This window comes from Rheinheimera faecalis, from assembly GCF_021290965.1.
Taxonomy (GTDB): Bacteria; Pseudomonadota; Gammaproteobacteria; order Enterobacterales; family Alteromonadaceae; genus Pararheinheimera; species Pararheinheimera faecalis.
Genome location: NZ_JAJOYT010000018.1, coordinates 1 through 56,431 on the forward strand (window position 1 = coordinate 1; position 56,431 = coordinate 56,431).

General features: G+C 47.1%; 57 protein-coding genes (1 of these 57 cut by a window edge). 38 read left to right on the forward strand and 19 right to left on the reverse strand.

Features of this window, described 5'->3' with window-relative positions:
• Nucleotides 1–308 (reverse strand): hypothetical protein (locus LSG34_RS19510; RefSeq protein WP_233010992.1); only part of this gene is annotated, 308 nt, incomplete at its 3' end.
• Between the two features lie 65 nt (nt 309–373).
• On the opposite strand from LSG34_RS19510, the gene LSG34_RS19515 reads away from it, so the two are divergent.
• From LSG34_RS19515 to LSG34_RS19525, 3 genes are read left to right on the forward strand one after another with little or no spacing between them, the layout of a single operon-like run.
• Nucleotides 374–2,758 carry a TonB-dependent receptor gene (locus tag LSG34_RS19515; protein WP_233010994.1) on the forward strand — a complete coding sequence of 795 codons (2,385 nt, stop codon included), beginning with the start codon at nt 374–376 and terminating at the stop codon, nt 2,756–2,758.
• Between the two features lie 41 nt (nt 2,759–2,799).
• Nucleotides 2,800–3,501, forward strand: a complete 702-nt coding sequence (locus LSG34_RS19520; protein ID WP_233010996.1) for a response regulator transcription factor — start codon at nt 2,800–2,802, stop codon at nt 3,499–3,501.
• A 2-nt stretch (nt 3,502–3,503) separates the two neighbouring features.
• On the forward strand, nt 3,504–4,733 hold the full coding sequence (locus LSG34_RS19525) for a sensor histidine kinase (RefSeq protein ID WP_233010998.1): 1,230 nt from the start codon (nt 3,504–3,506) through the stop codon (nt 4,731–4,733).
• Nucleotides 4,734–4,811: 78 nt separating this feature from the next.
• On the opposite strand, the gene LSG34_RS19530 is transcribed toward LSG34_RS19525, so the two are convergent.
• The 5 genes from LSG34_RS19530 to xseA form a co-directional block, all read right to left on the reverse strand.
• Entirely contained in the window at nt 4,812–5,345 is a 534-nt protein-coding gene (locus tag LSG34_RS19530) for a dihydrofolate reductase family protein (RefSeq protein ID WP_233011000.1), read from the reverse strand.
• A gap of 107 nt (nt 5,346–5,452) precedes the next feature.
• Nucleotides 5,453–6,163, reverse strand: a complete 711-nt coding sequence (locus LSG34_RS19535) for an SDR family oxidoreductase (RefSeq protein WP_233011002.1) — start codon at nt 6,161–6,163, stop codon at nt 5,453–5,455.
• 65 nt (nt 6,164–6,228) lie between these two features.
• Nucleotides 6,229–6,825 (reverse strand): TetR/AcrR family transcriptional regulator, encoded by a 597-nt coding sequence (locus tag LSG34_RS19540; protein WP_233011004.1) that lies wholly within the window; start codon nt 6,823–6,825, stop codon nt 6,229–6,231.
• A 148-nt stretch (nt 6,826–6,973) separates the two neighbouring features.
• On the reverse strand, nt 6,974–7,426 hold the full coding sequence (locus LSG34_RS19545; RefSeq protein WP_233011006.1) for a hypothetical protein: 453 nt from the start codon (nt 7,424–7,426) through the stop codon (nt 6,974–6,976).
• The gene (gene xseA, locus LSG34_RS19550) at nt 7,413–8,765 is read right to left on the reverse strand and encodes an exodeoxyribonuclease VII large subunit (RefSeq protein WP_233011008.1); all 1,353 of its coding nucleotides are present in this window, start codon (nt 8,763–8,765) and stop codon (nt 7,413–7,415) included. The genes LSG34_RS19545 and xseA overlap by 14 nt, the downstream gene beginning before the upstream one ends.
• A 130-nt stretch (nt 8,766–8,895) precedes the next feature.
• Here xseA and guaB point away from each other — a divergent pair, with 130 nt between their 5' ends.
• Complete coding sequence (gene guaB, locus LSG34_RS19555; protein WP_233011010.1) at nt 8,896–10,365, forward strand: IMP dehydrogenase; 1,470 nt, start codon at nt 8,896–8,898, stop codon at nt 10,363–10,365.
• 74 nt (nt 10,366–10,439) lie between these two features.
• A complete protein-coding gene (guaA, locus tag LSG34_RS19560; RefSeq protein ID WP_233011012.1) occupies nt 10,440–12,017 on the forward strand; it encodes a glutamine-hydrolyzing GMP synthase in 1,578 nt (525 codons plus the stop codon).
• 79 nt (nt 12,018–12,096) lie between these two features.
• Here guaA and LSG34_RS19565 read toward each other — a convergent pair whose 3' ends face one another.
• Nucleotides 12,097–12,315, reverse strand: coding sequence for a hypothetical protein (locus LSG34_RS19565; protein WP_233011014.1), 219 nt, complete (start codon nt 12,313–12,315; stop codon nt 12,097–12,099).
• Between the two features lie 211 nt (nt 12,316–12,526).
• Between LSG34_RS19565 and tadA the strand changes: the two genes are divergently transcribed.
• Nucleotides 12,527–13,048: a tRNA adenosine(34) deaminase TadA gene (gene tadA, locus LSG34_RS19570; RefSeq protein WP_233011016.1), complete on the forward strand. Its 522-nt coding sequence runs from the start codon at nt 12,527–12,529 to the stop codon at nt 13,046–13,048.
• On the opposite strand, the gene LSG34_RS19575 is transcribed toward tadA, so the two are convergent.
• Together LSG34_RS19575 and mltF are read right to left on the reverse strand one after the other, a co-directional pair.
• Nucleotides 13,038–13,205, reverse strand: a complete 168-nt coding sequence (locus tag LSG34_RS19575) for a hypothetical protein (protein WP_233011018.1) — start codon at nt 13,203–13,205, stop codon at nt 13,038–13,040. The two genes, tadA and LSG34_RS19575, sit on opposite strands and share 11 nt — an antisense overlap.
• A 56-nt stretch (nt 13,206–13,261) precedes the next feature.
• Nucleotides 13,262–14,713 carry a membrane-bound lytic murein transglycosylase MltF gene (gene mltF / locus LSG34_RS19580; protein WP_233011020.1) on the reverse strand — a complete coding sequence of 484 codons (1,452 nt, stop codon included), beginning with the start codon at nt 14,711–14,713 and terminating at the stop codon, nt 13,262–13,264.
• Between the two features lie 151 nt (nt 14,714–14,864).
• On the opposite strand from mltF, the gene purL reads away from it, so the two are divergent.
• Nucleotides 14,865–18,758 carry a phosphoribosylformylglycinamidine synthase gene (purL, locus tag LSG34_RS19585; protein WP_233011022.1) on the forward strand — a complete coding sequence of 1,298 codons (3,894 nt, stop codon included), beginning with the start codon at nt 14,865–14,867 and terminating at the stop codon, nt 18,756–18,758.
• 218 nt (nt 18,759–18,976) lie between these two features.
• On the forward strand, nt 18,977–19,639 hold the full coding sequence (locus LSG34_RS19590; RefSeq protein WP_233011024.1) for a PilZ domain-containing protein: 663 nt from the start codon (nt 18,977–18,979) through the stop codon (nt 19,637–19,639).
• A gap of 63 nt (nt 19,640–19,702) precedes the next feature.
• Here LSG34_RS19590 and LSG34_RS19595 read toward each other — a convergent pair whose 3' ends face one another.
• The 3 genes from LSG34_RS19595 to LSG34_RS19605 form a co-directional block, all read right to left on the reverse strand.
• The gene (locus LSG34_RS19595; RefSeq protein WP_233011026.1) at nt 19,703–20,404 is read right to left on the reverse strand and encodes an OmpW/AlkL family protein; all 702 of its coding nucleotides are present in this window, start codon (nt 20,402–20,404) and stop codon (nt 19,703–19,705) included.
• Between the two features lie 191 nt (nt 20,405–20,595).
• Nucleotides 20,596–22,302, reverse strand: coding sequence for a GNAT family N-acyltransferase (locus LSG34_RS19600; protein ID WP_233011028.1), 1,707 nt, complete (start codon nt 22,300–22,302; stop codon nt 20,596–20,598).
• Nucleotides 22,303–22,546: 244 nt separating this feature from the next.
• Nucleotides 22,547–23,350: a UDP-2,3-diacylglucosamine diphosphatase gene (locus LSG34_RS19605; protein ID WP_233011030.1), complete on the reverse strand. Its 804-nt coding sequence runs from the start codon at nt 23,348–23,350 to the stop codon at nt 22,547–22,549.
• A gap of 102 nt (nt 23,351–23,452) precedes the next feature.
• On the opposite strand from LSG34_RS19605, the gene LSG34_RS19610 reads away from it, so the two are divergent.
• The 3 genes from LSG34_RS19610 to LSG34_RS19620 all read left to right on the forward strand — a co-directional run bounded on the left by LSG34_RS19610 (nt 23,453) and on the right by LSG34_RS19620 (nt 25,468).
• Complete coding sequence (locus LSG34_RS19610; RefSeq protein ID WP_233011032.1) at nt 23,453–24,373, forward strand: 2-hydroxyacid dehydrogenase; 921 nt, start codon at nt 23,453–23,455, stop codon at nt 24,371–24,373.
• Nucleotides 24,373–25,137, forward strand: coding sequence for an enoyl-CoA hydratase-related protein (locus tag LSG34_RS19615; RefSeq protein ID WP_233011034.1), 765 nt, complete (start codon nt 24,373–24,375; stop codon nt 25,135–25,137). The genes LSG34_RS19610 and LSG34_RS19615 overlap by 1 nt, the downstream gene beginning before the upstream one ends.
• A gap of 187 nt (nt 25,138–25,324) precedes the next feature.
• Nucleotides 25,325–25,468, forward strand: coding sequence for a hypothetical protein (locus LSG34_RS19620; RefSeq protein WP_233011036.1), 144 nt, complete (start codon nt 25,325–25,327; stop codon nt 25,466–25,468).
• Nucleotides 25,469–25,504: 36 nt separating this feature from the next.
• Here the strand turns inward: LSG34_RS19620 and smrA are convergent, their stop codons facing one another.
• Nucleotides 25,505–26,083: a DNA endonuclease SmrA gene (gene smrA / locus LSG34_RS19625; protein WP_233011038.1), complete on the reverse strand. Its 579-nt coding sequence runs from the start codon at nt 26,081–26,083 to the stop codon at nt 25,505–25,507.
• Nucleotides 26,084–26,325: 242 nt separating this feature from the next.
• Between smrA and LSG34_RS19630 the strand changes: the two genes are divergently transcribed.
• On the forward strand, nt 26,326–26,685 hold the full coding sequence (locus LSG34_RS19630) for a hypothetical protein (RefSeq protein WP_233011040.1): 360 nt from the start codon (nt 26,326–26,328) through the stop codon (nt 26,683–26,685).
• 15 nt (nt 26,686–26,700) lie between these two features.
• On the opposite strand, the gene LSG34_RS19635 is transcribed toward LSG34_RS19630, so the two are convergent.
• Both LSG34_RS19635 and LSG34_RS19640 read right to left on the reverse strand, forming a co-directional pair.
• On the reverse strand, nt 26,701–27,198 hold the full coding sequence (locus LSG34_RS19635) for a hypothetical protein (protein ID WP_233011042.1): 498 nt from the start codon (nt 27,196–27,198) through the stop codon (nt 26,701–26,703).
• Complete coding sequence (locus tag LSG34_RS19640; RefSeq protein WP_233011043.1) at nt 27,198–28,535, reverse strand: M20/M25/M40 family metallo-hydrolase; 1,338 nt, start codon at nt 28,533–28,535, stop codon at nt 27,198–27,200. The genes LSG34_RS19635 and LSG34_RS19640 overlap by 1 nt, the downstream gene beginning before the upstream one ends.
• Nucleotides 28,536–28,772: 237 nt before the next feature.
• Here LSG34_RS19640 and LSG34_RS19645 point away from each other — a divergent pair, with 237 nt between their 5' ends.
• On the forward strand, nt 28,773–29,072 hold the full coding sequence (locus LSG34_RS19645) for an ArsR/SmtB family transcription factor (RefSeq protein ID WP_233011044.1): 300 nt from the start codon (nt 28,773–28,775) through the stop codon (nt 29,070–29,072).
• Between the two features lie 114 nt (nt 29,073–29,186).
• Nucleotides 29,187–29,360, forward strand: a complete 174-nt coding sequence (locus LSG34_RS19650) for a hypothetical protein (protein WP_233011045.1) — start codon at nt 29,187–29,189, stop codon at nt 29,358–29,360.
• A 143-nt stretch (nt 29,361–29,503) separates the two neighbouring features.
• Here the strand turns inward: LSG34_RS19650 and rpsT are convergent, their stop codons facing one another.
• On the reverse strand, nt 29,504–29,779 hold the full coding sequence (gene rpsT / locus LSG34_RS19655) for a 30S ribosomal protein S20 (RefSeq protein ID WP_008900529.1): 276 nt from the start codon (nt 29,777–29,779) through the stop codon (nt 29,504–29,506).
• Nucleotides 29,780–29,951: 172 nt separating this feature from the next.
• Between rpsT and murJ the strand changes: the two genes are divergently transcribed.
• The 17 genes from murJ (at nt 29,952) to LSG34_RS19745 (ending at nt 47,586) form a co-directional block, all read left to right on the forward strand.
• Nucleotides 29,952–31,526: a murein biosynthesis integral membrane protein MurJ gene (murJ, locus tag LSG34_RS19660; protein WP_233011046.1), complete on the forward strand. Its 1,575-nt coding sequence runs from the start codon at nt 29,952–29,954 to the stop codon at nt 31,524–31,526.
• A 51-nt stretch (nt 31,527–31,577) separates the two neighbouring features.
• Nucleotides 31,578–32,510, forward strand: a complete 933-nt coding sequence (gene ribF / locus LSG34_RS19665) for a bifunctional riboflavin kinase/FAD synthetase (RefSeq protein WP_233011047.1) — start codon at nt 31,578–31,580, stop codon at nt 32,508–32,510.
• A gap of 53 nt (nt 32,511–32,563) precedes the next feature.
• Nucleotides 32,564–35,392 carry an isoleucine--tRNA ligase gene (gene ileS, locus LSG34_RS19670; RefSeq protein WP_233011048.1) on the forward strand — a complete coding sequence of 943 codons (2,829 nt, stop codon included), beginning with the start codon at nt 32,564–32,566 and terminating at the stop codon, nt 35,390–35,392.
• The gene (lspA, locus tag LSG34_RS19675; protein ID WP_233011049.1) at nt 35,392–35,898 is read left to right on the forward strand and encodes a signal peptidase II; all 507 of its coding nucleotides are present in this window, start codon (nt 35,392–35,394) and stop codon (nt 35,896–35,898) included. The genes ileS and lspA overlap by 1 nt, the downstream gene beginning before the upstream one ends.
• Nucleotides 35,895–36,326 carry an FKBP-type peptidyl-prolyl cis-trans isomerase gene (gene fkpB, locus LSG34_RS19680; protein ID WP_233011050.1) on the forward strand — a complete coding sequence of 144 codons (432 nt, stop codon included), beginning with the start codon at nt 35,895–35,897 and terminating at the stop codon, nt 36,324–36,326. The genes lspA and fkpB overlap by 4 nt, the downstream gene beginning before the upstream one ends.
• 2 nt (nt 36,327–36,328) lie before the next feature.
• Nucleotides 36,329–37,258 (forward strand): 4-hydroxy-3-methylbut-2-enyl diphosphate reductase, encoded by a 930-nt coding sequence (gene ispH / locus LSG34_RS19685; RefSeq protein ID WP_233011051.1) that lies wholly within the window; start codon nt 36,329–36,331, stop codon nt 37,256–37,258.
• Between the two features lie 169 nt (nt 37,259–37,427).
• Nucleotides 37,428–37,955, forward strand: a complete 528-nt coding sequence (locus LSG34_RS19690) for a GspH/FimT family pseudopilin (protein ID WP_233011052.1) — start codon at nt 37,428–37,430, stop codon at nt 37,953–37,955.
• A 12-nt stretch (nt 37,956–37,967) separates the two neighbouring features.
• Nucleotides 37,968–38,390 (forward strand): type IV pilus modification protein PilV, encoded by a 423-nt coding sequence (gene pilV, locus LSG34_RS19695; protein WP_233011053.1) that lies wholly within the window; start codon nt 37,968–37,970, stop codon nt 38,388–38,390.
• Nucleotides 38,387–39,319 carry a PilW family protein gene (locus LSG34_RS19700; protein ID WP_233011054.1) on the forward strand — a complete coding sequence of 311 codons (933 nt, stop codon included), beginning with the start codon at nt 38,387–38,389 and terminating at the stop codon, nt 39,317–39,319. The genes pilV and LSG34_RS19700 overlap by 4 nt, the downstream gene beginning before the upstream one ends.
• A gap of 2 nt (nt 39,320–39,321) precedes the next feature.
• The gene (locus LSG34_RS19705; RefSeq protein WP_233011055.1) at nt 39,322–39,846 is read left to right on the forward strand and encodes a pilus assembly PilX family protein; all 525 of its coding nucleotides are present in this window, start codon (nt 39,322–39,324) and stop codon (nt 39,844–39,846) included.
• An 18-nt stretch (nt 39,847–39,864) separates the two neighbouring features.
• Nucleotides 39,865–43,320, forward strand: a complete 3,456-nt coding sequence (locus LSG34_RS19710; protein WP_233011056.1) for a pilus assembly protein — start codon at nt 39,865–39,867, stop codon at nt 43,318–43,320.
• Nucleotides 43,320–43,745 (forward strand): type IV pilin protein, encoded by a 426-nt coding sequence (locus tag LSG34_RS19720; protein WP_269822984.1) that lies wholly within the window; start codon nt 43,320–43,322, stop codon nt 43,743–43,745. Before LSG34_RS19710 ends, LSG34_RS19720 begins: the two co-directional genes overlap by 1 nt.
• A 63-nt stretch (nt 43,746–43,808) precedes the next feature.
• A complete protein-coding gene (locus LSG34_RS19725) occupies nt 43,809–44,300 on the forward strand; it encodes a prepilin-type N-terminal cleavage/methylation domain-containing protein (RefSeq protein ID WP_233011057.1) in 492 nt (163 codons plus the stop codon).
• Between the two features lies 1 nt (nt 44,301).
• Nucleotides 44,302–45,243: a PilW family protein gene (locus tag LSG34_RS19730; protein ID WP_233011058.1), complete on the forward strand. Its 942-nt coding sequence runs from the start codon at nt 44,302–44,304 to the stop codon at nt 45,241–45,243.
• A gap of 12 nt (nt 45,244–45,255) precedes the next feature.
• On the forward strand, nt 45,256–45,639 hold the full coding sequence (locus LSG34_RS19735; protein ID WP_233011059.1) for a hypothetical protein: 384 nt from the start codon (nt 45,256–45,258) through the stop codon (nt 45,637–45,639).
• Nucleotides 45,626–47,185, forward strand: a complete 1,560-nt coding sequence (locus LSG34_RS19740; RefSeq protein WP_233011060.1) for a pilus assembly protein — start codon at nt 45,626–45,628, stop codon at nt 47,183–47,185. The genes LSG34_RS19735 and LSG34_RS19740 overlap by 14 nt, the downstream gene beginning before the upstream one ends.
• Nucleotides 47,182–47,586: a type IV pilin protein gene (locus LSG34_RS19745; protein ID WP_233011061.1), complete on the forward strand. Its 405-nt coding sequence runs from the start codon at nt 47,182–47,184 to the stop codon at nt 47,584–47,586. The genes LSG34_RS19740 and LSG34_RS19745 overlap by 4 nt, the downstream gene beginning before the upstream one ends.
• Nucleotides 47,587–47,596: 10 nt before the next feature.
• Here LSG34_RS19745 and LSG34_RS19750 read toward each other — a convergent pair whose 3' ends face one another.
• The gene (locus LSG34_RS19750; RefSeq protein WP_233011062.1) at nt 47,597–48,115 is read right to left on the reverse strand and encodes a GspH/FimT family pseudopilin; all 519 of its coding nucleotides are present in this window, start codon (nt 48,113–48,115) and stop codon (nt 47,597–47,599) included.
• 173 nt (nt 48,116–48,288) lie between these two features.
• On the opposite strand from LSG34_RS19750, the gene LSG34_RS19755 reads away from it, so the two are divergent.
• Together LSG34_RS19755 and glnB are read left to right on the forward strand one after the other, a co-directional pair.
• Nucleotides 48,289–49,902 carry an NAD+ synthase gene (locus LSG34_RS19755; protein WP_233011063.1) on the forward strand — a complete coding sequence of 538 codons (1,614 nt, stop codon included), beginning with the start codon at nt 48,289–48,291 and terminating at the stop codon, nt 49,900–49,902.
• Nucleotides 49,903–49,909: 7 nt separating this feature from the next.
• Nucleotides 49,910–50,248 carry a nitrogen regulatory protein P-II gene (gene glnB / locus LSG34_RS19760; protein WP_053425941.1) on the forward strand — a complete coding sequence of 113 codons (339 nt, stop codon included), beginning with the start codon at nt 49,910–49,912 and terminating at the stop codon, nt 50,246–50,248.
• 66 nt (nt 50,249–50,314) lie between these two features.
• Here the strand turns inward: glnB and ettA are convergent, their stop codons facing one another.
• The gene (ettA, locus tag LSG34_RS19765; protein WP_233011064.1) at nt 50,315–51,976 is read right to left on the reverse strand and encodes an energy-dependent translational throttle protein EttA; all 1,662 of its coding nucleotides are present in this window, start codon (nt 51,974–51,976) and stop codon (nt 50,315–50,317) included.
• Nucleotides 51,977–52,138: 162 nt separating this feature from the next.
• Here ettA and LSG34_RS19770 point away from each other — a divergent pair, with 162 nt between their 5' ends.
• From LSG34_RS19770 to LSG34_RS19780, 3 genes are all read left to right on the forward strand, one after another.
• Nucleotides 52,139–52,492, forward strand: coding sequence for a DUF2750 domain-containing protein (locus LSG34_RS19770; protein ID WP_127025572.1), 354 nt, complete (start codon nt 52,139–52,141; stop codon nt 52,490–52,492).
• A gap of 165 nt (nt 52,493–52,657) precedes the next feature.
• Nucleotides 52,658–53,212, forward strand: a complete 555-nt coding sequence (locus LSG34_RS19775; RefSeq protein ID WP_127025571.1) for a glutathione peroxidase — start codon at nt 52,658–52,660, stop codon at nt 53,210–53,212.
• A 136-nt stretch (nt 53,213–53,348) separates the two neighbouring features.
• On the forward strand, nt 53,349–54,095 hold the full coding sequence (locus tag LSG34_RS19780) for a sulfite exporter TauE/SafE family protein (protein WP_233011065.1): 747 nt from the start codon (nt 53,349–53,351) through the stop codon (nt 54,093–54,095).
• 15 nt (nt 54,096–54,110) lie between these two features.
• On the opposite strand, the gene rnhA is transcribed toward LSG34_RS19780, so the two are convergent.
• Nucleotides 54,111–54,581, reverse strand: coding sequence for a ribonuclease HI (rnhA, locus tag LSG34_RS19785; protein ID WP_233011066.1), 471 nt, complete (start codon nt 54,579–54,581; stop codon nt 54,111–54,113).
• A gap of 65 nt (nt 54,582–54,646) precedes the next feature.
• Here rnhA and dnaQ point away from each other — a divergent pair, with 65 nt between their 5' ends.
• Nucleotides 54,647–55,351 carry a DNA polymerase III subunit epsilon gene (gene dnaQ, locus LSG34_RS19790; protein WP_233011067.1) on the forward strand — a complete coding sequence of 235 codons (705 nt, stop codon included), beginning with the start codon at nt 54,647–54,649 and terminating at the stop codon, nt 55,349–55,351.
• On the forward strand, nt 55,339–56,431 hold the 5' portion of the coding sequence (locus tag LSG34_RS19795) for a TIGR03503 family protein (RefSeq protein WP_233011068.1). It continues 326 nt past the right edge of the window; the window shows 1,093 of its 1,419 coding nt (coding positions 1–1,093); it begins with the start codon at nt 55,339–55,341; its stop codon lies off the right edge, out of view. Before dnaQ ends, LSG34_RS19795 begins: the two co-directional genes overlap by 13 nt.

A 56,431-nucleotide genomic window follows, 5' to 3' on the forward strand; every position in this document is an offset into this window, starting at 1 on the left:
GCTTTCGCTGCGACCTGGGGTCGCCTTTTATGAATTACATCCATGTAATTCACCCTACGGGCCAGCCTTCGGCTGTTAGAAAGTGCTTCCTGCACTTTCTTGCTTTGGATAGCTTTCTTTTGGCGAAGCAAAAGAAAGTATCTCGCCAGCGGCGAAACGTTTTTAGCATAATATCCAGCACTTGCTTCTAAACCAGCTCTGTACCCCAGACAGAATGTAAGCGTCACAACGACCATACCGCAAGATGTGGCCGCCACAGCCATCCTGTCTCTAATACAACTTTCATCTTTTGGCGACTTTTTAGTCACATTAGCTCTGCTAGCCTGCCAGCGTTTCTTCAAATAAATACGGTCAATTTTTGGAGGTTAGCGAGATGAGTAGACAATTAAAACAACTATGGTGTTTGACTCTGTGGGTGCTGCTGATTGGCTTGCCACTTTTTACCCATGCAGCAGAGGCGCCTGGTGCGCTGACCTTTATCGTCAAAGATCAAAATACTGATCGGCCACTGTCAAAGGTGCAGATCACTATTAAGCAAAGGGAAACCTCTGCTACTCAAACTTTAGAAACTGACGAGCAAGGTCGCATCCTTGTTGAGTCGCTTGAGCCAGGTCTGTACTCGGTGGACGTCGCCAAAAGCGGCTTTGCTTCATTAAATGCGCCCAGTGTGCGGGTGGTGACGCGCAAAACTATCAAAATAGAATTCGAACTTAAAGAGCACTCCATTGAGGTTGTAGAGGTTAGGGGGCGACAATCTGATACATTTGCATCTGGCTCCAGTACCTATCTCGACAGAGAAGCCCTGGCAAGCGCTGTTGGCGGAGGTGCAGATCCGCTGCTGTCGTTGGACGGATTGCCTGGCCTGGCATCCGCCAGTGAGTTTGCCAGCTTTAGTGTACGTGGCCGTGGCCCACGAGATAATTTGTTATTCGTTGATGACTTTCCCTTTGATAAAGCGGTGCACTTTGATGCAACTTTAGGTGAAGAGGAAGATGTCGGTGGTGGTGGTCGTTTCTCTATTTTTGCACCGAACGTGATCGGCGGAGCAGAGTTCTCACCCGGTGGTTGGGGGCCAGCTTATGGCGGCCGGGCAGCATCACTGCTCAAATTAGACGTCGCTGATGGTAATCCAAGCCCTTCAGCCAGTTTTCGTTACGACCTTGCAGGTTATGAAGTGGGTTACGATGGCCCTACCGGTATCACGGATGACTCTACTATGCTGTTTTCTGCAAGGCGGCTGGACTTCGGCGCTTTGTTTGAAACTATTGAAGAACTGGATATTGGCGAGCCTGTGTTAAGAGATATCATCCTAAAGTCGGTTATACCCATCAATCAGAACCATAGCTTTGAAATTTTGCTGATGGATACCCACGAAGACTATGTTCGCGACGTCACTCACGTTTTTGCATCGCCTAATTTTGAAGATGTTGCGCTTCAGTCTGCCGAACAAGATAGTGATTTGTATGGTCTGACATTGCGATCATTGGTAGGTGAAGATGCGGTCTGGACCAATAAGGTCTACTACCGCAAAAGCGACAAGTTAAGCTCAGAGGGCGAAGCATTTCCTGATCTGGTACCCGCAGGATCACCGGCGTCTGATTTTCCGGTGCGGGAAGACATTATTACCATAGGTGAAAATGAAACGGAGACGGGCTGGCGAAGCGATTTTGAAACAGCGAATCAATGGGGTCTGTTCAGTTCTGGTGTTCAGCTCACGCAAATTGATCTGGACTACAACACAGTCTTAGATGGCGATTGGAACCGGTTTGTTTACGACGACGATGATTTCAGACCAGACCCACAGCAGCTCTTTATTGTGCTGACTCCTGAGAACATCAATTCTTCAATAAACCAAAAAGAAACGAGTTATGCTGGCTACGTTAATCAGGTTTTTGAGCAGGGTGATTGGGATTTCGGCACTGGCTTGCGGCTCGAACGGGACGGTTTTGCCGACGAAAGCCTAGTGTCACCCAGGTTCAGCCTTAACTGGCAGCCAGCTGGTAAGGTCAGATATTTTGCGAGTGCAGGACTTTTTCATCAGTCGCCACGCTTTCTATACCTGGCTGCTAACGAGTCAAACGACCTGAAGAATGAAAAAATCAGCCATGCTAGTGTTGGTTTCAAATATTTCCCGAACACCAATTGGTCTGTGTTGACTGAGGCCTATTATCAAAAGCTCGACGATTTGGTGGTCGACCTTGATAGAGCAAGCGGTACCTTTGCCAACATGGGGGACGGCACATCGTACGGCGTCGATATCGTGCTTATGGGGACAATTCGTGAAGGCCTATACGCTAGCGCAACCTATTCTTACAACGATGCCGTAGTTGATCGCAAAGACGGTCGCGGTGACGTAGCCGCTGAATTCAGTCGCGACCATGTGGCTACCCTCGGCTTGACCTGGGAAATCAATGATCGCTGGAAGGTTGCCGGGCGCTACAAATATCTTTCCGGCAGACCAGACGACATTTTTATTATTCATTCAGACGTTTTGGGTGCCGGACAACCCTTACGCTACTCGAAAGAGATCACAGAACGTAATGTAGGTCGCAAAAGCGGTTCAGGCTTGTTGAACCTTCGTGTGGACTATAGACGAGCATTTGGCCCTATAGATGTCACGGCCTTTCTCGATGTCATCAACGTCACCTCAGCTTCGTCAAGCGATGACACTGAGTTTGACTATCGCCGGGGCGTTGAAGTGAAAGACGATAGCGAAGCCGAGCCACTGATTGGTCTTCGATTTGACTACGCTTGGTAAGATCGAGTGCAAGGGCTAGAACCGGTAAGGAGTAACAGCAGATGGTCCAAAAATTGGGTGCAGCGCCAGTAAGAGTGTTGATTGTCGAAGATAACCGCGACATTTGTGCCAACATTGCCGCCTATCTCGAAAAGCATAGCTATATTCTGGATTTTGCCTACGACGGTATAAGCGCGATGCACCTGGCGTTGACGAACCCGTTTGACGTCATTGTACTGGACCTGATGCTGCCCGGTATGGATGGCCTGAGTTTTTGCAAAAAGCTGCGCGCTGATGCCAACATAGATAAACCCGTGTTGATGCTGACTGCGCGCGACACGCTTGACGATAAACTAAAGGGGTTCGAAGCGGGAGCTGATGACTATTTGGTTAAGCCATTTGCATTACAGGAGTTGCACGCACGACTGCAGGCGCTGTACAAACGTAGTCATGGCAAAACCGACAACCTGCTCACTGTGGGTGAGCTGACTCTGAATAAGTCGACGCTGCAAGTGTATCGCGCCGGGCTGCGTGTTGATCTCAACCCGACCTGCATGAAACTACTGCAACGATTGATGGAAGAAGCGCCTGCTGTTGTGGATCGCGAAGCTCTCGAAACCTTGTTGTGGGCAGACGAGCTGCCTGATGGTGATGCACTTCGCTCGCATATGTACAAGCTGCGCCAGGCGATAGACAGGCCCTTTGATAGCCCGCTTATTCATACAGTGCATCGTATTGGTTATCGAATTGCGGAGGATGCTTAGCCATGTACCGTCGCAGTTTACGCCAGCGTGTCGCCTTTGCATTTGCGGTCTGTGTTGCTGTACTCAGCCTGGCCTGGGGCTTTGCTTTTTTTGGTGCGATCAGGTTGAGCGAAGACCGTGTGCTGATGCAGCAGCTGGAGGTTGCCGCCAAAAGTTATCCCACAGTAACGATGAACCTTCGCGGATACGATGATATTGCCAGCCTACCGGAATCACTGCAGGAATGGGCGCAGACGAACCCAACTGAAGGATTGTACGAATTCGAAGCCGAAGAATTGCATGTCGCTGTTATAGCTTCTGACAATAAACAACAAAAGGCCTTTGTGGTGTTTGATGTTGCCGGTATTGAGGCTGCATCCTCAGAGGATTGGTGGTTGCTGCTCGTTATAAGTGGTGTGGTGGGGACCTTGGGTGTTTTGGGTTTTGGGCTTGGAATTGTGGTGATGCGCAGGGCTGTCGCCCCTGTAGCGCAACTCGCCAAAGCTGTTGCGGACATCGATCTTGAACACCTGTCGGCCGCTGATCATAAACGTATAGAGTCTGGCCGCTTTGGAGACGATGAGGTCGGTGTGCTCGCGAGGACTATTGAGAGTACTCTTGAGCGCATCAGCGCCTTTGTTGCGAGGGAGCGGGACTTTACCAGTTCAGCCAGCCATGAGTTGCGCACTCCCATCACTGTGATCACAGGCGCGCTTGAACTGCTGGAACAAAGTGAGCTGTCAGCGACCGATGTTCAGACACTAGACCGGGTCAGGCGCGCAACGCTCGATATGAAAACCACCATTGAAATGTTCTTATGCCTCGCCCGCGAAACGGATAACGGCTTATATGACGAGCAGTTTTTAGTGGCGCCGTTGGTGAGGCAGGCGATCGATCTGCAGCGACACTTGCTAAACCGCAAGTTGGTCGATGTTGAAATTGACTATATTGAAAACCCTTGCGTCTGCGGGCATCAACAGGCTTTTTCTATCGCGGTCAATAATCTGGTGCGAAATGCATTCGAGCATACGCACACCGGGCAGGGGCCAATCTCGATTCTCATTAAAGAGCACGAGCTATTAATTACCAATCAGCTTAGCAGTGACGTTTACAAGCTGCACACGCCGACTGGTTCGTCATCCCAGGGACATGGCTTGGGTCTGGGAATAGTGCAACGGCTATGTGAACGTAATGGCTGGTCCTTTAGGCTGCACATTGAGGGCGCGCGCGTAGTTGCCTGTCTTTCGTGGTGATGACGGTAGAAATCGCATGACTGCTTTCGCTTTTTGCCATCAACCAGAACAGGAGTAGATGCAAAGCCCAGAAAAAGCTTATTTGCAACTATACCTGCTTTGCACAAAACCACTCTGGTACACCCGGGTTTCCAGATGTTGTAGTTTTAAATCCGCAGCTAAAGTACCAAACAGTGGTATACCTTCTCCTATCAACACCGGAATACGGGTGAGCGTCAATTCATCCACTAGCTGATGGCGCAGGCTTTGTTGAATGATATTACCGCCATCCAGATAAACAGCTTTATAACCTTGCTGCTTAAGCTGATGAAGAATATCCACCATAGCACCCTGACGGATCTCTACTTTGTCTTGTAGTTCAGGCGGTAAATCAGCAGAGCTTAGCTGATGACTCAACACTACAGTTTTCACCGGATAGGGCCATTCAATACCAAAGCTCAGTACTTTTTCAAAGGTCGCCCGACCCATCAGGATCAGATCAATGCCGGACATAAAGGCGCTATAGCCATGATCGTCTGTTGAGTCTGTGGCAGAGGTTAACCAATTGATGTCGCCATCTTTTTTGGCGATAAAACCGTCCAGGCTGGTGGCTATAAATACTTTTACTTTCATTGGTTTTCCGCCCTTTAAATGACAAGTTACAGCAGCAACTATCAGAACAGAAAACTCCCCCGGCGAACAGTTAAAACTTGTAGTTCAGCCGGGGGACTTTGTTAGTATTAATGTCCTGGCAGTGCATGCAAATACACTTGCGGAGCAGAAGACAAGGCCTGATGGATCATTTGAGTAGGCTCATCGGCCAGCACTTGATCAGCACCTTGCTCTAAACCATCTAAAGTACGGCTGACGACTTGCTCTGCTGATACCTTAGGCACATCTAAACCTTTGGTTAAATCAGTGTCGATAAAACCTACGTGTAAACCCAACACCTGAGTTTGCTGAGCTGCCAGCTCCTGACGTACCGCATTGGTCATGGACCAGGCGGCTGATTTAGTCACAGAGTAGGTGGCTAATAACGGGCCTGTGATCCAGCTGGCAATAGACAACACATTGATAATGCCACCGCCGCCGTTTGTTGCCAGCACTGGGGCAAAACTCTGAGTTAAACGCAGTGGGCCATAAAGGTTGGTTTCCAGCTGACGACGCATCATGGTTTCAGCATCTTCGGTCAGCATGGCGCCAAGTTCTGCTACACCAGCGTTATTGATTAACAAGGTCAGATCTGAACATTGTTCTACCAGTCGTGCTATATCGTCCTTGTTAGTCACATCTAACTTCACCGGAATTACACCTTCCAGTGTGATGCTATCCGGGTTGCGTGCTGCGGCATACACTTTACGGGCACCACGGGCCAATGCTTCTTTTGCAAAAGCCAAACCTAAACCACGGTTAGCGCCTGTCACTAATACCACTGCATTTTCAAGTTTCATATCATTTACCTTATTAAAAATATGATTATTGTCATATTTGTGGTTAAAAAAAAGGGCGAACCCGACTATTGGTGTTGTTGACTCTCTGCATAACGTCGAACTAAATCTTCACGGCTTGCTGTTAAATAAAAGCTTGCCTGATCTGTGCCTTTTAAACCCCGTGCCAGCTGAAGCGAACCAATCAATGTGCTGGTCAGTAAAAACGCACTCTCGCGGTTTAGCTTCTGATTGCTGAGCTGCTGCACTTTTTCCACATAAGCCTCAATAAGTTTGCCCGCTACAGCCTTTGTTGTTGCGTCCAGCCGGAAAAAATCTGAACCAAGCGCTGCCACAGGGCAACCTGCACCTTCTGTGCAGTTGTTCAGATGTTGCTCCGACAAGTAGGTTTCGATAAAAGCAGTGAGTGGTTCACTGCCTTCACTGATCGCTTGTGCCAAGCTTTGTCTGAGTACTTCTGCTGATTCGTTGCCCGCATAAGCTAAAGCTTCGGCCAGTAATGCATCTCTGTTGGCAAAATGCGCATAAAAACCGCCGTGTGTTAAACCCGCTTGTTTCATCACATCTGCGACAGCCAAAGAGTCAAAGCCATCCCTGCGAATAATTTTTGCAGCAGTCTGCAGAATTCGCTGGTGGGTCATCTCTTTTTTACTTAAAGCTGTCATCAAAATAGCCTATGGTTGATTATATGATGATCATCATATTTTTAATTGTACCTGCTGGCAAGTACTTTTTTTGAGCAAATGTCTGTGTCTGACGCAGCGCTGGTTTAAGTGATTGAGTTTTAGGGTTTTATAGTGGAAAAATAATGACTCAGCGATCTGAGTCCAAATAGTGTTGCAGCTGCACAACCCGCTTTGGCCGTTCAAACAACTGATACAACTCCAGCCAGTCGGACAACTGCATCAGCGGTAAATCCTGTTGCCATCTGGTTTTTTCAGGCAGAAACTCAAACCCTTGCAAACCGTCGTCTTTGAGCACCTGTATGCCCGCCATCAGTTCGATTTCAAGGCCATTTTTACGAAACCGGGCAAAGCCCTTGCTGCGATAAATGGGATGGAGCGATACAGGCACAAGGTGGGCATACTGGCTTAGCAGAGCTTTAAACTGCTCAAAGCGTTCCAGTGTGCAGACCAAATCCAAATCCCGGGCTTGTGGCTCAATACCATAACACTGCAATAAAAAGCTGCCGCCTATGGCCCAGTCTTTTGGGCCAAGCAGTTGGACTAATTCTGTGGCTATTTGCCTGATCTCAGTTTGTTGCATCAGAGGGGGCAGAAATCTGTTCGATACGGGCGATAAAATGCCCCTTCGCCAGCTGGGTTTTCACCTGTTGGCCTGGTTGTAGCGTCGATGCATCCGTAATCACTTGCTGCTGTTCATCAAAGCTGATGCTGTAGCCCCGCTCTAAAGTGGCTAAGGGGCTGACAGTATGCAAGCGGCTGCTTTGCAATAACCACTGCTGCTGCTTTTGCTTCAGTAACTGCTGCATAGATTGTTGTAACTGATGGTTGTGCTGACTCAGCTTTTGTTGTTGCTGTTTAATCCGCACCAGTGGCGTCAGTTGTTGCAAACGATGTTGTAAAAACTGCTGCTGTTGGGCTGCTTTGTCGATACGTCGTAGCAAGGCATTTTGCAATCGCATTTGCAGTTCATCCAGATACTGCTGCTGTTGCTGTAAACGTCGTGCCGGGTCAAGTAAAGTTAATCGGTGCACCAAAGCCGTTAAACGGGGTTGCTGCTGCCGTAAATAGCTTTGCATCGAACGTTGCAGCCGTTGTTCTGCGGATAGCACTAACTGCAGTTGTTGTTGCTGATCCGGTGATACCAGCTCTGCCGCAGCAGATGGCGTGGCTGCGCGCACATCAGCGACAAAGTCGGCTATGGTAAAGTCAATTTCATGACCTACAGCGCTGACGGTTGGAATAGGGCAATGCGCTATTAAACGTGCCACCTGTTCATCGTTAAAACACCATAAATCTTCCAGCGAACCACCACCACGGCCAATTAGTAAGACATCGACTTCGTTGCGTGTTATGGCTTTTTGAATGGCATTGTAAATTTGTGCCGGAGCCTGAGTGCCCTGGACTAAACAAGGATAAATAATCACTTCCAGGGCTGGAGCCCGGCGTTGCAGTACTGTGATGATATCGCGGATCGCAGCGCCCGTAGGGGAGGTGACCACTCCAACTTTTTGTACTTTCTTCGGCAGCGGCTTTTTGCGTTCAGGTGCTAATAAACCTTCAGCGGCTAAAGTGGCTTTGATTTGTTCGTATTGTTGCTTGAGTAAGCCGTCACCTGCAGGTTCCAGCATATCGGCCAATAACTGATATTCACCGCGAGGTTCATACACACTGATACGGGCGCGGATCAGAATTTGCTGACCATTTTTTGGCTGCAGGCTGGCGTATCTGTTGCTTTGTTTAAACATCGCCACTTTCACCTGAGCGGCCTGATCTTTTAACGAAAAGTACCAGTGGCCGGAAGAGGCTGCGATAAAATTAGATACTTCACCCACCAACCAAAGCTGACGAAATTGCAGCTCAAGAGTCAGGCGAACTTCAGAGTTTAAGCGGGAGACAGTATAAATATCAGCTTGCGACATAACAGAGATCTCAACGGTTCAGGTGGCTAATGTAACACAAAAGCGAAAAATTGATTGTGGCAAGGCGCAAAAGCGGATAAAATTGCGCCGCAACATTCCCCCCTCTTTTTTTAACAGCGAGATTGTTGCAATGCTCAGGATCGTGAAAGAAGCCATTACATTTGACGACGTGTTACTTGTACCGGCGCACTCCACTGTGTTACCCCATACCGCAGACCTGCGGACTCAATTGACCAGCAAAATTACGTTAAATATTCCTATGGTATCGGCGTCTATGGACACTGTCACCGAGGCTCGTTTAGCTATTGCTTTAGCACAGGAAGGCGGTTTAGGTTTTATTCACAAAAATATGACCATCGAAGAGCAGGCAGCCAATGTTCGTAAAGTAAAAAAATACGAAAGTGGTGTGGTATCAGACCCTGTCACTGTGCGTCCGGAACAAAGTATCCGCGAAGTGCAGCAACTGGCCGCTCAGCATGGTTTTTCTGGTTTCCCTGTAGTCGATGCTGACAACAATCTGGTTGGCATAGTGACAGGTCGTGACCTGAACGTTGAAACCAATCCACAACTGGCTATTTCTTCTGTGATGACGCCAAAAGAGCGTTTAGTCACCGTAAACGAAGCTGGCCCACGTGCTGAAGCTTTGGCTTTAATGCACAAACACCGTATCGAAAAAGTATTAGTGGTCGACAATGACTTTAAGCTCAAAGGTTTGATCACAGTACAGGATTACAACAAAGCCGCCAGTAAACCAAACGCCTGTAAAGACGAATTTGGTCGCTTACGTGTTGGTGCTGCCGTGGGTGTAGGCCCGGGCACGGACGAACGTATCGCTGCTTTAGTTGAAGCCGGTGTGGATATTTTATTAATAGATACCTCACACGGTCACTCTGAAGGCGTGTTAGATCGCGTACGTCAAACCCGCGCTTTATACCCTGATTTACAAATAGTGGCCGGTAACGTTGCCACAGCAGAAGGCGCAAAAGCCTTAGCTTTGGCAGGTGCCAACGCTGTGAAAGTGGGTATAGGCCCAGGTTCAATTTGTACCACCCGTATTGTCACTGGTTGTGGTGTACCGCAACTGACAGCTATCTCTGATGCAGTAGATGGCGTGCAGGGCATGGACGTTTGTATTATCGCTGACGGTGGTATCCGCTTCTCAGGTGACATCGCTAAAGCTTTAGTCGCTGGCGCGCATTGCGTGATGGTAGGTTCAATGTTTGCTGGTACTGAAGAAGCGCCAGGCGACGTAGAGCTGTATCAGGGCCGTTACTACAAATCCTACCGTGGTATGGGTTCATTAGGTGCTATGGCACAACGTAATGGCTCATCTGACCGTTATTTCCAGGGCAGCAACAACGCTGAGAAGTTAGTACCTGAAGGTATTGAAGGTCGCGTAGCCTACAAGGGCCCAATCGGCACTATTATTCACCAGCAAATGGGTGGCCTGCGCTCTTCTATGGGCTTAACAGGTTGCTCTACTATTGCTGAAGTCCGCACCAAGCCGGTCTTTGTCAAAGTAACTTCTGCTGGTATGGGTGAATCGCACGTGCATGATGTGCAAATCACCAAAGAAGCACCAAACTACCGCTTAGGTTAACCGCTTAATCAGAGGCTGGCGTTTTGCCAGCCTCTGTGTTTTATCCATTCGACATTTGTTACTACAAGGTGATTATGAGCAAAAACATTCACTTCCATCGAATTCTGATCCTCGACTTCGGTTCGCAATACACTCAGCTGATCGCCCGTCGTGTGCGTGAAATTGGCGTTTACTGTGAGCTGTGGGCATGGGACGTTACTGCTGAACAAATCGCTGAATTTGCTCCAACCGGTATTATTTTATCTGGTGGTCCTGAAAGTGTGACCGAAGCTGGCTCGCCTCGTGCGCCATCTTATGTATTTGAAGCCGGTGTGCCTGTGCTGGGTGTTTGCTACGGTATGCAGACCATGGCTGAACAACTGGGCGGTAAAGTGTCCAGTTCTGATCACCGTGAATTTGGTTATGCTCAGGTTGAACTGATTGCAGAAAATGCCATGTTCACCGGTATTGAAGATCATCTGAACGAACAAGGCCGTGGTTTATTGGATGTCTGGATGAGTCATGGCGACAAAGTAGTACAAATCCCACAGGGTTTTGTTACGACTGCGCAAACGCCAACTTGCCCTCATGCTGCTATGGCTGATGAAGCCCGTCAGTTCTATGGCGTACAGTTCCACCCTGAAGTGACTCATACCCGTCAGGGTCTGCGGATGTTAGAGCAGTTTGTGGTCGATATCTGTGGTTGCGAAAAACTCTGGACTCCGGCCACCATTATTGATGACGCTATTGCTAACATCAAAAAGCAGGTTGGTGATGATCAGGTGATTTTAGGTTTATCAGGTGGTGTCGATTCCTCTGTCGTGGCGATGTTATTACACCGCGCTATCGGCAAAAACCTGACCTGTGTATTTGTCGATAACGGTTTATTACGTTTAAACGAAGGCACTCAGGTGATGGAAATGTTTGGTGACCATTTTGGTCTGAACATTATCCATGTTAAAGCTGAAAACCGTTTCCTCGACGCCTTAAAAGGTGAAGCTGAACCTGAAGCTAAACGTAAAATTATCGGTCGTGTATTTGTTGAAGTATTTGACGAAGAAGCGAAAAAACTAAGCAATGCTCGCTGGTTAGCTCAGGGCACTATTTATCCTGACGTGATTGAATCAGCAGCGTCTAAAACCGGTAAAGCTCATGTGATTAAGTCGCACCATAATGTCGGTGGTTTACCTGCAGATATGAAAATGGGCTTAGTCGAGCCACTGCGTGAACTCTTTAAAGATGAAGTGCGCAAAGTAGGTTTAGCTTTAGGTTTGCCATACGACATGCTGTACCGTCACCCTTTCCCAGGCCCGGGTTTAGGTGTGCGTGTATTGGGTGAAGTGAAAAAGGAATACTGTGATTTATTACGCAAAGCCGATGCGATTTTTATCGAAGAGCTGCGTAATTCAGGCTGGTATGACAAAGTTAGTCAGGCTTTTACCGTATTCCTGCCAGTGAAATCTGTCGGCGTGATGGGCGACGGCCGTAAATACGACTGGGTTGTGTCAATTCGTGCCGTAGAGACCATCGACTTTATGACAGCACACTGGGCACATTTGCCTTATGAGCTGTTAGGTACTATCTCTAACCGCATTATCAATGAAGTGAATGGCATTTCCCGTGTGGTGTACGACATCTCAGGTAAGCCGCCAGCAACTATTGAGTGGGAATAATTTATCCTTCGTACTTGAAGCCGCAGCTTTGAGTCGATTGGATAGAAAAGGGGCAGATTTAATCTGCCCCTTTCGCTTTTTACAGCTTATTGATTTCGTGTTTCAGCTGATAGGACTTATCCGTCACTATGGCTTCTAAAGTGGCTACCCGTTCTTTTAACTGATCTAATTGCTGTTTAATTTCGTCATTTGATTGACCGGCACTTTTTAGTTTGATTTGTGTTTTGGTGTAGTTTTCATAAAAAGCATAACCAAAAGCGCCAACAACAGCGACAAAACCTATTTCAAATGGTCCCATGATTTTCCTTCCCTAAGTCTGTATTAACTAAACTGAATAATAAGCCTACTACAAGCAGCAAATGTTATACCATAGTTACTATCTTGTTTATTTTCAAATGCTTAACCTATTTTTATAGCAACGGCGTTAAGCAAACTTGCTAAAAGATAGTCAAAAGCTTAACCAGAGCTGGTAAAATTAGCCACACGCAACAGCAGCGCAAGGAGAAAAGGTGACAGCAGAAGACGATTTACACTGGATGCAATATGCCTTGCAACTGGCCGATAAGGCTGAGCAAAGCGGCGAAATTCCTGTAGGTGCTGTTTTGGTTAAAGAAGGGGTGGTGCTGGGTGAGGGCTGGAATCAGTCGATCCAACTGAATGACCCCTCTGCTCATGCCGAAATGATAGCGATCCGGCAGGCTGCAGAAAAAATTGGCAATTACCGTCTGATCGATTGCACCTTGTATGTAACCCTGGAGCCTTGTGCCATGTGTGCAGGTCTTTTAGTGCATAGCAGAGTGAAACGTCTGGTATTTGGTGCTAAAGATGCAAAAACCGGTGCTGCGGGCTCTGTGCTGGATATAGTTCGGCATCCGGTGTTAAATCACCAGTTGGATGTTCTGGATGGTCCTTTGGCGCAGCAATGTGCAGACAAACTCTCTGAATTTTTCCGCCGTCGCAGGGCAGAACAAAAGGCATTAAAACAGCTGGAAAAACAACAGAGTGTTGGGGAAGGGCAGTTTAAGCCGTAGCTTCGATAGCGCTGGCTAAATCCTGGATAGATTGGAAAGAGCGGCGACGTCTGTTTAACTTTAACATTGTCATATTACGGCTGACGCGTCTTCTGCTGGATGCAACATCCATTAATCGCCGCTTGCGCAGCATTGTTGGTTTTTTACGTTTTAACATTCAATGACTCCAAATTATTTTCGCTAATATAAAAGCTTAGCGATGCAGTTACAAGATTAAGACTGCTTAGGAGTGCTGATGTTCCCTGACTTTTCTGCTGAATTTACCGCTTTATCGCCAAATTGCTCGTTAAGCCGCTGTTTTTGTTGATCTAACCTTTGCTCGGTTTTTTTCTTTTCATCGACCCACAACAGTGTATCGTAGAAACGACGGACGTTTTCAACATAATAAACAGCCTGAGCACCGCGGGCGTAACCCAATCTGGTGTTCTGGTAATAACGTTTTTGCTGCAGCAAGGGTAAGCGTTGTTTAACTTCATGCCATTGATCCGGATTGGCACCATCCCGCTCTGTCAGCACCCTGGCACTTTCGACATGGCCCCAGCCGATATTATAGGCAGCTATAGCAAACCAAAGCCGGTCCGGCATCTGAATACGCTCAGGAATGCTCTCCAGCATACGTTGCAGATACTTACTGCCGCCTCTGATGCTTTGCGCAGGGTCCAGTCTGCTGCTGACGCCCATCATTTGTGCAGTGCCGACGGTCAGCATCATCATGCCCACTACACCAGTGGAACTGCGAGCTTCAGGACGCCAGTTTGATTCCTGGTAACCAATAGCCGCCAGTAAACGCCAGTCAAAGTTACCGGCATATTTTTCAAATAATGGCTGATAACGGGGTAAGTCTTTTTCAATGGCTTTGATGTAATCCAGAGTCGCGACGTAATCAAAACGGCGGATATGGCCAAAGTATTTATCTTCCAGACTCAATAAATCGCCGGACTGATAATTCTGACCAAAAAATTCAATCAACACAGCCCAGAAGGAGTCATCGGCTTTGTTGCTCAAAAGCCAGGCCACGGGCTGTTGTTCTTTCACTTTAAAGGCAACAGTTAAGTTAGGAAAAAAGCGTTGATTGACGGCCAGTAAGTTTGAGTCAACCAAGGTATAAGGAATTTTTCCATCTTCGACTTGTTGCAGCAGTTCATCGGCATCTTCGGATTCACTTTCCTGCCACTGCAATTGTGGATGGTCTTTTTGCACAGCACTTAAGGTTTCTGCTAAAGAGCTGTCTTTGGGGACCAGCACTGGTTCTTTGATATCTTTAAAGCTATTTGGCTTTTTCTGGCCCTTACGGTACACCAGCACTTCGTTGCGCCATAAATAAGCCGGCGCTATACGATATTTTTGTTTCCGGCTTTCGGTGACGGCCAAACCACCGGCTATATAGTCAACCTGACCGGAGTCGAGCTTTTGCAGTAATTCTTCACGCTGATAACTGGGGAATAACTCCAGTTCAACGCCTAATTTTTCTGCTAATGCGACTGACAGTTCATAGTCGTAGCCTGTTGGGCCATCAGCGCCGACATAATAGCTGGTAGGGCTGTTTAAAATGCCAACCCGAATGCTATCTCTTTGATAAATTTCATGAAGCTGAACAGGTTCCTGCACCGGAGTACAAGAAACTACTGCTGTTAAGACAGCTCCTAAAATACCAAATCGAATCATCCGGTTATGCCTTTCATCACAAAGAGCGCCATTTATACCAAAATTCCTGCTGGTCGTCAGATCTTATTCATACCATTACAGCGGTTTTTTCTTTATAATGCGGCGCCTGATTTTGGGTTCCATTGTCGCTCAACCAACGGAAAAAAAACCTATGTTGATCCTGCGTGGTGCACCTGCACTGTCCGAGTTTAGAGTTCAGAAGTTCATCGATCTTTGTGTCAAAACCAATTTGCCTGTGAATGGTGTTTATGCCGAATTTATGCATTTTGCTGATTTAAGCAGCGAACTGTCGGCTGAACAACAGACGACTTTAAGCAAATTGCTGACTTACGGACCTACTATCGTCAGCCATACACCAGAAGGTTTGTTGCTGGTGGTGACGCCACGCCCTGGCACTATTTCTCCATGGTCGTCTAAAGCGACTGATATTGCCAAAAACTGTGGCCTGAGTCAGGTGAAACGTTTAGAGCGAGGTGTGGCTTATTATATCCAGACCACTGCAACTTTGACTGAAGCTCAGCTGCAGCAATTAAAAGCTCTGGTACACGACCGCATGATGGAAGTGGTGTTCAGCGAGTTTGAACAAGCTTCTGCCTTATTCCGTAAAGCTGAACCAGCACCTTTAAGTTCAGTGGATATTATCGCTGGTGGCCGCGATGCTTTAGTCAAAGCCAACATCGACATGGGCCTGGCGTTAGCCGACGATGAAATCGATTATCTGGTGACGAATTTTAATCAGTTGGGCCGCAACCCAAATGATATCGAACTCTATATGTTTGCGCAGGCCAACTCTGAGCACTGCCGTCATAAAATTTTTAACGCCGACTGGACCATAGACGGCGAACAACAGCCGAAGTCGCTGTTTAAAATGATTAAAAATACTTTTGAAAAAACGCCGGAACACGTGTTGTCTGCTTATAAAGACAATGCTGCCGTGATGACTGGCTCTAAGGCTGGCCGTTTTTTCCCGTCTGCTGACACTCAGGAGTATGGCTACAACCATGAAGATATTCATGTGTTGATGAAAGTGGAAACTCATAACCACCCAACAGCTATTTCTCCATTCCCTGGCGCTGCTACAGGTTCTGGCGGTGAAATCCGTGACGAAGGTGCTACAGGCGTAGGCGCTAAGCCAAAAGCCGGTTTGTCAGGTTTTTCTGTATCCAACTTACGTATTCCTGGTTTTGAACAGCCGTGGGAAACCGACTTTGGTAAACCAGACCGTATAGTGACAGCTTTGGACATCATGACTGATGGTCCTTTAGGTGGCGCAGCTTTTAATAACGAATTTGGTCGTCCAAATATTCTGGGTTACTTCCGTACTTACGAAGAAAAAGTACCAAGCCACAATGGCGAAGAAGTACGGGGTTACCACAAGCCTATTATGATTGCCGGTGGTTTAGGTAATATCCGTGCTGAACACGTCCAAAAAGGTGTGTTACCTGTTGGCTCCAAGTTAGTAGTGCTGGGTGGCCCGGCCATGAACATTGGTTTAGGTGGTGGTGCTGCTTCTTCTATGGCTTCTGGTCAGTCGGCTGAAGATTTAGATTTTGCGTCAGTACAACGTGAAAACCCTGAAATTGAACGCCGTTGTCAGGAAGTGATCGACCGCTGCTGGCAGCTGGGCGATAAAAACCCAATTTGTTTTATCCATGACGTCGGTGCTGGTGGTTTGTCCAACGCCTTCCCTGAGCTGGTGAACGATGGTGGCGTGGGTGGTAAGTTCGAATTACGTAACGTGCCAAACGACGAACCAGGCATGTCGCCACTGGAAATCTGGTGTAACGAATCACAAGAACGTTATGTGATGGCCATTCCTGCCGACCAAATGCCAGTGTTTGAAGAAATTTGTAAACGTGAACGTGCACCTTATGCTGTAGTAGGTGAAGCCACCGCTGAACATCACCTGACCTTATCAGATCAGCATTTTGGCAATACACCTATCGATTTACCACTGAACGTACTGCTGGGCAAAGCGCCTAAAATGCACCGTGATGTGAAAACTCAAGTCACCGAAGGCAAAGCTTTAGACTTAAACGGCGTGACAGTAGCTGATGCGGCTGAGCGCTTATTACGTTTACCTACTATTGCTGAAAAAACCTTCCTGATCACCATTGGCGATCGCACAGTGACAGGTTTAGTGGCCCGTGATCAAATGGTAGGTCCATGGCAGGTGCCAGTAGCCAACTGTGGTGTGACTGCTGCGTCCTACGACACTTACCACGGTGAAGCCATGTCGATGGGCGAACGTACGCCTGTCGCTTTATTAGACTTTGCTGCTTCTGCCCGTTTAGCTGTAGCTGAATCTATTACTAACATTGCCGCCACTCAGATTGGTGATATTAAACATATCAAACTGTCGGCCAACTGGATGTCTGCTGCAGGTCACCCTGGTGAAGATGCTGGTTTGTATCAGGCAGTCAAAGCCATAGGTGAAGAGTTATGTCCTGCTATGGGTTTAACTATCCCTGTAGGTAAAGATTCGATGTCGATGAAAACCAGCTGGCAACAGGATGGTGAACAGAAGACAGTGACTTCACCTTTATCTTTGATTATCACTGCTTTTGCCCGGGTTGAAGATGTGCGTCGTACTGTGACACCACAGCTGCGTACTGACAAAGGCGCAAGCAGCCTGATCCTGCTGGATTTAGGTCAGGGCGCCAACCGTTTAGGTGCCTCTTGTTTAGCTCAGGTCTATAAGCAGTTAGGCCAGACAGCGCCGGATCTGGAAAGCCCTGAATTACTGATGAACTTCTATCAGGCGGTGCAGGCTTTAGTGGCTCAGCAGAAATTACTGGCGTACCACGACAGGTCAGACGGTGGTTTGTTTGTCACCCTGGCAGAAATGGCATTTGCTGGTAAAGCTGGTGTTAAAGTGGATATCCAGAGCTTAGGCACAGATAACTTAGCTGTACTTTTCAGTGAAGAGTTAGGCGCAGTGCTGCAAGTAGCGAACAGCGATTTACCAGTAGTGCAGGCGATTTTAGCTCAGCATGATTTATCTGCTGTGGCGCATTTATTAGGTGAAGTCACAACTGACGATCAAATTCAGATCAGTCACGGTGATCAGCTGGTGTATAGCAACAGCCGTACTACCTTACGTACCATCTGGGCCGAAACGACCTATCAAATGCAGCTGATGCGTGATAACCCTGAAGGTGCACGTCAGGAGTTTGTCGCTAAAGCTGATGTGACAGATCCAGGCTTAAATGCAAAGTTAAGCTTTGACCTGAACGAAGATGTGGCAGCTCCTTATATCCTGAAAGGTGTACAGCCGAAAGTCGCTATTCTGCGTGAGCAGGGCGTGAACTCTCATGTTGAAATGGCAGCTGCCTACAACAGAGCAGGCTTTAATGCAGTTGACGTGCATATGAGCGACATCTTATCTGGTCGTCGTTCTTTGTCTGAATTTAACGGTTTAGTGGCTTGTGGTGGCTTCTCCTACGGTGACGTATTAGGGGCTGGTGAAGGCTGGGCGAAGTCTGTGCTGTTTAACGACAAAGCCCGCGCTGAATTTGCGGCGTTTTTTGAACGTGAAACGACCTTCAGCTTAGGGGTTTGTAACGGTTGTCAGATGATGTCGAATCTGAAGAGCCTGATCCCTGGCGCTGACTTATGGCCACGTTTTGTCCGCAACAAGTCCGAGCGTTTTGAAGCCCGTTTCAGTCTGGTGGAAGTGCAGGAAAGCGCCTCTTTATTCTTTAAAGGTATGGCTGGGTCCCGTATGCCTATCGCTGTATCACATGGTGAAGGACATGCAGAGTTTGCATCTGCTGCTGCGATGCAAGCCGCTGATCAAAGTGGCACAGTGGCCTTACGTTTTGTCGATAACTACGGCAATGTAACAACGCAATACCCGTCGAATCCAAACGGTTCACCACTGGGTATTACGTCCCTAACTACGACTGATGGCCGCGTGACTATTATGATGCCTCACCCAGAGCGGGTATTCCGCACTGTGGCGAACAGCTGGCACCCTGATGAGTGGCAGGAAGACAGCCCGTGGATGCGGATGTTCCGTAACGCACGAGTCTGGTTAGGCTAATACCGTAAAAGTGATACAAACAAGACCTGCTTCGGCAGGTTTTGTCATTTTTGTAGCGATATTTTTAAATTTTCATCGTAAATTTGTTTTGTTTGCAGATATTTTCATTTTGTGCTTGATCCCTGACACATTTTTTTACAAACTAGCTCTATCTCTGTTTATTCACTTGTTTGAGTGAGATGTCCGACATGAAGTCGGTGAGACCTGAAGGATAAGGTATGGAAGTTGTAGTTAGCTCTGAGCAACCAGACAATAAAGAATGGCTATCCCATGTAAAAATTGGTCAGCGTTTTGATCTTGAGTTATTAGATCAGCGCAAAAGCCGCTGTAGCTGCGAACTGGTGGGTTATAAAGCCGGTAAATATGTATTGTTCAGAGTAGATGACGATACGTTACCAGACCGCTTTTTTATTAACGGTCTGGCAGTGGTCTGTCGTTTTTTAGTTGAAGATTCTGTTGGCGAATGTTTTGCGTTTAAATCTGAATTACTGCAGTTGACCCGCTTTCCGGATAAATTGGCTGTGGTCAGCTTTCCCTCAGCGATACAACGTCGTGCTTTACGTAACGAACGACGTAACAGTATTTTTATTCCTGCCTCAGTCAGGCTTAATCTGGAAGTGGTGCAGAATGCCCGCAGTTTTCATGGCCATTTGATTGATGTCTCCAGCGGTGGCTGTCGTTTCTTATTTGATCCGTCGCATCAGGGCAGCAAGGTCAATCTGGCGCCTGTAGTTTTGCATATCCAATGTGAAAAAGTAGGTATTGACCAGCAAATTCAGGGCGAAGTACGTAACTCCAGGTTAGAGGAACGTGGGCTCTCTATCGGTATTCAGTTTAATCTGCCACAGCTGTACTTAGATAAGTTGGCAGTTGCTTCCTGAGAAAAGTCCTTCTGAGCCGACAATTTGTCGAGTCAGAAGGACTGCTATTGAAAGCCTACGCTATTAAAATGAATAACGGGCGCCAATCATCCAGACATAAGGGTCGATACTGACATCAACAGACTGAATGCTGTTATTGTTCACCAGTACACGACCAGTGGTATCTATATCCATTTTACTTAGCATCAGATGTGCACCCCAGCTGTCTGACAGCTTCAGATTAACACCGGCCTGCATGGCCAGTCCCCATGAATCTTTTAACTTCAATTCGACTTTATCATCTGCCTCTGCCACATTCAGTGCTTGCAAGGTACTGACTAATTCGCCAGAGACTTTTTCCTGAAAGAAGTTAGTGTAATTCAGACCTAAACCGATAAAGGGGGCAAATCTACTGTCACCTAAATCAAAATGATACTGGGCTAATAAGGTTGGCGGTAATTGTTTACTGCTACCCAGTGCTAAGCCATCAATAGCAGAACCTTTCACTTTCATATCATGTTTAAACGGAGTGGCCGCAATCAACTCCAGGGTCCAGTTTTTATTCAGTTGATAGTCGATGGTAATGCCCAACTGAGTATTGTTGTCCACCGCCACTTCAGTGGAGTTTGCTGGTAAGCCAGCCACAGTCTCGACTACATTCAAATGACCGCTGGATTCTTGAGGCGCGACACTAATAGCTCCAACATTCACTGACCAGTTAGCCAGAGCCGGAGCGGCAGAGGCGGCTAACAGTAAAGAAGCGATTGTTTTATAACTCGTTTTCATCAGAATGATCCTTAGCTTGAGAAACTGGCGTCATTCTGCGCTTTTGATGCAATGAAACTTTGCCCCAGATCAATAGTTGCTATAAACCCTTACTATGTTTAGGGTTTTTATTGATATAAAACAAAAAAGTGGCGGCTGGGAACTATAAAAGCAGCCTGAATAACTCCACCCAGGCTGCTCTTCGCACTAGATCAGGAAATATAGCGGGCTTTTTTATTGTCTTTAAGTTTCGTCATATCCACTAACACCAGACCATCCACACAATCGGCAAAGTCAGGGTCAACACCAAAAGCTAAAAAGCGCACACCACCAGGTTCGGTCAGTTCACTGTATTGTTTATACAAAGTAGGAATACTGACGCCCATATTGGCCAATAAGTGCTTTAACTGGACAAAGTCCTGACTGTAGCTATCACCGCTAAAATGCTGCTGCAGCTGGCTTAAGGTATCCATTGGTAATTCGTAGGGGATATTTGGCACAGCGCTTTGTTCAGGGCAGCGGAAATACAGGCTGTAGAAATACACCATCAGATCCCGTGCCGCTTTAGGGTAGCTGTTGGATAAACTGACACCACCAAATAAATAACGGATATCCGGATTTTGTTTCAGGTAGGCGCCTATGCCATACCATAAATAATCCAGGCTACGTTTGCCCCAATAACGAGGTTGTACAAAGCTGCGGCCAAGCTCCAGCCCCTGATCTAAATAGGGTGTCATCGCAAGATTAAACTGGAATAAAGAGGCGGTATACAAGCCTGCAAGGCCTTTCTCCGCCATTACTTTAGCTGTGTTGGCAAAACGGTATGCACCTACTATTTCTAAGTCGTCTTTATCCCACAAAATAAGTTGCTCGTAGTAGCTGTCGTACTGGTCAATATCACGGCGCTGACCGCTGCCTTCACCGACAGCCCGAAAGGCGATTTCCCGTAAACGGCCAATTTCACGTAATACAGGCGAGCTTTGCTGATACTGATATAAATAAATTTGTTTGCCGTCACTGGTTTCACCCAACAACGGACAGGCTTCAACTGCTTTTTTAAGCAAAATACGATCTTCAGGATGCGCTATCGCAGTTTGAGTCTTAAATAGTGGCGACTTGTCTTTAGCCAGACGATACAAGTGTTTTTTAAACAGTTTTACCTTGGCTTGAGTTTCCAAAGCCAGATGAGCAAAGCTGTCATAAGGGATTTGTTCACCAATTCGCATAGCGATGTTTTTATGTTTCTGATTAAACATCTCCTGCACCAGCAACATAGTGGCCAGAGGTTTGTAAATCATCGAAGCGCCATAAAACATCGCAGAGTTACGACCATCTATATAGATAGGCAGAATAGGGGCTTTGGCATTCATCGCAAAACGTAAAAAACCGCCATGCCATTTGCCATCACGAATACCGTTGGGTTTTAAGCGTGATACTTCACCTGCTGGAAATAAAATCAGCGCACCTTCGGCTGCTAAGTGATCACTGATGCGATCGATACGACTACGCTCGGTGCCACCACTCATATTATTCACGGGTAACAATAAGGAATGCAGAGGTTCAACGGCCATTAATAGCTGGTTAGCGATCACTTTGACATCAGGACGTATATCCCGCACCAGTTTAATCAAGGCTAAACCATCTAAAGATCCGATAGGGTGGTTGGCGATAATCACGACACGGCCAGTACTCGGAATACGCTCGACTTCGTTATCGCGCACTGCATAGGCGAAGTTAAAGTAATCCAGCACTTGTTCTACAAATTCAATACCTTGCAAGTGAGGGTAACGTTTGGCGAAAGCGATAAATTCTTGTTCATGCAGCAGATGGCGTAAGGCGCCTTTGACCGGTTTGGCTAACCAGGGTTTTTGTTCGAGTTTTGGCAGATGCGTTTGCATCATTTGGTCAACACTGATCATAGCGATACCTCTGTAAGGACCTTTGTTCGTACAGAGAGTAGGGGGTTAAGATGACAAAAATGCGTCAGATTTATGGCTTTTTGTGGAAATTTTAATCAGAGTGGGTGGGATATACCCAAGAAACTTGAAGTTGCGGGGAGGCGACAAGTGAGTGAGACCCCAGGAGCATAGTAGCCTATGTGACTGGGGCGAATGAGTGCAGTCAACAAAGCTGCAGCTTCAAGGGCGAAGGGTATAAACCTGCTCAGGCCACTTTGCTCTGTGCAGGTTGTTCTTCGCTAAGTACTGCCAATGGCATAGCGGCCAGCGTATGGCTTTGTTCTGTCCAGTGATACAGTGTTAATGAACCATCTTGTTGCTCTATCAAGGCTGTGCAGTTATCAATCCAGTCGCCATCGTTGCAGTAAATAATGCCGTCCTGCAGGCTGATTTCCGGATGATGGATGTGACCACAGACCACACCATCAAAACCTGAACGTTTAGCTTTCGCCACAGCTGCATCACGGTAGCGGGCAATCGCCTGCTGAGCACCCGGAACTTTGCTTTTGATAAAGGCAGCCAAACTGAAATAACGTCCACCTAAAGCACGGCGAATGCGGTTGCTCCAGCGGTTTAAAAACAGTAAGAAATCATACAGATTGTCACCCAGCCAGGCATGAAAACGACCAAAGTTCACTTCCTTATCAAACTCATCGCCGTGCAGTAACAGCAACTTTTTCCCTAAAGCCGTAGTATGGCAGCCGCGTAATTGTAATTTGATAGTGCCAAACTGACGACCTGCCCAGTGGCGGAATTCTTCATCATGGTTACCTGGAATATAAATGACTTCAGTGCCCTGATCGGCTTTGGCCAGCAGACTTTGGATCACGGCATTTTGCTCCGGACTCCAGCACACTTGTTTTTGCATGGCCCACAAGTCGAGGATATCGCCCAGCAGGTAAATGGTGTCAGCTTTGGTTTGATTGAGGAAGTTCAGCAGATAGGTCGCCTGACAGTCTTTATTTCCTAAATGAATGTCAGACAAGAAGATCGTTCGACAATGCAGCATACAAAGCTCCTGCGAATTGTTGGCCTTGGTTCTTCAGGCTCGGGTAGAATGGGGTTTACCCATGTCAGAGATATGACGAAAACTTGAAGCTTTGGTGAACAGATGTCGATAGCCCTGGTGATCCCCGATCGTAAATTAGATACTTTAGTGGAAAAGTTAAGTGCCTTATTGCCTGGAGTTTTAATCCAGCAATGGCCAGACTACAGCGCGCCTGAACAGGTGCAGATGGCTGTGGTGTGGAAGCAACCTCATGGTTCTTTAGCTGCGTTAAGTCATTTAAAAAGCCTGCAGTCTTTTGGCGCTGGTGTGGACAGCATTGTGTCTGATCCTACTTTGCCTGACTTGCCGTTAAGCCGCATTGTTGATCCGGCTTTGGCGTCTTCTATGGTGAACTATCTGGCTGGCATAGTGTTGCATTACCAACTTAGGTTGGATCTATTTCAGCGTCAGCAGCAACAGCAGTTGTGGAAGCCGAAAAGTCCACGCTCGATTCAACAGATTTGTGTATTGGGTTTAGGTGAATTGGGACAAGCAGCGGCGCAGCATTTTTTACAGCAGGGTTACCGGGTCAGTGGCTGGTCACGTAGCTTAAAACAGCTGGAGGCTATTCAGTGCTACGCCGGTGACGCTGGTTTTAAAGAGGCTGTCTCTGCTGCCGATTTGGTGATTTGTTTATTACCTCTAACACCTGATACCACAAATTTCTTAAATACAGAGCGTCTTAGTGCTTTTAAACAGGGCGCAATTCTCGTTAACGTAGCCCGTGGCGCCATAGTAGATGATGCCGCATTATTGGCGGCTTTGGACTCTGGCCAGTTACAGGCTGCTTGTCTGGATGTATTTCGTGAAGAGCCCCTGCCTGCGACTGATCCATATTGGCAACATCCGGCAGTACTGGTCACTCCGCATTGTTCTGCAGTGACCAACGTGGATACTGCTATCCATCAGATTGTTGAAAATTATCAACGTACGCTAAATGGGCTACCTTTAAAGCATCTGGTCAACAGGGAAAGAGGCTACTGATGGATAGTTTTATTATTGAAAAATACGGTCATGTTGCACTGTTACAACTGACAGCAGCAGAAAAACGTAATCTGCTAACACCTGACATTGCACTACAAATTGCAGCAGCCGTGCATCAATTGAGTTTGGATGATGAACTCAAAGTGTTGTGTGTGATGGGGACCGAGCGGGCTTTTTGTGCTGGCGCTGATCTGGATGTATTGCAGCATGCGGCAGATGGCGATGGTACAGAGCTTAAACAGCTGTATCAGGCTTTTAGTCAGGTGGCAGATTCTCCACTGCTGACCATAGCTTTGGTCAATGGTCCTGCTGTGGGGGCTGGCATGAATCTGGCGATGGTCTGTGATATTCGTTTAGCCAGCAAAGAAGCCTGGTTTGATAGTCGTTTTTTCCAGCTGGCTTTGCATCCGGGTGGAGGGCACGGCTGGTTACTGCCTCAATTGATCGGTTGGCAACAAGCCATGGCGATGTTGTTTTGTGGTGAGCGTTTAACTGCAGAACAGGCCTGGCAGTATGGTTTAGTCAAAGAAGTGTTGGCTGTTGATCAATTATTACCAAGAGCTTTGGCGATGACTGCTGATTTAGCTGCAGTGCCGACAGCTTTAGTAAGGCAAACGAAAAGCTCTATGCGTCAGTTATTGCATTGTAAGGAGCATAGCCAGGCGGTGGAGTTTGAATATCAGCAACAATTTTATAGTTTGCAGCAGGATGCTGCTCGTCAGGCTATTGCCGCTTTACAACATAAACTAGCGACTAAAAGCTAAAACTAGTCGCTAAAAGCTCAAAAGCAAAGGTGATTATGTGCCCTTGTTTGTCTCTTTATCAGAAAATCATCTGTAAATGATTGTAAATCTTGTAACTAAACAACAAGTTGTCTACACTGGTTTTGGATTGCTCAAGATCCACAAAAAAGCAAGAACAATAACAATATTTTTTAGTCTGAGGTTTTGTATGCGTAAAGCGTCCAGTCGCGGTTTTGGCTTTACTGCAATCGCCATTTTGGTGTTATTAATGGCATTGTCGGCTTTTTTAACAAAGGCTGAAGCTACAGAAGTGACTCATTATTTACAAGAACAGCAATCCATCGAAGGATAGCGCGAATCAAATGCCCCCACTTTGTGGGGGTATTTGTTATTTCTTCTGATGCCGCTCGCGATTTTCCCGTTTTTGTTCTGCATTTTTCTGCAACAACACATAAGTGGCTGCATAACCTCCATGGGGTTTTAAGGCGGTATGGCAGGCTAATACTTCCGGCATTTGCGGTAACCATTTGAAACAGTAACTTTTCAAAATCGCAGGATGAGGTTTGCTGTCACGTCCCATACCATGGTGGATCAATACAGTCCGGATACCACGTTGATGACAATCTGCGATAAAACTATACAAAGCGGCCCGCGCTTCAATTAAGGTTTTGCCAAGCAAATTCAGGGTCGCATCCATCTGGTATTTACCCAGACGCAGATTCTTGTATACACCATCCTGCACACCATCTTTTTTATAGGCAATCACATCGTCAGGTGAAACCAAATCGACGTACTCCATACTCAGATAGTTAGGATCGTATTCCATTTCCTGCTCTGCAGCTTTGCGTCGGGCCAGTTGCGCCAGACTTGGGTTATGTTCTCCATTAGGATCAGCAAGAGCATCAGCAGTTAAGCGTTTTACTCCAGCCATTTCCTGTAAAAATAAGTCCAGCTCTTCGTCATGCATGCGTACTACTCCAGCTTAAGCTGACCGGGAATTACTGCATTATATACTTCTCCTATTTGAAGTCGCAGTAAGGATCTCCGGGTTTTTCGCCAGCCTTTAACAATGACCTCTAATAATAAAAAAAGACTTTGCTTCAACTCAATAACTTAGGTTTTTTTTGATACAAAAAACAATATTAAATAACAAAATATTAACCTTTGACTATACTTCAAAGTGACTTTCATTCCAGCAAGGAGAGCATCATGATCCCCGAACGGCTTTATGAAACTTTACCTTACCTTTACGTCATTAGCGGTTCACAAAGCGTATTATGGTTGCCACATTGGACCGCCGCATTATTTGGTGTCGTACTGATATTTGTTGGTGCAGTGGTCTGGGTTATACGCACCGACAAGCGCCGCAGCCCATACGGTATTAAATTTAAAGAGCAAGGCGCTTTGCCATTTTGGTGTTATGAATTGCAGCCTTTTATTTATCTGAGCAGTGGTGTGTTGTTATTTAACTATGCACAGAGTTTTTTGTTGTATCCGTCAGCGATGATTTTGTTGGTGCTTGGGATACAACTTTGGTTGTGCCGGATTTGCTGGCGTCGGCAGTCCTGACGTCAGCTTTGTGGGCTAAGGGCGTGAGGAAAACCAGAAGAGTGCTGCGGCAATCAAACCTTGTTGTTTACGCAACTGGTATTTAGCACATTGCTCATTGCTCTGGCCTTCAAAACATAAATACAAGGTCTGCTCTTCTTCTGACAGCACTGCGCGTTGATTGGTGTCAAGGATAGTGCCTGCTTTACCAAACCAACCTGGCATATAGACACTTTGAGTCGTCAGTCCTGCGCTATGGTATTCAAGCAATTGAGGTGTAGGGGCTATGATAAAAGCGGCGAGCACAAGCGCTGCTAAGCCACTCCATAGTTTAATAGTTTTGCCTGTCGAAGTGCTTGCCTGCTCTTCTGCAGGAGTAAGCCGCGTTGCAGAACGCGAAACAGTGCGCGTAACTGAAGTGGGTGTAGCTGTTGCTTGTGGTTGGGTGAGCGGTTTTTTATTGCCGGCTTTTTTTAATAGTTTTTGTTTGTCGGCCTCGCTTAAAAGCGAGGCCTTTTTAATTTGTTTGGCCATTAGTGACGTAAGTTAACTGTGCTGTTGGCAACAGTTTCGGTCATGATGAGCCATGCTTGCAAGTTTTGTTTTAAGGAATCAGGGTCTATTTTGTCTAACGTGTCATTTGGGGTGTGGTGATAGTCAAAATAGTCGGTGCCATCCTGTGATAAAGCCACTACTGGCACACCAGCCTGAGCTAATACAGAAACATCAGGACCGCCATAAGTTGTATTGCCACCTAAAGCGATATTCAGATGAGACAGTTTTTGTTGTAACTCTTTGGCAAAAGGCAGAGCTTTGTCGCCAAACCGGCTTTCAATTTGCCAGATACGACCTGCACCAAAATCAGATTCTGCTGCTAACACATGTTTGGCTAAATCTTTATGATGTTTGGCAGCATAGGCTCTGGCTCCTAACAATCCACCTTCTTCGTTGCCATAGAGTACAACGCGGATAGTGCGCTTAGGTTTGCCTTTTTGTTTAATTAAAGCGCCGGTAGCCATAGCTAAAGCAACGCCTGCACCGTCATCTAAAGCGCCTGTGCCCTGATCCCATGAATCCAGGTGACCACTGATCAGTACAATTTCTTCAGGTTTTTCTGTGCCTGTTATTTCTGCTATCACGTTATGGCTAGTCGCTGTTTGTAGTTGGTTATCCATTTGTAGTTTTAATTCTACTTTTGGCGATCGTTCCAGCATTTTGGCCAGATTTTGCGCGTCAGGCACTGAAATGGCCACGGCTGGAATTTTAGTGATGGCTTCGTCGTACTTCATGGTGCCGGTATGAGCAAATCTGTTATTGCTGGTGCCAACTGAGCGAATCACTATAGCTACAGCACCTAACTTGGCCGCTTCAACAGCGCCACGGGAGCGGGCGGCCACGACTTGACCATAAAAAGATCCGGATTTGTCTTTGGCCATAGGTTTGTTGATAAAAACAATTTTGCCTTTGACTGAGGCTGCATCGGCTTTTTCCAAAGCTTCAATGCTGTCAAACATCACAACAGAGGCGGTAATGCCAGCTGCTGGTGTTCCGACCGAACCACCTAAGGAGGTTAATACAAAAGGTTGAGCGAAAGGGCTAATCACTTCAAGGCTTGCTTGGCCACGAGTCCAACCCGGCATTTCGAATTCTTCAGTCCAGACTTTGTCATAACCCAATTGCTTTAAATTAGCCACAGCCCATTGCACGGCGCGACGGTCTGCTTCGCTGCCAGCAATACGCGGACCCACTTCAACTGTTAAAGACTCCACCAGTTTATAAGCTAAATCCTGATCCAAAGTCACTGGAGCGGTGGCAGCCCATGCTGCCGGAGCAAATAAAGCGCCCGAAATGATTTTTTGCCAAACTTTCATCTGTGATATGCACCCTGCATTGTAATAGTGTGGGCAATGTAGCATGCCTTCATCAAAGCAAATCTTCAGATTGCGATAAAAAGCTAAAGCACAGAGTCAGTTGTGCGTCGAAAGCATGCGACTTTGCTTCTATGAGTCAGGTACAGCCTGAAATACGACAGATGAGAATAGATCGTATTGTTTCAGTCATCTACCCAGCGGCATAATGCTTTTTTTTCACCTGTAAGAAGCAACAAAATGAAATTGGAAGAAATGCTGAAGAATTCGGCGCAGGCAGCCAAGCTGCTGAAGGCGGTTTCCAATGAACGCCGTTTGCTGATTTTGTGTTATTTGCTGGAGTCTGAGTTATCAGTCACAGAGATGAACGAAAAGTTAGGTTTAAGCCAGTCCGCTTTGTCTCAGCACTTAGCTGTGCTCAGACGACAAAAGCTGGTCAAAACCCGTAAAGAAGCTCAAACCGTGTTTTATCGTATCCATAGTGAAGAGGCTGTCGCTTTGATTGGACTGCTGCATAAACTTTATTGTGAGAAAAAATAAAGGACGGTCTGAGGTTTTTAGCTCCACGGATGGGTATTGCTAGCGAATAAATAATTGCATGGAGCAATTGTTAACATCGGAGCAAAGCGACGATGGCCCTTAAGGGTGAGCGTCATGGACGACGGCGAATACAAAATTGCCAGGAGCAATTTTGAACAACGCAACGCGTTGGCCCGAAGGGTGAGCGTCAAGGACGACGGCGAATACAAAAACATCAGGAATGTTTTTGAACGTTGGAGCGAAGCGACGATGGCCCGAAGGGTGAGCACCACGGATGGTGGCGAATAAAAAATCGTCAGGAACGATTTTTAACAGCTTTAGATGGCCCGAAGGGTGAGCACCATGGATGGTAGCGAATAAAAAAACCACCTTGCGGTGGTTTTTTTATTGCACTGTCACAATAAGCTGTTGCGAACAACAGCGAATTGAAATTAAGCTGCTTTAGTAGCTAAAGCTTTAACGTGTGCATTTAAGCGTGACTTATGACGGGCAGCTTTGTTCTTATGGATCAGACCTTTGTCTGCCATACGATCCAAAATTGGAACCATCTTTTTGAACGCTTCTTGTGAAGCAGCCAGATCAGCAGTTAACACTGCAGCGTATGTTTTCTTCATGAAAGTACGCATCATTGAGCGCTGACTTGCGTTTTGCTGACGACGCTTTTCTGATTGAATAGCGCGCTTCTTAGCAGACTTGATGTTAGCCAAGGTAACACTCCTAAAAACTAAACCGGGACCTTTAAAGGCCGCATAATATGCCTATTTTGTAGGCCCTTGTCAAATGGTTTCCTTGACAGATTACAGAATAAAATTAGCCCTTCGCTGGTAATCCACTCTGACTCGGGTGAAAATAGCAGAAATGTCGTTGCAGGAGCAGTCTGTGTCAGGAAAATTATTAAAATCGGGCATGATCGTAAGCTTTATGACCCTTATTTCACGGGTGCTTGGCTTGGTCCGTGATGTGATTGTCGCCAACGTATTGGGTGCAGGTGCTATGGCCGACGTATTTTTTATGGCCAACCGTATTCCTAATTTTTTGCGACGTTTATTTGCTGAAGGGGCTTTCTCACAAGCTTTTGTGCCTGTACTGGCTGAAGTAAAAGAAAAACATGGCGACGATGCAGTACGTGAACTGATTGCCAAAGCGGCAGGGACTTTAGGTTTTATTGTCACTGGTGTCACTTTGCTGGCCGTGATTGGTTCACCTGTGCTGATGATGTTATTTGGTGCTGGCTGGTTTAGCGCTTATTTAGACGGCGCACCAGAAGGGGATAAATACCTGCAGGCCAGTTTCCTGTTAAAAATCACCTTTCCTTATTTATGGTTTATTACCTTTGTCGCTTTATCTGGCGCTGTGCTGAACACCTATAACAAGTTTGCGGTCGCAGCTTTTACACCGGTATTTTTAAATATTGCCATGATAGGGGCTGCTATTTATTTAGCGCCACAGATGCAAAATCCGGCTGAAGCCATTGCCTGGGGGGTATTTTTAGGTGGTTTAATTCAGTTTTTATTCCAGTTGCCGTTTTTAGCAAAAGCCGGATTATTGGTGATGCCACGCTGGGGCTGGAAAGATCCAAACGTGACGAAAATCCGCACTTTGATGATCCCCGCTTTATTTGGTGTTTCAGTCAGTCAGATTAACTTATTACTGGATGCAATTATCGCGTCCTTTTTAGTCACAGGTGCTGTCAGCTGGTTGTATTACTCTGACCGTTTACTTGAGTTTCCTTTAGGTTTATTTGGTATCGCCATCGCCACTGTGATTTTGCCAGGTTTGTCACGGCATTATGCTGCGGCAAGCGAAGCCGCCTTTAAATACACCCTGGATTGGGCTGTGCGTTTTATTTGTTTGTTTGGTATTCCATCCATGATGGGGTTAATAGTACTGGCTGAACCTATTATTGCATCTGTCTTTATGCGCGGTGAATTTACCGCCGATGATGTGGTAAAAACTTCGCATAGCCTGATTGCTTACAACACAGGTTTAGTCGCGCTGATGCTGATTAAAGTACTGGCACCGGCTTTTTATGCGCGCCAGGATATAAAAACTCCGGTGCGCATCGCCATAATAGCTATGGTCGCCAATATGGTGTTTAACCTGATGCTGGCACCTTTTTTAAGTTATGTCGGCCTGGCATTAGCCACAGCTATGTCCGGTACTTTAAATGCGTATTTGCTGTATCGCGGTTTAAAGCAGCGCGATATCTATAGTTTCAGCAGCAAAACCAGTTGGTTTATCGCTAAGGCTTTTATCGCCGCAGCGCTAATGGCGGGCTCTTTGTTTTATGTCATGCCGGATCTGACAGCTTGGATAGCTTTAGGTTTATCAGGTCAGGTGCTGCATTTGTTGGCCTATTTTGGCTTTGCTATTGTGGCCTACTTTGTTTTACTTTTTGTGTTTGGTGTGCGTTTGAACGATTTTAAACGCCAGACAAATGCTGAAAGCAAATGATTATATGGGTATAATCAGCCTCTTTTTGCAGCAGCAGAGTAAGAATACCGAATGGAGTTAATTCGCGGCTTACATACAATTCAACCCAGACATCAGGGCTGCGTCTTAACTATTGGCAATTTTGATGGCGTGCATCTGGGGCATCAGGCGGTACTGACGCAATTAAAAGCTATTGCGGCAGAATTAAATTTACCTGCAGTGGTGATGGTGTTTGAACCTCAGCCACTGGAGTTGTTTAACCCTGAAGGTGCACCAGCGCGTTTATGTCGTTTTCGGGAAAAATACCACTGGCTGGCGCAACAAGGTGTGGATCGCATGCTTTGTGTGCCTTTTACCCGTGAATTTGCCAGTCAGGAGCCAGAGCAGTTTATTCAGGATTTATTGCTGAATAAACTCGGCGTCAAGCATCTGATTGTCGGTGATGATTTTTGTTTTGGTAAAAACCGTGCCGGTAATTTTGCTTTGTTACAGCAAGCTGCAGCGAAGCATGGTTTTGGTTTGGGTAGTACGGCCAGCCTGAAACAAAATGACCAGCGGGTCAGTAGCACTTTAATTCGACAGGCACTGGAACAAGATCAGTTAGAACTGGCAGCACAAATGTTAGGCCGGCCATTTTCGTTGATGGGTCGGGTACGGCATGGTCAGAAAGTAGGGCGCCAGTTGGGTTTTCCAACGGCCAATGTCTGGCTCTATCGTAAAAACTTACCTGTGCATGGTGTTTATGCCATTGAAGCTGTGACCCAAATGGGGCTTTACCATGGTGTCGCCAATATTGGTTCCAGACCCACGTTACAGGGTAAAAAAGAGCAGCTTGAAGCTCATTTTTTTGATTTTAACGGCGACTTATACGGCCAGCAGATTGAAGTGATTTTAAAAAAGAAAATCAGGCCGGAGCGACGTTTTGATGGCCTTGCCCAGTTGCAGCAACAAATTGCTTTAGATGCGCAGCAGGCGCGCGATTATTTTGCTTTGCCACCCGCTTAAGCTGGTTGCAAAGCGACACGAATTTAAACTTAAAGAAGACGGAACAACGACGGATGACTGACTACAAGCAGACTTTGAATTTACCGGACACGGCTTTTGCCATGCGCGCCAACCTTGCGCAGCGTGAGCCACAAATGTTAGCCAGCTGGACAGAAAAAAATCTGTACCAGAAAATTCGTCAGGCCAAACAAGGTAAAAAAACCTTTATCCTGCACGATGGCCCTCCATACGCCAACGGTAACATTCACATTGGTCACGCGGTCAATAAAATCCTTAAGGATATGATTGTTAAAGCCAAGACCTTGTCTGACTTCGATGCCCCTTATGTGCCGGGTTGGGACTGTCATGGCTTGCCTATTGAGCTGGTCGTTGAAAAGAAATACGGCAAGCCAGGCGTGAAGCTAAGCGCTGCTGAATTCCGTCAAAAATGCCGTGATTATGCGTTGACGCAAATCGAAGCACAGAAAGTCGATTTTATCCGTTTAGGCGTTTTAGGCGATTGGGACAATCCGTACCGCACTATGGATTTTAATACCGAAGCCAATATCATCCGCTCTTTAGGTCGTATCATCGACAATGGTCATTTGCAGCAAGGCTTTAAGCCAGTGCACTGGTGTACAGACTGTGGTTCTGCTTTGGCTGAAGCTGAAGTGGAATACCAGGATAAAGTATCACCAGCCATTGATGTACGTTTCACGCTGGTGAACGACGCTGATGTGAATAAATTCGATCACCCTGAAGGCCATACAGGTTCTGGCCCTGTGTCTGTAGTGATCTGGACCACGACGCCATGGACTATTCCTGCTAACCGCGCTGTGGCTTTGAACGCCAAAATTGACTACAGCCTGGTGCAGGTCGAGCAAGGTCCAAATGGCCCTGAGCGTTTAATTGTAGCGACAGACTTAGTGACTGCTGTGATGGCCCGTGCTGGCGTGGAGCACTACCACAATTTGGGTTTCTGCAAAGGTCAGGCACTGGAGCTGGTAAAATTAAAACACCCGTTGTATGACTTTGAAGTGCCGGTGATTTTAGGTGATCACGTCACCACCGATTCTGGTACCGGTGCTGTGCACACGGCGCCTGGCCATGGCCCGGAAGACTTTACCGTCGGTAAGTTATACAACTTAGAAGTGGCTAACCCTGTAGGCGCCAACGGTGTCTATCTGCCAGATACGCCACTTTTTGCTGGTCAGCATGTATTTAAAGCCAACGACTCTGTGGTTGAAGCCTTAAAAGAAGCGGGCAAATTGTTGGTGCATAAAGCCTTAACGCACAGCTATCCACACTGCTGGCGTCATAAAACCCCTATTATTTTCCGTGCTACGCCGCAGTGGTTTATCAGCATGGAACAAAAAGACCTGCGCAGTACTTCACTGCAAGAAATTGGCAAAACCCGCTGGATCCCGGACTGGGGTCAGCAGCGTATCGAAAACATGGTGGCAGGTCGTCCGGACTGGTGTATTTCCCGTCAGCGTACCTGGGGTGTGCCTATTGCTCTGTTTGTTGATAAAGACACCAGTGCTCTGCACCCAAATACTCAGGCTTTGATGGAGCAGGTTGCTAAGTTAGTTGAACAGTCTGGTATTCAGGCCTGGTTTGATTTAGAAGCTGAAACTTTGTTGGGCGCTGATGCAGCTCAGTACGTCAAAGTGACAGACACACTGGACGTCTGGTTTGACTCAGGTGTGACTCATGCTTGTGTGATTGAACCTCGCGCTGAATTCCATGGTGCCACTCAGGCTGACCTGTATTTAGAAGGTTCGGATCAGCACCGTGGCTGGTTTATGTCGTCTCTGATGACGGGTGTGGCAATTAAACACCATGCTCCTTACAAACAAGTGCTGACCCATGGTTTTACTGTGGATGGTGAAGGCCGCAAAATGTCCAAGTCGTTGGGCAATGTGGTGTCGCCACAGGACGTGATGAACAAGTTAGGCGCCGATATACTGCGCTTATGGGTAGCGACTACAGATTACACCTCAGAGATGACAGTCTCTGATGAAATCTTAAACCGTGCTGCCGACAAATACCGTCGTATCCGTAATACAGCCCGTTTCCTGTTGGCGAACTTAAAAGGTTTTGAACCAGAGACGCAACTGGTGCCATTTGAAGAGATGGTGCAGCTGGATTTATGGCTGGTGCAACGTGCTGCCAAATTGCAGCAAGAAATTGTCGATGCCTATGAAAACTATCAGTTCCATCAGGTCAGCCAGAAGTTAATGAATTTCTGTACTGTGGAGTTGGGTAGTTTCTACTTAGACGTGATTAAAGACCGTCAGTACACGGCAAAAACCGATGGTTTAGCCCGTCGTTCTTGTCAGACTGCTTTATTCCATGTGGTACAAGCCATGGTGCGTTGGATGGCGCCTATCATGAGCTTCACAGCTCAGGAAATCTGGGAAGTCATGCCTGGTCAGCATAGCGAGTTTGTGTTCACTGAAGTTTGGTATCAGGGTTTAGATACAGTGCCTGCTGGTCAGTTTGATGATGCCTTCTGGCAACAACTGCTGGAAGTGCGTGATGCAGTCAACAAGGTGCTGGAAGTAGGCCGTCGTGATGGCAAAATTGGTGCTTCATTACAAGCTGAAGTGACGTTATACGCCAAAGGCCAACTGGCAACAGACCTGAGCTCTATTGGCGATGAGTTACGTTTTGCCTTGTTAACCTCCACTGCTGTGGTATCCAGCGACGCTGCTCCTGCTGATGCAGTAGCCACTGAAATGGATAACCTCTTTGTGGTGTTGAACGCATCTACTGCGCCTAAGTGTGACCGTTGCTGGCACCACAGACACGATGTGGGTCTGAATCCGGCGCATCCGCTGATTTGTATCCGCTGTGTCGATAACGTCGAAGGCGCTGGCGAAGTAAGGAAGTTTGCCTGATGCATATATTTAAAGAAACCGGCTGGCGCTGGTGGTGGCTGGTGCTATTGGTGCTGGTTGCTGACCAATTGAGCAAAGTATGGGTTATTCAGAACTTCAGCTTAGGCGAATCAGTATCTTTATTGCCGGTATTTAATTTTACTTATGCCCGCAACTATGGCGCTGCGTTTTCGTTTTTAGGTGATGCAGGTGGCTGGCAACGGTGGTTTTTTACCTTGATCGCTGTAGTAGTCAGTATCGTATTAGCCATCTGGTTAAGCCGTTTAGCGAAAACCCAACTGAAATTGTCTTTAGCTTTGAGCCTGATTATCAGCGGCGCTATTGGTAATTTAATCGACCGCAGTCTGTATGGTTATGTGGTGGATTTTCTGCATGTGTTTTATCAGAGCTGGCATTACCCTATTTTTAATATCGCCGATTGTGCTATTAGCATTGGTGCTGTTTTATTAATCTGGGATAGCTTCAGTAGCGAAACCCAGAAAGCTACTTCAGGAGACAAGCAGTGATCATAGGTCCAGGCAGTACTGTGATATTTCACTTTGATATTAAATTATCCGATGGCAGCGCCGCCGAAAGCACCCGTGTGCATAACAAACCGGCCAAACTGCAAATGGGTGATGGCAGCTTATCCCCGGCTTTTGAAGCTCAGTTAGGCGGTATGGCCGCTGGCGATAAACGCACCTTTACCCTGGCACCTGAAGATGCCTACGGTGAACCTAATCCTGACAACATTTATTATGTTGACCGCAGTAAGTTCTCGAGTGACGCGCCGGCAAAAGTCGGCATGATCGTAGGTTTTGCTATGCCAGACGGTTCTGAATTGCCGGGTCTTATTCGTGAAGTGGTGGGCGAGTCTGTTACAGTAGATTTTAACCATCCACTGGCAGGTCAGACTCTGACCTTTAATGTTGAAATCGTACAGGTTATCAATTAATTATGGATATCTTACTCGCCAATCCACGGGGTTTTTGTGCCGGTGTTGACCGTGCTATCAGCATAGTGTCCCGTGCGCTGGAAATTTACGAACCGCCTATTTATGTGCGCCATGAAGTGGTGCATAACAAATTTGTGGTTGATGGCTTACGTCGCGCCGGTGCAGTCTTTGTCGACGAGCTGGATGAAGTGCCGGACGATGCCATCGTCATTTTTAGTGCTCATGGTGTGTCACAGGCCGTACGTGAAAATGCCAAACAACGTGGTTTGAAGGTGTTTGATGCCACTTGTCCGCTGGTAACCAAAGTGCATATGGAAGTCACCCGCGCCAGTCGTAAAGGTATTGAATGTATTCTGATTGGCCATGCCGGACATCCTGAAGTCGAAGGCACTATGGGCCAATACGACAACGCTGAAGGTGGTATTTATCTGGTCGAGTCGGTGGATGATGTTGAAAAACTGCAGGTGAAAAATCCGGCAGTATTGTGTTTCAGCAGTCAGACTACTTTATCTGTCGATGATACCGCTGATGTGATTGATGCGCTGCGCAAACGTTTCCCTGATATCGAAGGGCCACGTAAAGACGACATTTGTTATGCCACACAAAACCGTCAGGATGCGGTGCGTGAACTTTCTGCCAAATCAGAATTGTTGCTGGTGGTGGGTGCGAAAAACAGCAGTAACTCGAATCGATTACGTGAGCTCGCCGAAAAGATGGGCTGTCGCTCTTACCTGATTGATACTGCTGCTGATATCCAGCAGGAGTGGTTAAAAGACGTTAAATCTGTGGGTGTAACTGCAGGGGCTTCAGCGCCTGAAGTGCTGGTGCAGCAGGTTGTACAGCGTTTGACTGAATGGGGTGGTAAACAAGTGATTGAGCACCCTGGCCGTGAAGAAAACGTGATTTTTGCGGTGCCAGCAGAGCTTCGCTAATCGTCTGTTTTCAAATACTTTTCCTCTTGTTAACCAGCTATCCCTAAAGTTCAGGCTTTGGGGATAGCTATGGTATTCGCTTCCTAGCGTCCTTCAGATCTTTTGCTATGCTTAAACCCTTGGTCCATATCTGCAGATATAACAGGTGGCCTATGGGAGTAGTAAACAAATGGATGACCGTCCTTTGTTGCAGCGGCAAAAAGCTTTTACCCTGATAGAACAGATGATCTCCATTCTGGTGCTGTTAGTACTTGTGGCTGTCGCTGTGCCTTCGTTTACTGATTTATTGGCCCGAAACCGCTTATCGGGTCAGGCCAATGAACTGCTCACCGTGATCCAACTGGCTCGCTCTGAAGCTATCAAACAAAATCAAACCATACGTTTATGTAAAGCCAATGCAGAGCTGGATGACTGTTCTGCTGCCTCTGGTGCCTGGGACGGTTGGGTACTGATCGACACCGCCTCTCCGGCTACGGTGATCCGGGCCGGGCGTTTTGACGGCAGGCTGATCATCAGCGCCGCTTTTACTGAGCTGCGTTTTAGTGGTCAGGGTTTGATCCGAAGTCAAAACAACCAGCCGTTAAATTCAGCCTTTGAGTTGTGTGCCGATGGCGCTGAATTTGCCGACAATGGCAGAACCCTGACTTTCTTATCCGGTGGGCGCAGCAGCATTCAGCTGTCCCAGTGCGGCAGTTGATAAGGAGCACTGATGCCTAGCCATTGCAACCACAGCAATCCTCAGAGGTACAGCCAACAAGGCATTGCATTGATAGAAATTCTGATCTCTGTGCTGGTGCTTGGCATCGGTTTGTTGGGGATAGCTGCTTTGCAAAGCAGCTCAGTGCGCTATAGCCAAAGTGCACAGGAACGAACTACAGCTTTGATCCTGGCTGGCACTTTAACTGAAATCATGAGATCAAACCCTGATGTGGCGCGCTCTGGCTCTTACGCCGGAGATTGTGAGTCTGAATTGCTGGCCGAATGGGCATTGCAGTTGCAAACTGCAACAGGCACAACAGCCTGTCCTGAAGTGACATGGGATGCGGGTGCTGGTGTTTATACCATCAGCATCAGCTGGCAAGATGAGAAGGTGACAGGGGCCACCAACTTTGCAATTCAGGTGCGGCCATGAAGCTGCAACAGGGTTTTACCTTATCCGAACTGATGATCGCCATGCTGTTGGGTTTGTTGCTGACAGGTTCAGTGATAGGGGTCTACTTATCCAATAGTAAAACGGCCGAACTGAATGCTGTGCTTGGCGAGTTACAAAATTCCAGTCGCACCACCTTTGAGCTGATGGCGAATGACATCCGGCGCTCCGGTTATATTGGGTGCGGTAATTCGTCCCGTGTCGTCAATGTGCTCAATGCGGCCAATGTAGCGGGTTCTGCCTGGGCTATCTGGAATGGCGGTATTGAAGGTTTTGAGCAACCTGCTCCTGCTATCAACGGCGTTAGTCCGCTCTCCGATACCGACGCTGTCCGGCTGATGTTTGGCTCAGGGCGAAGCTACAGTGTGGAATCTCATGATGCCGCTTTGAGTCAGTTGGTTCTGAGCTCTGAACATCAAATTCAAAGCGGCGACTTGTTGATCCTCTGTGACGAAGCATTAAGCAGCATTTTCAGTGCAAGCAGTACAGATTTAACCAGCGTGTTCCACGAAGTCAGCGCCAGCAATTGCACCTCAGGCATGGGCTTTCCATTGTTGTGTGATGGCGCCAGCGGCACTGTAAAACAGTATGCGGTGAATGCAATGCTGATGAATTTTGATTCAGTCAGCTGGTATATAGCGGCTAGCAGCGATCAACAAAGTACGTCATTATTTCGGGTCAGAAACAACAGCGCGGCTGAAGAAATTCTTTATGGCGTCAGCGATTTACAGCTGGAGTTTATGGATGAGCGCAGCAGAAGCTGGCGTGATGCTGATCTGGTGGTGGACTGGATGGATATTATTTCAGTGCGGATTTCTCTGCAGTTTATTGCCACCGGATCTTCGGATCTTCAGTTACCTGAACAAATGAGCCGGATGAACTACCAGATCAGCATCAGGAACAGGATTTAGCTATGAAAACCACAGCCCGGTCCTCTTATCCCGCACAGCAGCAAGGTATAGCGCTGGTGATCAGTTTATTACTACTATTGGCCATTACGCTGGTGGCTGTCAGCAGTATGCAATCAAGCTTATTGCAGGAACGTATGAGTGCCAATTTGTACGACAGGCAATTGTCTTATCAACAAGTTGAAGCGGCTTTGCTGGAAGCTGAGGTGATGTTAAACGTCAATGATCCTGTGGCTCTGATTGATGGTGCCGGTGTTTATGATTTGCCTGTAGCCGGGGCTGAAGACCGTTGGAATGACAATGGTTTGCTTTGGTTGTCTGCTACGACATTAAACGAAGACAGCGAAACTGGTGCTCAGTATCTGATTGAATACATGGGCGACTGGCCCTATCCGCCTGAATGTGCTGATGTCGCCAGTAAAGATAAAATTTCAGTAGGGTGTTTATCACCTACTTTCCGTATTACGGCACGCACAGTGTCGGACAACGGCAGAGCTGCTGTCATGCTGCAAAGTTTGTTCAGACGCTAAACTGCAAAGGCTGATGTAATGAAAATAAATACATCCTGCACAAAAATTATGCTGGTGAGCCTGATGTTCACCAGTTTTTGTAGTCTGGCGGCGCTGGATTTAACTTCGCCCCCCCTGCAAACCGGCAGCTCAGTAGAACCGAATATCATGTTTATGATTGATGACTCGGGTTCTATGCACTGGGAAATCACACCTGATTTGTATGCCGATGATCCGCATTATGTGTACCCCAGAGTCACAGGGATTTACGGTGATTCGGATGCGACGCATCAGGTGGTGTCATTTCGGGATGAAAGTAACGCAACTAACCTCAACGCAGCCAATAACAACGAAGCTTTATTTGCCAGAGCGCTGCGCTCTTATGCGCTGAACAAGTCCTACTATAATCCGTCTATTACTTATAAACCCTGGATTAAAGCGGACGGTACTTCCTATCCAAACTCTAATCCGGCAGCCGCTTACCATCATCCGTTTCGAACCTTCAAAGGCAGTCGTAACCTGACAGTCAATGAAACTTCCAGCGCAGGATGGCGCTATTGCACTATTACCGCCACAGCTAAAAGCAGCTGCCAGAATGTAACAGCCAGCCGTACTTTTTACCCTGCTGTGTATTACAACCATACAGGCGGCAGTTTATTTACCTACACCAATTACCAGCGTATAGAAATTAACGCTGCGACTTTAAGTTATAGCGGCGAAGGGCGGGAAAATCGCACAGACTGCACAGCTGGCACTTGCAGTTATGCGCAGGAGATGCAGAACTTTGCTAACTGGTATACCTATTACCGTTCTCGTTTATTGGCTTCACAGGCTGGTATAGGCCGGGCTTTTTCTACCCAAACTGAAGCGTTACGGGTTGGTTTTGGCGCGATAAACAAAGGCAGCAGTACTGTCGATGGGGCCGCTGTCAGCACTGTGATCAACGGGGTGCGGCCCTTTACCGGTGGTGACAAACAAAGTTTTTACGATCAGCTGTACGAGCGGGTATACGACTACAACGGCACACCATTGCGTAAGGCGCTTAATGATGCAGGCTTGTATTACTCCAGAACAGACAACAAAGGGCCTTGGGGTGGAACCCCGGGTACAGACGATGACACCCAACATATTATGTGTCGTCAAAGTTACAGCATATTAATGACAGACGGTTACTGGAGTGAAGACACTGCCTCACAAGCCCAGACGGCGGCGGCGCGCTCCAATAACGACGGCAGTACCAGCAACAACCAAACCATTCCAAAGCCTGGTGGAACTTCTTATGTGTACGCAGCAACAGGGCCTTTTTCTGACGGGCGCAGCAATACATTGGCCGACGTAGCTATGTATTACTGGAAACGGGATTTACGCACCGATCTGGATAATTTAGTGCCGACCAGTCCGATTAACCCTGCATTTTGGCAACATATGGTGACTTTTGGTGTTGGGCTTGGTGTGGAAGGCACTATCAGTTCCAGCACAGCTTTTAACGCCATAGGCGCAAGTAGCGCTATTTCCTGGCCTGATCCTCTGGCCACTCAACCGGCAAAAATTGATGATTTATTGCATGCGGCAGTCAACAGCAGAGGTGGTTTTTTTAGTGCCGCTGACCCAGACACTTTTGCCACAGGCTTATCCAATACCTTATCCGCTATTATTGCCCGTGTCGCTTCCGGCTCGAATTTAGCCGGCACCACCACTTCATTGCAGGCTGAGCAAAGCGTGTATCAGGGCCGTTTTAATAGTGGCGACTGGAGTGGTGATCTGGTGAATTACAACATTGAAGACACCACCAGTTATGTCTGGAGTGCGGCTGAAGAAATGCCGGACTGGGACGACAGAGTGATTTATTTTGGCAAAACCGAAACCTCTGCGGACATATTTATCTGGGCGAATTTAACCAGTGGCGCAGGTAGCCAGCAGGAAGCGCTGGTAAGTAGCAATGTGGTGGATTACCTGCGAGGCAATCCGGCGCAAGAGCAACAAAATGGCGGCAGCTATCGCAATAGATCCACAGCCTTAGGTGATATAGCCAACTCTTCGCCTGTTTATGTTGGCGCTCCTGTTAATTTTAATTATCACTCGTACAACTGGCCTGAAGCCAGCAGTTACAAGGCACATGTCGCCGCTTACAAAGCCCGTCAGCCACTGATTTATGTCGGCGCTAATGATGGGATGTTGCATGCGTTTAATGCGACAACAGGAGCTGAGGCTTTTGCTTATGTACCACGCCAAATGCTGACCGCCGCGACAAACCTGAAAGCGTTAAGTGAACCCAATGTCAGTGGTGTGATTCAAAAAGATTATTTTGTGGATGGCACAGCAGTGTCGGCCGATGTTTATTTTGACGGCAGTTGGCGCACAGTATTAGTGGGCAGCACCGGGCGCGGAGGGAACAGTATCTTTGCTCTGGATATTACCAATCCGTCACAAATCAGCGAGGCCAGTTTATTGTGGGATAAAAGTTATCCTCAGTTAGGGATCACTACAGCCAAACCTATTATCACCCGTTTAAATAACGGCAAATGGGCTGTGGTGATTGGCTATGGTTACAACAACAGCACGGGACGGCCAGGTTTGTTGGTGCTGGATATTGAGACCGGTGAATCTATGGTTAGTGGGGATGATTTAGAGGTGGCGACAGGTTCCGGCGACAACGGCCTGGGCCAGATTGAAGGCTGGGACTACAGCAAAAACGGCAATACCGACTGGTTTTTTGCCGGAGATTTACAAGGCAATGTCTGGAAGTTTGATTTATCGTCCAATAACCCCAGCAACTGGGCTGTGGCTTATGGCGGCGGCCCTTTGTATCAGGCTGAAGATGCAGCAGGTGATCCACAGTCCATCACAGGTGGCATAGCGCTTGGCTCTGAACCTAAAACCGGCAAGCTATGGGTGTTTTTTGGCACAGGCCGTTATCTGGAAACTCCGGATCCTCAACTGGACGACGAGCAAAGCTGGTATGGCATTATGGATGGTACGGCTTTATCTGGCCGCACTTTACTGAAAGAGCGCATTTTAACCAATGTCAGCCACAGCAATGGCACAGAAGGGCGCACTGTCTCTTCTTCTGCAGCCAATGACATGGCGGGTTTTAAAGGCTGGTTTATCGACTTACCCGATGAGCGCGAGCGTATAGTGTCTTCGCCCCGTTTGGTCGGCACGACCTTAGTGGTCAACAGTATTATTCCCGATAGTAATGTGTGTAATCCGGAAGGGGATGGCTACGTGATGGCAATAGATCCTTTTCACGGTGGCCGGTTGAAATACCACTTCTTTGATATTTCAGGCGACGAAGATTTTAATCAGGACGATGGCGTGAGCGAAGGCGATGAGGTGGTGGAATTATCCGGCGTACGTTTTGACAGTATGCCCACTGAACCGCTGTTTTTTGAAGACAAAATGGCGGTGGGCTTAGCCGACACCAATGTGGTGAATTTAGATGTAAACACCCAAATCAGACGTGGCCGGGTGTCATGGCGCGAGGTAGACAACTAATGCAAACAAGCAAAGATCGTGGCTTTTCCCTGATTGAGCTGTTAATCGCTATCACCATAGTCGGCACCTTAACCGCCATAGCTGTGCCTTCTTATCAGGGCTATATGCTCAGCAGCGCCAGAGCAAGCGCCGCCGCCTGTTTGTTGGAATACGCTCAGTTTATGGAAAGGGTGTATACCACCAATATGACCTACGCCACCAACAATGGCGATACCACTGAATTGCCAGAACTGCAGTGCAGCAACGACTTATCTGAACGTTTTAGTTTTGATCTGGATGATTTGGACAGCCGCACTTTTACGCTGACCGCAACGGCCACTGGCGCTCAAAGTGACGACGATTGTTCGTCCTTAAGTTACAACCAGGCGGGGATAAAAGGCGCCAACGGTGGCACTGGTGCGACCATTGTGAAAAAGTGCTGGTAAGATTTGACCTTTTAAGGAACAGAGGTAAATTTAAGGTAAACGGACTTTGACAGGCGCATGGATATGCCAAATGCCTCTGGTTTTACCTTAACCGAAGTTCTGATCAGTTTATTATTGTTGTGCCTGACAGGTTTGGGCGCGTTAAGTGTTTCTTTGCTTGCCCGTCAGCAAGTCATTATGGCGACACAGCAAACCATTGCTTTGTCCCTGACCACTGAATTGGCTGGACGAATGGCAAGCCATGATAGTTCCGCTGAACATTATCAGGGTATACATCCACTCTGGACTACAGAGCAGCCGACCGATTGTACTGAAGAGCATTCTTGTGATGCAGAACAACTGAGTCAGTATCATTTATACAGCACCTTAAGTGCTTCTGGTCATCCTCAAACTTTGCAGTTATTGCAGCAACCCGCACTTTGTATTCGTCAGCAGGCTGATCAACTACTAGTGCAGTTAAGCTGGCGCTCTTTGGCTAAAGTGCAAATTCAACGCCCCACATCCGTCTGTGATGTATCGCCAAACCGGCTGCAAGTTTCTATGGTGGTGCCTTGAGATGCGCGGTTTCACTTTACTGGAATTGCTGGTCAGCCTGACTTTGGGTTTGGTACTGATGACCTTTTTGATTGGGACTGTATTGGCGACTCAGCAGTCCAATCGTCAAACTCAGCAGTTAGTGCAATTGCAGCAGAATAGTCAGATGCTGATGAGCCTGTTTCAGTCTGAACTACCTAATCTGATGTTTTTTGCCGGTCGTAGTCTGGCTGATGTGGCGTCCGCTTCCCATCAGCTTGCTCCTGTACTGGGCGACTGTGTAGCGGAAATTGATGCAGGTAGTTTTCCTGTCAAAGGTCAGCCCTATCTGAGTTTGTATGCGGAGTTGGTGCAGCAATACAATCATCTGGATTGCTTAAGCCAGCCCAAACCCGGCTCTGAATTATTGCAGTTCAAACGTATTGTCGGCAGCAGTTTGGCGGCGACTCAGATGCGCTCAAACCGGTTTTATTTTGAAACTTCAGCGGCAAGCAGCCAATTTGTCACCAGCTCAAGTGCGGATCTGGTGCCTGATTCCATCTATTGGCCTTTTACTCATCAGGTTTTTTATATCAGTGAACAAAAACACGCTGGCGAGATAGTGCCGGTGCTGATGCGTAAACGTTTGATCCGCAACGCCGCAGGCCAAAGCATTATGAGCACAGATTCTGTGATGGATGGGGTCGAGAGGATGCACTTTGAATTTGGTATGGATGCCAATTTAGATGGTCAGGTTGACTATTACCTGAGTACAGAACAAATGCAGCCAGAGCATTGGCAACAACAGAAGCATCGCATTATCAATATTAAGTTTTACCTGCTGTTACGCAGTTTAGACGAGGATTTTAGTTACCAAAACAATCAGCTTTATCAGATGGGGCAAGAGTGGTTTAAAGCTCCTTCTGATCCGTTTCGACGCCTGTTAGTCAGCAGTTCTGTGGCATTTAGCAACACACGCTTATAAAAGGAGGTCGTTATGATGTTGAGTTCAAAAGGTTTTATTCTGGTCACTACCTTAATATTAATGCTGATTTTAAGTTGCATGACCTTACCCATGCTGGTTCAAACACAATTAAGTCAAAAGTTGGCAGGCAGTGCCACTTTAGCTTCTCAATTAAAGCAACAAACTCACAGTAAGCATGTACAGCAAATACGGCAGCTTAAGCAAGGATCAGCGGAAGCTGGTATTTTTGTCCTGATCCCCTGTCCTGCAGTGTATGCCGCCTGGAGTGATATCTCGCTAAAGTGCGAGTGGCATCAGGTTCAGACGACGGAGCGATCTGTCCATCATCAACATAGTGTCACCAGCTTTCTGGTCAGGCAATCTTTGCCTGAAGGAGGCAGGGATGGAATTTTATAGGTTTGGCTTATGTTTATTGTTATGCAGCCATCCCCTTTTGGCAGAGCTGTACTGGAGTCATATTCCAGAAGTGGGTTCTGTGCAACTGAATGAACTCAGCTCTGAGCAGCATGATTTGCTTGCAGAGCATCTGAAGCTCAGTGCAGAAGAAACAACAGAGTGGCTTACTGAATTGCCTGAACTACTGGACGCATTGTCCTGCAGCACACTGGATGTACAAGCCCAGGCCTTACCAGCCTCTGTTGACGCCAGTTATAAACTGGTTGGCTATGCCGGTGTGCTGAAGCTCTATGCAGACGATAAGTCGAAAAAGACTATTTGGTGGTTGCCCTGGGATTTGTTAGCAGTGCTGGCTCAGTTAAAGGACCAACTGACCGATCTCGATCAACAGATCCATCAACCCTTACTGCTCACAGAGCAACAGCTTGGGATTAAGGGGCAGCTGATTATCGTCAGTGGAAGCAGTAACAAAAGCCCCCTGTACTTCGCATTAGAGCTGAGTAGCCTTGAGCAACCTGAACTTTTGTGGTCTGCGAGTTCTGCGACAACGGGTTTTGACGATTTAGCCGGTGCTATGGCACAGCCCTTGATGTTGCTGCATGCGACGAACAAACCAGCATTACCCGCTGTGTCGCTTTTATTGCCCAATACAGCAGCTACTGAGAAAACTCTGGTGTACAAAGTGGATCTGAACACGGGAGCTATACAAGCCAGGCTAAGCACTGATCAAAACATATCAGAGCTGTCAGGTGCTATGACCTTGTATGATCACAACAGAGATTCCAATGCAGAAAGCCTGATTTTCAGCACTAAAGCGGGTCAAATCTGGCTGGCTCATATGGAGAATAATCAGTTTTATGATGTCAAAGCTATCGCTGACTTATCCGGGTTGAAATTCAGCGATATTCAGTTTATCCGCACTTTATATGCAGCTGTGCCTGTAGGCGGTTCGGGCAGCGACTTTCATTCAAGACGCAGCCAGTGGCTGGTGCTATTGGGGGCTTTGCAGCAACAAAACAGTGTTTTTGTTGTATTAAAACAGCAAGACGGACAGCTTTCGGGTTCAACTGATTTGGTCGACAGAACTCTACCTAAGGCGCCTGAGCTTGCGGTATTAACCCCACAGCATTGGCAACACATTCAGCAAAAAAATGGCTGGTATAGTCAATTAGCCGGGCGTCTGACCCATATGCCTGTTGTAGCAGCTGGTGTGGTTTACCTGACGTTGCTAAAGCAGAGCGCTGATCATCTATGTAGTCTTGAACAGAGTTCTTCGGCCCTGATGGCTTTGCATTTACATCATGCTTCTGCTGTTTATCGCGACCCGATTTTACCTCTGGATCAGGCTGTGGGAGCGCTTAAGGTGAAGGCAAACACCCAAGGTGGTTTTGCCTTGATTGAGCAAAATCGTCAGCAGGTGTTGATTGAAAATATGCTCGAGATCAGTCCTGACTGCACTCATTGTAGTAAAACTATCCAGCAAGGCAGCTTCCCGCGCTGGCAGCTAATGGGCACCTACCAGAATGAAGAAGGAGCTTACGAATGAAGCTCAAGCCGCTGGGGGTTGGTTTAATTGAGCTGTTGGTGGTACTGGCTATTTTAGGCATCTTAGCGTCTGTGTTATTGCCTGGTTATCAGGATCATGTGCTTAAAAGTTATAGGGCGGAAGCCATGCAGGCCTTGTTGAAAGTGGCAGGTTTACAGGAAATGTTGCTGGTGGATCAGCAACGATACAGCGCAGATTTGACCGAGTTAGGCTTTGCGGCGAAGCAGTTTTTGACTGAATCAGGCCGTTATAAAATTAGTGCAGTGGTTACAGAACAAGGGTATCAACTGAAAGCTCAGGCCCAACAAGCTCAGACCGAAGATAAAAGTTGTCAGGTATTTTTGCTTAATAATTATGGTCAAAAAAGCAGTGAACCAGGCTCAGTCTGCTGGACTTACTAAGCCCATAATACTAATAAGGGCATGACGTATTTTCTTGCCATAAACGGCTTCGTCCGGCTTGGCTAACCGTTAATCTGAAATGCCAGTGATATGGCTCTTTGCTGCAATAGACAAAGGTACCGGACTCTAATAAATCCAGACTGCCGTCACTGCGAAATTGCAGTGATGGCCTGCTATAAAATAGTTGATGGCTGTGGACTGGATGCTTCAGTTCCCGCAGCAATAGATCCTGCCAGTTTTTTAACGCTTTTTGATGCAATTGAATGGGAGCAGAATTCCAGTCTGAACTGCAGACTACGCCATGACGTGGGCAAATCTGCACCTGATGTTGCTGAGCTATCGCATGTACTCTGGCATAAGCTAAATGTTGGCTGAGTTGTCGCATAAAATGTTCCGCCTGCAAACGCTGCCAAAGCTCCCGTAAATTGGGCATACCTACAGCCGATACTATGGCGATAATAGCCAGTACTAATAAAACCTCAATCAGGCTAAAGGCAGCAGACGTTCTGGCGAGGCGATGTGCATTCATATGCGAAAACATCCCTGTGGATTGGTCTGACTAAGTTTAGTTGCATTTATGTTAAATATCTAAAATCGTATTGGGATAGCATTAGGATAGTGCTTATGAAGATGCTTGATTGAGTCCGGCGGCAAAAATCGCTACCATAGCGGCAGTTTCTTCATCCTTTAGTGCAGGTTCAGATGTCCTCTGCTGTCTCTATTACCCTGGTACAGCAGCCCTTTATTGTGGCTGCTGTGGCGCAAAACACCGCAAAAGTGCTGGAGATTGCCACAGGCAGTCAAAGCGATTTGTTGTTATTTCCTGAGCTAACCTTAACAGGCTACCCGCCAGAAGATTTATTGCTGCGCGGCGACTTTCAGTTGCTGGTCGAGCAAAGTCTGCAGCAGATTTGTGCGGCTAAGCTGCCAAATACGCTGGTTGTGGGTCACCCATGGCGTGATGGCGAAGCCTTGTATAACGCAGCTTCTGTCATTCAAAAGGGTGAAGTGATAGCGCGTTATTACAAACAAGCTTTGCCCAATTACGGTGTCTTTGATGAAAAACGTTATTTTACTGAAGGCACTGAAGCCTGTTGTTTCGAGCTGAAGGGCCAACGTTTTTCAGTGTTGATTTGCGAAGATGTCTGGCAAGGCGCTCCGGCTGCTTTGGCCAAAGAACAAGGCGCAGACTGGGCTTTGGTGCTGAACGCTTCCCCTTATGAAATAGGTAAAGCCCAGCAGCGCGAAGACTTATTACAAACCTTAGCCAAACACCTGCATTTAGGTTTTGTTTATGTCAATCAGGTGATAGGTCAGGACGAGCTGGTGTTTGATGGTCAGTCCTTAGTGGTTAGTCCGGAAGCGCAACTGCTGTTTCGTGGTAAAGCCTGCGAGAGCGAACTTGCCACAGTCAATTTAGCTGCTCGCGGTCAGCATTATGGTCATGTAGAGCTTGCACCACGCTTATCGGTCGAAGCTGAAGTTTATGCAGCTTTAGTGATGGCCACCCGCGATTATATTCAGCACAACGGTTTCCCTGGCGCAGTGCTGGGTTTATCCGGTGGTATCGATTCAGCCTTAACGCTGGCGATAGCTGCCGATGCGATAGGCGCTGACAAAGTTCAAGCTCTGATGCTGCCTTTTGCTTATACCTCGTCTATGAGTGTGGAAGATGCCAAAGCTCAGGCTGAAGTGATGGGCGTTGAGTTTGATTCGGTGTCTATTGAGCCTATGTACAACAGCTTTATGCAGCAGTTAACACCCTTGTTTAAAGGCCGTGGTAAAGACACCACAGAAGAGAACCTGCAAGCCCGTATTCGGGGTGTGTTGTTGATGGCGATGTCGAATAAAACCGGCCGTATGCTACTCACTACAGGCAATAAAAGTGAAAACGCTGTAGGCTACTGCACTTTGTATGGGGATATGTGTGGTGGTTTTGCGGTTATCAAAGATGTGCCAAAGACTCTGGTGTATCGTTTAGCAGAGTATCGCAACAGCATTTCGCCTGTGATCCCACAACGGGTGATAGACAGACCACCATCCGCTGAGCTGGCGCCGGATCAAACCGATCAGGACAATCTGCCGCCTTATGATGATTTAGATGCAATGATTGAAGCTTATGTCGAACAGGACAAGTCACTGCCCGCCATAGTGGCTATGGGCTATGATGAATCCACAGTTCGCAGGGTTTTAAACCTGATTGATATCAACGAATACAAAAGACGCCAGTCGGCCGTGGGTCCAAAAGTGACCAGCCGCAACTTTGGTAAAGACAGAAGATACCCCATCACATCGTGGATGCGGAAACAGCGCTGAGGAAGTCATGAAAAAAGTTGAAGCTATTATTAAGCCTTTTAAATTAGACGACGTACGGGAAGCTCTGGCCGAAATTAATATCACCGGCATGACAGTGACTGAGGTCAAAGGGTTTGGCCGTCAGAAAGGCCATACCGAACTGTACCGTGGTGCAGAGTATATGGTCGACTTTTTGCCTAAGGTAAAAATTGAATTGGTACTGCCGGATGAACAGGTGGAACGTTGTATTGATGTGATTATCAAAACAGCTCAAACAGGCCGCATTGGTGATGGCAAAATTTTTGTGTTTGATGTGGAACGAGTGATCCGTATCCGCACAGGCGAAGAAAACGAAGACGCAGTGTAAAACTGAAAATGGGGTCAGATCACATTAATTGCCTGGCAATTAATGTGATCTGACCCCATTTTATTCTTAGATCTTTTTGTATTTAATGCGGTGCGGTTGCATTGCATCCGAACCGTAGGTGGCTTTCATCCAGGTCTCGTAGTCTGAATAGTTACCTTCGAAGAAGTTAACTTTACCTTCGTCGCGGTAATCCAGAATATGAGTGGCAATACGGTCAAGGAACCAACGGTCGTGCGAGATCACCATGGCGCAACCAGGGAAGTCGAGGATGGCGTTTTCCAGAGCACGTAAGGTCTCAACGTCCAGGTCGTTAGTTGGTTCATCGAGTAACAGCATGTTGCCGCCAGCTTTTAACAGCGCAGCTAAATGCACACGGTTACGCTCACCACCGGATAATTCACCGATAAACTTCTGCTGATCGTTGCCTTTAAAGTTAAAGCGACCGACATAAGCACGGCTTGGAATTTGGAAGTTACCAATTTGCAGAATATCCTGTCCGTTGGAGATTTCCTGCCACACGGTGTTTTTCGGATTCATGCTGTCACGGAACTGATCAACGCTGGCGATTTGTACTGTATCGCCCACTTCAATAGTGCCGCCATCAGCCTGTTCCATGCCGGTGATCATCTTAAACAGCGTCGATTTACCAGCACCGTTCGGGCCGATAATACCTACAATGGCACCTTTTGGAATGCTGAAGCTTAAATCGTCAATCAAGACGCGATCGCCAAAAGTTTTACGCAGGTTTTTCACTTCCAGCACTTTGTCGCCTAAACGTGGTCCTGGCGGAATAAACAGTTCGTTGGTTTCATTACGTTTCTGGAAGTCCTGGCTTTGCAGTTCTTCAAAACGGGCCATACGGGCTTTGCTCTTGGCATGACGACCTTTTGGATTGGTGCGAACCCATTCCAATTCCTGCTTGATAGAGCGCTGACGAGCGTTTTCGCTACGTTCTTCCTGCTCAAGACGGGCATCTTTTTGCTCTAACCATGAGGAGTAGTTACCTTCCCACGGAATACCTTCACCGCGGTCCAGCTCTAAAATCCAGCCTGCAACGTTATCGAGGAAATAACGGTCGTGGGTAATAGCCACAACAGTGCCTGTGTAATCGTGCAGGAAACGTTCTAACCAGGCTACAGATTCAGCGTCTAAGTGGTTAGTCGGTTCGTCCAGCAGTAACATGTCTGGTTTTTCTAACAGCAAACGACAAATCGCGACACGACGGCGTTCACCACCTGATAAATGTTTGATCAGCGCATCCCAGGCTGGCAGACGCAACGCATCGGCAGCACGGTCAAGAATATTGTCGAGGTTATGGCCTTCTTTAGCCTGAATAATAGCTTCCAGCTCGCCTTGTTCACGGGCTAAAGCGTCGAAGTCTGCATTTTCTTCAGCATAAGCGGCATAGACCTGATCCAAACGGGTTAACGCGTTTTTCACATCGGAAACTGCTTCTTCTACCACTTCACGTACAGTTTTTTCCGGGTCAAGCTGAGGTTCCTGTGGCAGATAACCAATATTGATCCCAGCTAAAGGACGGGCTTCACCGTCAAACTCTGTGTCCACGCCTGCCATAATGCGCAGCAAGCTGGATTTACCTGAACCGTTTAAACCCAAAACACCAATTTTTGCACCTGGGAAAAACGACAGCGAAATGTCTTTTAAAATAGTGCGTTTTGGTGGCACTACTTTCGACATGCGGTACATGCTGTAAATATACTGAGCCATAAGAGTCACTCATCTTGTTGTTTAGAATGCGGCAATTGTACGTTATTTTTAAAAAACAGGGGAACAGCACCAGACAGTAAAGGGGATTTTAATTCGTCTTTAATCTGGTTTTCTGGTCTAATAGTGCCAATTAAACTAACAGTTCATATAAAGGTGGTTGCCATGGGCGAATATTCACATGATCCGGTGTTTCAAAATTTTATTGCTGAAGCCAAAACTCATGGCGTGGTTTGGACTTTAGCAAACGGCGAAGATTTGCTGGTGGTCGAGTCTGTTGATTTTGAAGATACAGACGTGATGCCATTCTGGTCTAGTCAGGAAGCGGCCTTAGTGCACTGTTCTGAAGAATGGTCTGACTACAAACCAGAAGCTATTCCACTGGATGTATTCTGTGAAGGCTGGTTACAAGAAATGTACGACGACGGCGTACTGATCGGCACCAACTGGGATGAATCCTTAAATGGCCCAGAAGTCGAGCCTCGTGAAATTTTAGAAGCTTTGGCTTTAGTGCAATAAAATTTTCAAATGAAACAGGCGACGCAAGTCGCCTTTTTTGTATCTGCATGAATTTTATATCGGCGTGAAATAACAGCCTCTGATGGACGGTCTGTTGTTATAGCTCAGATCCAGCATCTGACTTGGTCCGTATCAGTTCATATCCTTTAATCACAGGAGCTAATAATGAAAACAATGAAGAAAATGCTGACTGCGGCACTGCTGCTCAGCGCAAGTGGCGTCGCTTTTGCCAATAGCTGTGGCGAAATTCTTGGCCATTCACTGCCGCAGTTACGTAAAAAAGAAACGCTGGATTTATGCGAAACCTACAAAGGCAAGACCTTGCTGATCGTAAATACCGCCAGTAAATGTGGTTTTACGCCACAGTTTAAATCTCTGCAGTCCTTGTATGAAAAGTACAAAGATCAGGGTTTAGTGGTATTAGGTTTCCCGTCAGATGACTTTATGCAGGAGCATGATGACGCGGAAAAAACGGCTGAAGTCTGTTACATCAACTATGGTGTGACTTTCCCAATGTTTGCCACCAGCGCTGTGCGTGGTGATGACGTGAACCCGGTATTTAAAGCCTTAATCGCCAAAACAGGTGAAAAGCCGTCCTGGAACTTTAACAAGTATCTGGTCAGCAAGGACGAGCAGCAGGTCAAACACTTTGGCAGTAAAGTGTCGCCCGATGACGCTGATTTTGTTAAAGAAGTAGAAGCTTTATTAAAAGCTGACTAAATCCGTTGCTATTACATGCTAAAGGTCAGCTGATGCTGGCCTTTTTTTATTCTGTTTGTTCAGCATGAAGCCTGCTTGCTTATTCCTTTAGTGAAGTTTAATATTTCTTTTAGTTATTAAAAATGTCTGGTTTTTTATGTCGGCTCTGGTACTGATTTCAGCTTTAATTATCGGCTTAAGTGTGGGGTTGTTAGGATCTGGTGGTTCTATTCTGACCGTGCCTGTGCTGGTGCATTTAGTGCAGTTGCCGGAAAAAGTGGCCATAGTCTCGTCTTTGGGTGTAGTGGCTCAAATCAGCTTTATCGCTTTATTGCCTTATCTGTGGCGTCGTCATCTCGATTTTGCATTATTTAAGCGTTTTGCGGTTCCGGCTTTTTTTGGAACTTTACTGGGGGTTGCTTTAGCTCAATGGCTGCACTCTTCTGTGCAACTGCTGATCCTGGCTGTTTTGATGCTGGGCAGCGCGACTAATATGTGGCGCAAGACCATTTGGCAGTGGCAAATCCAGTCTCACTGGCTGTTGGCTGCTCTGGCGATGTCTTTAGGTATGTTGACGGGTTTGGTTGGTGTTGGCGGTGGCTTTTTAATAGTGCCGTTATTGCTGGCTGTAACCGTGATCCCAATGTCTGGAGCTATAGCCTGTAGCCTGGCACTTATTTTCTTGCAAAGCAGTACAGGCTTTATCAGCCATTACTGGTTGATGTCAGTTCAGGGAGAAACTTTACCGCTGGAGCTGATTGGTTGGTTAGGCTTGATTGGTGCTTGTGGTAGCCTGCTCGGCATTATCTTGTCCGCTTACATTCCACAGTTATGGGTGCGGAAAACCTTTTCCGCACTGTTAGTTGGTACAGCAGTTTCACTGCTTTGGCCAATCATCCGCTGATAGTGCAAAGCCAGATCAGGCGGATGGCTGAAAACCCTCATCCACTTCTGTCGCCTGATGGGTTGCAGCAACCCGCGCTAATTCATCACAGCGTTCGTTTTCCGGATGTCCGGCATGACCTTTTACCCAATGCCAATTTACTTTATGCCCCTGACAGGCTGCATCTAAGCGGCGCCATAAATCCTGATTTTTTACTGGTTCTTTCTGACTGGTTTTCCAGTTATTTTTTTTCCAGTTGGCCAGCCACTGCGTAATACCCAAACGAACATATTGACTGTCTGTGGTTAAATCCACATCACAAGGTTGAGTTAAACTTTCCAGACCGACAATAGCAGCCAGCAATTCCATGCGGTTATTGGTGGTTTGCTTGTAGCCACCAGACATTTCTTTTTGATGCTGTTGATAGCGTAAAACAACGCCATAACCACCAGGCCCCGGGTTTCCAAGACAAGAACCGTCTGTATAGATTGCTACTGTTTTACGCATCGATGCTTCCCACAACTGAAATCGGCGTATAATCTAACGTAAAAGCGCTAAGAACACGAATCAGAATGCTGAAAAGACAGATAGTACTCGACACCGAAACCACAGGTTTAAGCCCACAGGAAGGCCATCGCATCATTGAAATTGGTTGCGTGGAGCTGATTAACCGCCGGCTGACCGGCAATAACTTCCATGTCTATTTACAACCCGACCGGCTCATTGATCAGGAAGCTATAGCAGTTCACGGTATTACCAATGAGTTTTTAATTGGTAAACCACGTTTTGCCGAAGTAGCACAGCAGTTTTGCCAGTACATAGCTGGTGCTGAACTGGTGATCCATAACGCCGCGTTCGACGTCGGCTTTATTAACCATGAGTTTAATCTGCTGCGTCCTGCACTTGCGCCTGTCACAGACATCTGTGGTGTGCTGGATACGTTAAAAATGGCGCGTGAGGCGCACCCTGGGCAGAAAAATAACCTCGATGCCCTGTGCCGTCGTTACGATATAAACAACAGCCACCGTACCTTACACGGCGCCTTATTGGATGCTGAGATTCTGGCCGATGTTTATCTGGCGATGACAGGGGGGCAGGTCAGCTTAAATTTAGCCAATGATGAACAAGCCGCAGCTCAGCAAAATGTGGTGGTAGGGCAGCTAAAACGTACCAGTCGTTTACCTGTTGTGTTTGCCTCTGAAGCCGAATTGCAATCGCATGAGCAGCGCCTGGATCTGGTGCAGAAAAAAGGGGGGAGCTGTCTGTGGCGAAATTAATTCATTTGCTGTTGTTATGTTTTAGCCTGCAGCTTTTGGCGCAGGATGCCACTACAAAGACCGAAACACAACAGGTTGTTGACGATCCTGCGGGCTTAAGCCTGTTGCCGGATTTAGCTGCCAAAAACCAGATCCCACTTTTTGATAACAGATTCCGCATCGATTACGAAGTGGAAGAAATTACCATGGTGTTTTTCCGAAAAAGGGGCTCAGCTTCCGTTATTCTGGTCAGGCCCGATGGCAGTAAAATCAATGTGGTCAATGCCCGTAAACAGGACGTCGACTGGTATGACGATCAAACTTATGATTTGATTAAAATTAAAAAACCCACTCCTGGTCCATGGCAGGCATTAGGGCAAATTTTGCCAGAAAGCAAAATTATGGTACTGACGGATATCGAACTGAAAGTGGATCCATTGCCTGATCACTTGATGACGGGCGAAACCATTAAAGTCACAGCCACTCTGACTAATGGCGGTAAGCCCATAGTTGCCAAGGATTTCCGCGATTTATTGCGTTTGGATGTACTTTTTATCAGCAGTAATGATGCAAAGTACGATAACTTTGGCGCCGGTGTGATTGAACTCACTACTTTGGCTGATGATGGCCGAAACTTTGATGAAAGACCACGGGATGGTATTTTTACAGGTGAATTTAAGCTAGAGATGAAACCAGGCCTGTGGCAACCTAAATTTGTTGTAAAGACACCTTTGTACACTCGCGAAGTGACACAAGAACCAGTAATTCTCCATAAAAGCCCGATCAGCTATGAGGTTGCTCAGGCAACAAAAGCTGAAGACCTGCACTGGCTGACGTTTAAAGTAACAGATCCGATGATTAACCCGCAGTCTGTTGCTTTGCAGGGCAAAGTTCGTTTCCCTAACAATGAAGTACAAAGTTTTACTTTGGGTGAAAGCGCCGAAGTGGATAAAAAGCTGAAAATTGTTAATTACGCCAGCGGCACCTATAAGGTAGAGAGCACTTTGTTTGCTCAAACTGTGAATGGCCGTGATGTGGTGATCACTTTACCTATGACTTCTTTTGTCGCTGAAGTTGTTGAGCCTGTTCCTGTCGCAGCAG

What these genes read in the sequence shown, in the direction of transcription:
- LSG34_RS19515 (WP_233010994.1), top strand. Translation starts at nt 374, where the DNA reads ATGAGTAGACAATTAAAACAACTATGGTGTTTGACTCTGTGGGTGCTG.
- LSG34_RS19520 (WP_233010996.1), top strand. Translation starts at nt 2,800, where the DNA reads ATGGTCCAAAAATTGGGTGCAGCGCCAGTAAGAGTGTTGATTGTCGAA.
- LSG34_RS19525 (WP_233010998.1), top strand. Translation starts at nt 3,504, where the DNA reads ATGTACCGTCGCAGTTTACGCCAGCGTGTCGCCTTTGCATTTGCGGTC.
- LSG34_RS19530 (WP_233011000.1), bottom strand. Translation starts at nt 5,345, where the DNA reads ATGAAAGTAAAAGTATTTATAGCCACCAGCCTGGACGGTTTTATCGCC.
- LSG34_RS19535 (WP_233011002.1), bottom strand. Translation starts at nt 6,163, where the DNA reads ATGAAACTTGAAAATGCAGTGGTATTAGTGACAGGCGCTAACCGTGGT.
- LSG34_RS19540 (WP_233011004.1), bottom strand. Translation starts at nt 6,825, where the DNA reads ATGACAGCTTTAAGTAAAAAAGAGATGACCCACCAGCGAATTCTGCAG.
- LSG34_RS19545 (WP_233011006.1), bottom strand. Translation starts at nt 7,426, where the DNA reads ATGCAACAAACTGAGATCAGGCAAATAGCCACAGAATTAGTCCAACTG.
- xseA (WP_233011008.1), bottom strand. Translation starts at nt 8,765, where the DNA reads ATGTCGCAAGCTGATATTTATACTGTCTCCCGCTTAAACTCTGAAGTT.
- guaB (WP_233011010.1), top strand. Translation starts at nt 8,896, where the DNA reads ATGCTCAGGATCGTGAAAGAAGCCATTACATTTGACGACGTGTTACTT.
- guaA (WP_233011012.1), top strand. Translation starts at nt 10,440, where the DNA reads ATGAGCAAAAACATTCACTTCCATCGAATTCTGATCCTCGACTTCGGT.
- LSG34_RS19565 (WP_233011014.1), bottom strand. Translation starts at nt 12,315, where the DNA reads ATGGGACCATTTGAAATAGGTTTTGTCGCTGTTGTTGGCGCTTTTGGT.
- LSG34_RS19575 (WP_233011018.1), bottom strand. Translation starts at nt 13,205, where the DNA reads ATGTTAAAACGTAAAAAACCAACAATGCTGCGCAAGCGGCGATTAATG.
- mltF (WP_233011020.1), bottom strand. Translation starts at nt 14,713, where the DNA reads ATGATTCGATTTGGTATTTTAGGAGCTGTCTTAACAGCAGTAGTTTCT.
- purL (WP_233011022.1), top strand. Translation starts at nt 14,865, where the DNA reads ATGTTGATCCTGCGTGGTGCACCTGCACTGTCCGAGTTTAGAGTTCAG.
- LSG34_RS19590 (WP_233011024.1), top strand. Translation starts at nt 18,977, where the DNA reads ATGGAAGTTGTAGTTAGCTCTGAGCAACCAGACAATAAAGAATGGCTA.
- LSG34_RS19595 (WP_233011026.1), bottom strand. Translation starts at nt 20,404, where the DNA reads ATGAAAACGAGTTATAAAACAATCGCTTCTTTACTGTTAGCCGCCTCT.
- LSG34_RS19600 (WP_233011028.1), bottom strand. Translation starts at nt 22,302, where the DNA reads ATGATCAGTGTTGACCAAATGATGCAAACGCATCTGCCAAAACTCGAA.
- LSG34_RS19605 (WP_233011030.1), bottom strand. Translation starts at nt 23,350, where the DNA reads ATGCTGCATTGTCGAACGATCTTCTTGTCTGACATTCATTTAGGAAAT.
- LSG34_RS19610 (WP_233011032.1), top strand. Translation starts at nt 23,453, where the DNA reads ATGTCGATAGCCCTGGTGATCCCCGATCGTAAATTAGATACTTTAGTG.
- LSG34_RS19615 (WP_233011034.1), top strand. Translation starts at nt 24,373, where the DNA reads ATGGATAGTTTTATTATTGAAAAATACGGTCATGTTGCACTGTTACAA.
- LSG34_RS19620 (WP_233011036.1), top strand. Translation starts at nt 25,325, where the DNA reads ATGCGTAAAGCGTCCAGTCGCGGTTTTGGCTTTACTGCAATCGCCATT.
- smrA (WP_233011038.1), bottom strand. Translation starts at nt 26,083, where the DNA reads ATGCATGACGAAGAGCTGGACTTATTTTTACAGGAAATGGCTGGAGTA.
- LSG34_RS19630 (WP_233011040.1), top strand. Translation starts at nt 26,326, where the DNA reads ATGATCCCCGAACGGCTTTATGAAACTTTACCTTACCTTTACGTCATT.
- LSG34_RS19635 (WP_233011042.1), bottom strand. Translation starts at nt 27,198, where the DNA reads ATGGCCAAACAAATTAAAAAGGCCTCGCTTTTAAGCGAGGCCGACAAA.
- LSG34_RS19640 (WP_233011043.1), bottom strand. Translation starts at nt 28,535, where the DNA reads ATGAAAGTTTGGCAAAAAATCATTTCGGGCGCTTTATTTGCTCCGGCA.
- LSG34_RS19645 (WP_233011044.1), top strand. Translation starts at nt 28,773, where the DNA reads ATGAAATTGGAAGAAATGCTGAAGAATTCGGCGCAGGCAGCCAAGCTG.
- LSG34_RS19650 (WP_233011045.1), top strand. Translation starts at nt 29,187, where the DNA reads ATGGACGACGGCGAATACAAAATTGCCAGGAGCAATTTTGAACAACGC.
- ribF (WP_233011047.1), top strand. Translation starts at nt 31,578, where the DNA reads ATGGAGTTAATTCGCGGCTTACATACAATTCAACCCAGACATCAGGGC.
- ileS (WP_233011048.1), top strand. Translation starts at nt 32,564, where the DNA reads ATGACTGACTACAAGCAGACTTTGAATTTACCGGACACGGCTTTTGCC.
- lspA (WP_233011049.1), top strand. Translation starts at nt 35,392, where the DNA reads ATGCATATATTTAAAGAAACCGGCTGGCGCTGGTGGTGGCTGGTGCTA.
- ispH (WP_233011051.1), top strand. Translation starts at nt 36,329, where the DNA reads ATGGATATCTTACTCGCCAATCCACGGGGTTTTTGTGCCGGTGTTGAC.
- LSG34_RS19690 (WP_233011052.1), top strand. Translation starts at nt 37,428, where the DNA reads ATGGATGACCGTCCTTTGTTGCAGCGGCAAAAAGCTTTTACCCTGATA.
- pilV (WP_233011053.1), top strand. Translation starts at nt 37,968, where the DNA reads ATGCCTAGCCATTGCAACCACAGCAATCCTCAGAGGTACAGCCAACAA.
- LSG34_RS19700 (WP_233011054.1), top strand. Translation starts at nt 38,387, where the DNA reads ATGAAGCTGCAACAGGGTTTTACCTTATCCGAACTGATGATCGCCATG.
- LSG34_RS19705 (WP_233011055.1), top strand. Translation starts at nt 39,322, where the DNA reads ATGAAAACCACAGCCCGGTCCTCTTATCCCGCACAGCAGCAAGGTATA.
- LSG34_RS19710 (WP_233011056.1), top strand. Translation starts at nt 39,865, where the DNA reads ATGAAAATAAATACATCCTGCACAAAAATTATGCTGGTGAGCCTGATG.
- LSG34_RS19720 (WP_269822984.1), top strand. Translation starts at nt 43,320, where the DNA reads ATGCAAACAAGCAAAGATCGTGGCTTTTCCCTGATTGAGCTGTTAATC.
- LSG34_RS19725 (WP_233011057.1), top strand. Translation starts at nt 43,809, where the DNA reads ATGCCAAATGCCTCTGGTTTTACCTTAACCGAAGTTCTGATCAGTTTA.
- LSG34_RS19730 (WP_233011058.1), top strand. Translation starts at nt 44,302, where the DNA reads ATGCGCGGTTTCACTTTACTGGAATTGCTGGTCAGCCTGACTTTGGGT.
- LSG34_RS19735 (WP_233011059.1), top strand. Translation starts at nt 45,256, where the DNA reads ATGATGTTGAGTTCAAAAGGTTTTATTCTGGTCACTACCTTAATATTA.
- LSG34_RS19740 (WP_233011060.1), top strand. Translation starts at nt 45,626, where the DNA reads ATGGAATTTTATAGGTTTGGCTTATGTTTATTGTTATGCAGCCATCCC.
- LSG34_RS19745 (WP_233011061.1), top strand. Translation starts at nt 47,182, where the DNA reads ATGAAGCTCAAGCCGCTGGGGGTTGGTTTAATTGAGCTGTTGGTGGTA.
- LSG34_RS19750 (WP_233011062.1), bottom strand. Translation starts at nt 48,115, where the DNA reads ATGAATGCACATCGCCTCGCCAGAACGTCTGCTGCCTTTAGCCTGATT.
- LSG34_RS19755 (WP_233011063.1), top strand. Translation starts at nt 48,289, where the DNA reads ATGTCCTCTGCTGTCTCTATTACCCTGGTACAGCAGCCCTTTATTGTG.
- glnB (WP_053425941.1), top strand. Translation starts at nt 49,910, where the DNA reads ATGAAAAAAGTTGAAGCTATTATTAAGCCTTTTAAATTAGACGACGTA.
- ettA (WP_233011064.1), bottom strand. Translation starts at nt 51,976, where the DNA reads ATGGCTCAGTATATTTACAGCATGTACCGCATGTCGAAAGTAGTGCCA.
- LSG34_RS19770 (WP_127025572.1), top strand. Translation starts at nt 52,139, where the DNA reads ATGGGCGAATATTCACATGATCCGGTGTTTCAAAATTTTATTGCTGAA.
- LSG34_RS19775 (WP_127025571.1), top strand. Translation starts at nt 52,658, where the DNA reads ATGAAAACAATGAAGAAAATGCTGACTGCGGCACTGCTGCTCAGCGCA.
- LSG34_RS19780 (WP_233011065.1), top strand. Translation starts at nt 53,349, where the DNA reads ATGTCGGCTCTGGTACTGATTTCAGCTTTAATTATCGGCTTAAGTGTG.
- rnhA (WP_233011066.1), bottom strand. Translation starts at nt 54,581, where the DNA reads ATGCGTAAAACAGTAGCAATCTATACAGACGGTTCTTGTCTTGGAAAC.
- dnaQ (WP_233011067.1), top strand. Translation starts at nt 54,647, where the DNA reads ATGCTGAAAAGACAGATAGTACTCGACACCGAAACCACAGGTTTAAGC.